Annotated in this window: 52 protein-coding genes; 32 read left to right on the top strand and 20 right to left on the bottom strand. The window is 33.8% G+C overall.

Annotated elements, in window-relative coordinates; all coding sequences use genetic code 11:
• Positions 1-365, top strand: a 365-nt coding sequence (locus VI621_RS10365; RefSeq protein WP_324218314.1) for a T9SS type A sorting domain-containing protein, incomplete at its 5' end; no start/stop codon positions are given.
• A 753-nt stretch (positions 366-1118) separates the two neighbouring features.
• Here VI621_RS10365 and VI621_RS10370 read toward each other — a convergent pair.
• The 14 genes from VI621_RS10370 to VI621_RS10435 form a co-directional block, all read right to left on the bottom strand.
• A complete protein-coding gene (locus VI621_RS10370; protein ID WP_324218315.1) occupies positions 1119-1787 on the bottom strand; it encodes a response regulator in 669 nt (222 codons plus the stop codon).
• An 11-nt stretch (positions 1788-1798) separates the two neighbouring features.
• Positions 1799-3265 carry a tetratricopeptide repeat-containing sensor histidine kinase gene (locus VI621_RS10375; RefSeq protein ID WP_324218316.1) on the bottom strand — a complete coding sequence of 489 codons (1467 nt, stop codon included), beginning with the start codon at positions 3263-3265 and terminating at the stop codon, positions 1799-1801.
• 446 nt (positions 3266-3711) lie between these two features.
• The gene (locus tag VI621_RS10380) at positions 3712-4428 is read right to left on the bottom strand and encodes an anaerobic ribonucleoside-triphosphate reductase activating protein (RefSeq protein WP_324218317.1); all 717 of its coding nucleotides are present in this window, start codon (positions 4426-4428) and stop codon (positions 3712-3714) included.
• Positions 4382-4549 (bottom strand): anaerobic ribonucleoside-triphosphate reductase, encoded by a 168-nt coding sequence (gene nrdD, locus VI621_RS10385; protein WP_324218318.1) that lies wholly within the window; start codon positions 4547-4549, stop codon positions 4382-4384. The genes VI621_RS10380 and nrdD overlap by 47 nt, the downstream gene beginning before the upstream one ends.
• The gene (locus tag VI621_RS10390; RefSeq protein WP_324218319.1) at positions 4533-6647 is read right to left on the bottom strand and encodes a ribonucleoside triphosphate reductase; all 2115 of its coding nucleotides are present in this window, start codon (positions 6645-6647) and stop codon (positions 4533-4535) included. The genes nrdD and VI621_RS10390 overlap by 17 nt, the downstream gene beginning before the upstream one ends.
• A gap of 295 nt (positions 6648-6942) precedes the next feature.
• Entirely contained in the window at positions 6943-8493 is a 1551-nt protein-coding gene (gene nadB, locus VI621_RS10395; RefSeq protein ID WP_324218320.1) for an L-aspartate oxidase, read from the bottom strand.
• Positions 8493-9422 (bottom strand): quinolinate synthase NadA, encoded by a 930-nt coding sequence (gene nadA, locus VI621_RS10400; protein WP_324218321.1) that lies wholly within the window; start codon positions 9420-9422, stop codon positions 8493-8495. The genes nadB and nadA overlap by 1 nt, the downstream gene beginning before the upstream one ends.
• Before the next feature lie 32 nt (positions 9423-9454).
• Complete coding sequence (locus VI621_RS10405; protein WP_324218322.1) at positions 9455-10792, bottom strand: cbb3-type cytochrome c oxidase subunit I; 1338 nt, start codon at positions 10790-10792, stop codon at positions 9455-9457.
• Positions 10782-11225 (bottom strand): cytochrome c, encoded by a 444-nt coding sequence (locus VI621_RS10410; protein WP_324218323.1) that lies wholly within the window; start codon positions 11223-11225, stop codon positions 10782-10784. The genes VI621_RS10405 and VI621_RS10410 overlap by 11 nt, the downstream gene beginning before the upstream one ends.
• 491 nt (positions 11226-11716) lie before the next feature.
• Positions 11717-12304 carry a DNA polymerase ligase N-terminal domain-containing protein gene (locus VI621_RS10415; RefSeq protein WP_324218324.1) on the bottom strand — a complete coding sequence of 196 codons (588 nt, stop codon included), beginning with the start codon at positions 12302-12304 and terminating at the stop codon, positions 11717-11719.
• 29 nt (positions 12305-12333) lie between these two features.
• Entirely contained in the window at positions 12334-12726 is a 393-nt protein-coding gene (locus tag VI621_RS10420; protein WP_324218325.1) for a hypothetical protein, read from the bottom strand.
• A gap of 144 nt (positions 12727-12870) precedes the next feature.
• Positions 12871-13101 carry an ABC transporter permease gene (locus VI621_RS10425; protein ID WP_324218326.1) on the bottom strand — a complete coding sequence of 77 codons (231 nt, stop codon included), beginning with the start codon at positions 13099-13101 and terminating at the stop codon, positions 12871-12873.
• 147 nt (positions 13102-13248) lie between these two features.
• Positions 13249-13563 (bottom strand): rhodanese-like domain-containing protein, encoded by a 315-nt coding sequence (locus VI621_RS10430; protein WP_324218327.1) that lies wholly within the window; start codon positions 13561-13563, stop codon positions 13249-13251.
• A 128-nt stretch (positions 13564-13691) separates the two neighbouring features.
• Positions 13692-16628 carry a M4 family metallopeptidase gene (locus VI621_RS10435; protein WP_324218328.1) on the bottom strand — a complete coding sequence of 979 codons (2937 nt, stop codon included), beginning with the start codon at positions 16626-16628 and terminating at the stop codon, positions 13692-13694.
• A gap of 183 nt (positions 16629-16811) precedes the next feature.
• Between VI621_RS10435 and VI621_RS10440 the strand changes: the two genes are divergently transcribed.
• The 12 genes from VI621_RS10440 (at position 16812) to VI621_RS10495 (ending at position 26903) form a co-directional block, all read left to right on the top strand.
• Positions 16812-17267 carry a MarR family winged helix-turn-helix transcriptional regulator gene (locus tag VI621_RS10440; RefSeq protein ID WP_324218329.1) on the top strand — a complete coding sequence of 152 codons (456 nt, stop codon included), beginning with the start codon at positions 16812-16814 and terminating at the stop codon, positions 17265-17267.
• Between the two features lie 34 nt (positions 17268-17301).
• A complete protein-coding gene (locus VI621_RS10445) occupies positions 17302-17934 on the top strand; it encodes an NAD(P)H-dependent oxidoreductase (RefSeq protein WP_324218330.1) in 633 nt (210 codons plus the stop codon).
• 26 nt (positions 17935-17960) lie between these two features.
• A complete protein-coding gene (locus VI621_RS10450; protein WP_324218331.1) occupies positions 17961-18530 on the top strand; it encodes a YceI family protein in 570 nt (189 codons plus the stop codon).
• Between the two features lie 263 nt (positions 18531-18793).
• Positions 18794-19351 carry a YceI family protein gene (locus VI621_RS10455; protein ID WP_324218332.1) on the top strand — a complete coding sequence of 186 codons (558 nt, stop codon included), beginning with the start codon at positions 18794-18796 and terminating at the stop codon, positions 19349-19351.
• A 301-nt stretch (positions 19352-19652) separates the two neighbouring features.
• The gene (locus VI621_RS10460) at positions 19653-21053 is read left to right on the top strand and encodes an anthranilate synthase component I family protein (protein WP_324218333.1); all 1401 of its coding nucleotides are present in this window, start codon (positions 19653-19655) and stop codon (positions 21051-21053) included.
• A gap of 74 nt (positions 21054-21127) precedes the next feature.
• Positions 21128-21697: an aminodeoxychorismate/anthranilate synthase component II gene (locus VI621_RS10465; protein WP_324218334.1), complete on the top strand. Its 570-nt coding sequence runs from the start codon at positions 21128-21130 to the stop codon at positions 21695-21697.
• Positions 21698-21779: 82 nt separating this feature from the next.
• Entirely contained in the window at positions 21780-22772 is a 993-nt protein-coding gene (gene trpD / locus VI621_RS10470) for an anthranilate phosphoribosyltransferase (RefSeq protein ID WP_324218335.1), read from the top strand.
• A gap of 3 nt (positions 22773-22775) precedes the next feature.
• A complete protein-coding gene (gene trpC / locus VI621_RS10475) occupies positions 22776-23561 on the top strand; it encodes an indole-3-glycerol phosphate synthase TrpC (protein ID WP_324218336.1) in 786 nt (261 codons plus the stop codon).
• Positions 23558-24163, top strand: coding sequence for a phosphoribosylanthranilate isomerase (locus VI621_RS10480; RefSeq protein ID WP_324218337.1), 606 nt, complete (start codon positions 23558-23560; stop codon positions 24161-24163). Before trpC ends, VI621_RS10480 begins: the two co-directional genes overlap by 4 nt.
• A gap of 39 nt (positions 24164-24202) precedes the next feature.
• A complete protein-coding gene (gene trpB, locus VI621_RS10485; protein WP_324218338.1) occupies positions 24203-25390 on the top strand; it encodes a tryptophan synthase subunit beta in 1188 nt (395 codons plus the stop codon).
• Between the two features lie 110 nt (positions 25391-25500).
• Positions 25501-26262: a tryptophan synthase subunit alpha gene (gene trpA / locus VI621_RS10490; RefSeq protein ID WP_324218339.1), complete on the top strand. Its 762-nt coding sequence runs from the start codon at positions 25501-25503 to the stop codon at positions 26260-26262.
• Positions 26263-26558: 296 nt separating this feature from the next.
• Complete coding sequence (locus tag VI621_RS10495; RefSeq protein WP_324218340.1) at positions 26559-26903, top strand: hypothetical protein; 345 nt, start codon at positions 26559-26561, stop codon at positions 26901-26903.
• 42 nt (positions 26904-26945) lie between these two features.
• Here the strand turns inward: VI621_RS10495 and yaaA are convergent, their stop codons facing one another.
• Positions 26946-27704, bottom strand: a complete 759-nt coding sequence (gene yaaA / locus VI621_RS10500; RefSeq protein ID WP_324218341.1) for a peroxide stress protein YaaA — start codon at positions 27702-27704, stop codon at positions 26946-26948.
• Between the two features lie 225 nt (positions 27705-27929).
• On the opposite strand from yaaA, the gene VI621_RS10505 reads away from it, so the two are divergent.
• The 7 genes from VI621_RS10505 to VI621_RS10535 all read left to right on the top strand — a co-directional run bounded on the left by VI621_RS10505 (position 27930) and on the right by VI621_RS10535 (position 32290).
• Positions 27930-28055, top strand: a complete 126-nt coding sequence (locus VI621_RS10505; RefSeq protein WP_324218342.1) for a hypothetical protein — start codon at positions 27930-27932, stop codon at positions 28053-28055.
• 186 nt (positions 28056-28241) lie between these two features.
• Positions 28242-29303, top strand: coding sequence for a reverse transcriptase family protein (locus VI621_RS10510; protein ID WP_324218343.1), 1062 nt, complete (start codon positions 28242-28244; stop codon positions 29301-29303).
• Positions 29304-29364: 61 nt separating this feature from the next.
• The gene (locus VI621_RS10515; RefSeq protein ID WP_324218344.1) at positions 29365-30261 is read left to right on the top strand and encodes a J domain-containing protein; all 897 of its coding nucleotides are present in this window, start codon (positions 29365-29367) and stop codon (positions 30259-30261) included.
• Positions 30258-30551 (top strand): chaperone modulator CbpM, encoded by a 294-nt coding sequence (locus VI621_RS10520; protein ID WP_324218345.1) that lies wholly within the window; start codon positions 30258-30260, stop codon positions 30549-30551. The genes VI621_RS10515 and VI621_RS10520 overlap by 4 nt, the downstream gene beginning before the upstream one ends.
• Before the next feature lie 74 nt (positions 30552-30625).
• The gene (locus VI621_RS10525; RefSeq protein WP_324218346.1) at positions 30626-31090 is read left to right on the top strand and encodes an SRPBCC domain-containing protein; all 465 of its coding nucleotides are present in this window, start codon (positions 30626-30628) and stop codon (positions 31088-31090) included.
• Between the two features lie 287 nt (positions 31091-31377).
• Complete coding sequence (locus VI621_RS10530) at positions 31378-31818, top strand: VOC family protein (protein WP_324218347.1); 441 nt, start codon at positions 31378-31380, stop codon at positions 31816-31818.
• A 4-nt stretch (positions 31819-31822) separates the two neighbouring features.
• A complete protein-coding gene (locus tag VI621_RS10535; protein WP_324218348.1) occupies positions 31823-32290 on the top strand; it encodes a GNAT family N-acetyltransferase in 468 nt (155 codons plus the stop codon).
• Between the two features lie 476 nt (positions 32291-32766).
• On the opposite strand, the gene VI621_RS10540 is transcribed toward VI621_RS10535, so the two are convergent.
• Positions 32767-33819, bottom strand: coding sequence for an RluA family pseudouridine synthase (locus VI621_RS10540; protein ID WP_324218349.1), 1053 nt, complete (start codon positions 33817-33819; stop codon positions 32767-32769).
• Positions 33809-34414: a PASTA domain-containing protein gene (locus tag VI621_RS10545; protein ID WP_324218350.1), complete on the bottom strand. Its 606-nt coding sequence runs from the start codon at positions 34412-34414 to the stop codon at positions 33809-33811. Before VI621_RS10545 ends, VI621_RS10540 begins: the two co-directional genes overlap by 11 nt.
• Before the next feature lie 285 nt (positions 34415-34699).
• On the opposite strand from VI621_RS10545, the gene VI621_RS10550 reads away from it, so the two are divergent.
• From VI621_RS10550 to VI621_RS10565, 4 genes are all read left to right on the top strand, one after another.
• Positions 34700-35674 carry a D-alanine--D-alanine ligase gene (locus VI621_RS10550; RefSeq protein ID WP_324218351.1) on the top strand — a complete coding sequence of 325 codons (975 nt, stop codon included), beginning with the start codon at positions 34700-34702 and terminating at the stop codon, positions 35672-35674.
• A 10-nt stretch (positions 35675-35684) separates the two neighbouring features.
• Positions 35685-36377: a DUF421 domain-containing protein gene (locus tag VI621_RS10555; RefSeq protein ID WP_324218352.1), complete on the top strand. Its 693-nt coding sequence runs from the start codon at positions 35685-35687 to the stop codon at positions 36375-36377.
• A gap of 49 nt (positions 36378-36426) precedes the next feature.
• On the top strand, positions 36427-36891 hold the full coding sequence (gene coaD, locus VI621_RS10560; RefSeq protein WP_324218353.1) for a pantetheine-phosphate adenylyltransferase: 465 nt from the start codon (positions 36427-36429) through the stop codon (positions 36889-36891).
• 122 nt (positions 36892-37013) lie between these two features.
• The gene (locus tag VI621_RS10565) at positions 37014-37592 is read left to right on the top strand and encodes a PhnA domain-containing protein (RefSeq protein ID WP_324218354.1); all 579 of its coding nucleotides are present in this window, start codon (positions 37014-37016) and stop codon (positions 37590-37592) included.
• Between the two features lie 74 nt (positions 37593-37666).
• On the opposite strand, the gene VI621_RS10570 is transcribed toward VI621_RS10565, so the two are convergent.
• Entirely contained in the window at positions 37667-39013 is a 1347-nt protein-coding gene (locus VI621_RS10570) for a DEAD/DEAH box helicase (protein ID WP_324218355.1), read from the bottom strand.
• 137 nt (positions 39014-39150) lie between these two features.
• On the opposite strand from VI621_RS10570, the gene VI621_RS10575 reads away from it, so the two are divergent.
• Positions 39151-40881, top strand: coding sequence for a M14 family metallopeptidase (locus tag VI621_RS10575; protein WP_324218356.1), 1731 nt, complete (start codon positions 39151-39153; stop codon positions 40879-40881).
• A 10-nt stretch (positions 40882-40891) separates the two neighbouring features.
• On the opposite strand, the gene VI621_RS10580 is transcribed toward VI621_RS10575, so the two are convergent.
• Complete coding sequence (locus tag VI621_RS10580) at positions 40892-41494, bottom strand: NUDIX hydrolase (protein ID WP_324218357.1); 603 nt, start codon at positions 41492-41494, stop codon at positions 40892-40894.
• Positions 41495-41501: 7 nt separating this feature from the next.
• On the opposite strand from VI621_RS10580, the gene pyrE reads away from it, so the two are divergent.
• From pyrE to VI621_RS10605, 5 genes are all read left to right on the top strand, one after another.
• Positions 41502-42149, top strand: coding sequence for an orotate phosphoribosyltransferase (gene pyrE / locus VI621_RS10585; RefSeq protein ID WP_324218358.1), 648 nt, complete (start codon positions 41502-41504; stop codon positions 42147-42149).
• A gap of 43 nt (positions 42150-42192) precedes the next feature.
• A complete protein-coding gene (locus VI621_RS10590; RefSeq protein WP_324218359.1) occupies positions 42193-42585 on the top strand; it encodes an SRPBCC family protein in 393 nt (130 codons plus the stop codon).
• 208 nt (positions 42586-42793) lie between these two features.
• Positions 42794-45181: an ATP-binding cassette domain-containing protein gene (locus VI621_RS10595; protein ID WP_324218360.1), complete on the top strand. Its 2388-nt coding sequence runs from the start codon at positions 42794-42796 to the stop codon at positions 45179-45181.
• A gap of 88 nt (positions 45182-45269) precedes the next feature.
• Positions 45270-46388 (top strand): HlyD family secretion protein, encoded by a 1119-nt coding sequence (locus tag VI621_RS10600; protein WP_324218361.1) that lies wholly within the window; start codon positions 45270-45272, stop codon positions 46386-46388.
• Positions 46389-46394: 6 nt separating this feature from the next.
• A complete protein-coding gene (locus tag VI621_RS10605) occupies positions 46395-47708 on the top strand; it encodes a TolC family protein (RefSeq protein ID WP_324218362.1) in 1314 nt (437 codons plus the stop codon).
• An 11-nt stretch (positions 47709-47719) separates the two neighbouring features.
• Here VI621_RS10605 and VI621_RS10610 read toward each other — a convergent pair whose 3' ends face one another.
• Positions 47720-48451, bottom strand: coding sequence for a biotin--[acetyl-CoA-carboxylase] ligase (locus tag VI621_RS10610; RefSeq protein WP_324218363.1), 732 nt, complete (start codon positions 48449-48451; stop codon positions 47720-47722).
• A gap of 94 nt (positions 48452-48545) precedes the next feature.
• Between VI621_RS10610 and rsfS the strand changes: the two genes are divergently transcribed.
• Together rsfS and ftsH are read left to right on the top strand one after the other, a co-directional pair.
• The gene (gene rsfS, locus VI621_RS10615; RefSeq protein ID WP_324218364.1) at positions 48546-48917 is read left to right on the top strand and encodes a ribosome silencing factor; all 372 of its coding nucleotides are present in this window, start codon (positions 48546-48548) and stop codon (positions 48915-48917) included.
• Between the two features lie 14 nt (positions 48918-48931).
• Positions 48932-50314, top strand: a 1383-nt coding sequence (gene ftsH, locus VI621_RS10620) for an ATP-dependent zinc metalloprotease FtsH (protein WP_324218365.1), incomplete at its 3' end; no start/stop codon positions are given.

Genomic DNA, 50314 nt, shown 5'->3' on the forward strand with positions numbered 1-50314 from the left:
GGCATTGCCATATCCTGTCACATGAAGACCATGAAATGATGCGCCCGTTTTATGTTGGCACAATGGCATCAAAAATAGCGGTAGTGGAGGATGAGCAAATGTTTAATGTAAAAGTAACCCCTAATCCAATTACTGACCAAACTACTATCAGGATGGAAATAAACGTGGATGGAAATTATAAAGCTGAAATTTACAATGCGTTAGGACAACGGATTAATTTGCTCACTGATGCTTACTATGAAAAAGGAATTCATAATTTATCGTTGAAAGAAATAGGAACTGGAATGGTTGAAAACGGAATTTATTTTCTACACATTAAAGGTGCCGGAGGAGAACGTAAAATAAAGCTATTGCTCAACCATTAGTCAGGCTAAATTTATAAATAATAAAGAATTGCTCCATTGTTAATCTAATCGGGCAATTCTTTAATTATAGGCTTCAGTTTATATTCCACATCTAATTCAAAAAGCTTATTTCGAGTTAAAAACATTGAAATTAACGGACTTCATAAACATTTTTTAGTCCAAATGATAAAACTTTTTAATCAAATAATCCAGAACAAAATACAGTAAAGTGGCTACCACGGTAAAGGAAATTATAAAACTAATCAGGTTTAAAACAATATTAGGGATGAACCTCAATTTGGGATGCATATAGTATGGCTCCCGATGCAGCCTTTCGTGAATATTTTGTTTTACTATTTGGATTTTCTTTTTGATATTTCAGTAATTTTAAAATCAACCTCATCCATAAATTGAACTGTTGATTATTTGGATTCTAAATTAAGCAATTAATTTAATATAAATAAGTTATGAAACTAAAAAAGAGAATAGCCTTACGGAAATTCTCTTTTTTAGTTTTTATTATTAAAATTTGAAGTATAAGTAACGTTTTAAATGTCGCATTGAAAGAATTGCTGTTTTTCCTGTTTATTTTTTCAACATTTTAAACAACAAATAAATTACACAAACTATACCCACTAACATTACAACCAATTGAATTGACAATAATAAATCAATAATAAAAAATATTAATGTTCTCATTTAATTTTATTTATTTTCAAACTTACTAAAATTAAACATGGAATCCTTACGGAAACCCGTAATGAAGCAAAAATACTATACCAAACCTAAATCTTTAGCCATCGCAATTAGATGAACATTGTTATTCGCCTTAAAATAAATCTTGAGTTTGTTGATACGTTTTTCGATGCTGCTGGTTCCGTTTGGAATAATATGCGCATTTTTGAATTGGTTTGCGATTTCATCTAAAATGAGTCCTCTTGACAATAACTTCAGCAGCTCGATATCGTAAGTTTCAATTTCGAGCAGCGATTTGTCATTCATAACATGCGAAAGTTCGGAAGAAAGAATTTTTTCATTGCTTTGATATATAGATTGTATGGCTTTTTGGAGCTCCGGAATACTGTTGCGTCCTTTCATTATATAGCCGTCAATTCCTAATGACTCAAAAAGCGATTTCACTCTAAATGATTTATCTTCAATAGAATATACGATAATTTTTATATTGGGTTGTATTTTTTTTACGGCAGCTATAAGTTCTTCGCCCGAATTGAGTTTGTTTTCACGATGGTCTGCCTTGTAGGATAAATCGGTGATCAACAATTCGAAAGGATCGTTTTCGGCTTGCGCTTTTTTTATTTTCAAAAAGGTATCATCACAGTATTTGGCATATTGAATTTCAGGAATGTAAAGAGATTCCAATGCCTGAACAACTGCTATATTGATACTGTCAAAATCTTCGGATACAACAACTTTTTTGAACATAATAATCCATTTTAAATTGGAAATGCTATACTTACTTTAAACCCTCTATGGTTTGAATTATCAAAAGTAAGCGTTCCATTTATGGCATGAATACGGTTTTCCACATTTAGTAGTCCATTTTTCAAGTTTATTTTGTCAGGCGCTGCTCCGATGCCGTTATCACTGTATTCTATCTGAATTTTTTTATCAATTTTTTTAAAAGTTATAACCACAATACTACATTGACTGTGCTTTTTCATATTAACCAACAGTTCCTGGAGGATACGATACACCGTGATTTTCTTATTGGTTGCTAGAGTTATATTTTGCAATACATCCAGGCCATTAACCAAAACATTCACCTTATCATTACTATAATTGGACATCATTTCCTTGAGATGGACTACAAAATGAGGGCCAACATGTATCGTGCTGTTTTCTTTGGAAATGTTTCGTGTTCTGGAATAGATGTTATCCAGATCATTAAGGAGGATTTCTTTGTTGTTTTCTGTCGATAAATCCTGCGTTTCGGCAAAAGTCATTGCATGATAAACATCATTTGCCAATTCGTCATGAAGCTTTTTGGAAATTCGGGTTTCTGTATTATAGGAAACTATAATCTTTTCTTTCTTGTTTTTAGTATTTAAAAAGTTAATTACAAATATTGCAAGAGCAATCAGAACCGATACTACAAAATACATAAGTAACGTACTGTTTTTTTGTCGTTCCAATAGAAGGGTAGTTTCTGTTTTCTGGGTAGTTAGTTTCAGGTTTTCCGCTCTATTCTGGTCGCTGTCATATTTGATTTTAGCAAATTGATTTTTGGCATTATTACGCACTTTTAAAATACTGTCATTGAGCCTTATATATTCCACTGCATAGGTATTGTTTCCGTTTTCAAAATTATTGGAAACTAAAAAAGATAAAGATTCAAGCCTTTCGTTAATACTATGAATATGTTTGGTGGTTTGATAGGCTTCCATGGCATATTTCTTAGCCATTTGAGGCTGTGTTTTTTGAAAAAATTCAGCAAGATGTAAACAGCTTCCAATAATGCCATAGGAATCATTACTTTTTTTTCTGATGTTCAATGCCTCATTCATCAGGGGAAAACCCTCCTTATTCCGATCCGATTTATAGTAAGAATAGCCCAAATTGTCCAAAACTCTTGCTTTTTTCACATAGAAGGTGTCCAAAATATTTGATTTTAGGATTGGTTCTAATAGCTTAATGGAAGAATTAAACTCTTTTTTCTGGATATAAACTGATGCTTTATTATTATCAATGGAAATTCTGGCCAAAGTATCTTTAGTGGTACTTTTAGCTTTATCATAATAATATAAGGCATCATCATAATTGGAAAGTTCTTTAGATGAAATTCCCAAAAGATTATATGCAGCCGATTCATAAAGCAAGTTGCATTGTGTATAAGGCAAGGCTTCAATTAGTGTTTTTTCGCTCCCAAGATAATCGCTAAAAACCTGTTGAACATTCGCCATCTGGATTAAATTGTAAGCAATCGATACACTGTCATTCTCTAACTCATATAAAATTTTGGCGCGATTATAAAAATAAAAAGCACTGTCAAATTTTTGGTTAGTATAATTTGAAACTCCTAAATCTAAAAATTTCCTTGCTTGAATAGCATTTTCAGTTATAGCTTTTTTAGTTTTTGAGGCTATCTTAGTCTTGGAAGTATCTTTGCAAGAACACATCCCCAGCAAAAAGAGGATTATAAAAAAAAAGCGATAAAACTTATTAAATTTCATTCCTCGAATTTAGCAAAATAATACTTAATGTACTAAACATATCTTTATATTTTTTATCAACGTTTTTTGTAGCATACCGCTTTCTCATTACAATTAGCAATAATGCAGCACATAAAAAGATGACTCCTATAAACTTATATTTATGGATACTAATTTTCCGTAACTTTTCTTTGCAATCAACCTCTAAAATGCACTTCTATTTTTGCTGTCGAGAGGTTTTTATTATTTAATTCTCGCGAAGAATACCCCAGTTTTTCTAATGTAGGCACTTCATTTACAAAATATTGAATATAATAATTTCCATTATAATGTTTTTTTTTTAAATAATCAATCATCATTCGAAGTTCCGTTTCATTGATTAAATCAGAATGTACTGTGGTGCGAACTTCAAATGAAATTCCGCTTTCTATCAATAAATGTAAGGATTTTTCAAATGGCGGAAAAAGTTGAGATTGTGTTATCCTTTCAAAACTCGATGGAATTGCTTTAAAATCTAAAGCGACATAATCTATTACTTGGTTTTTTATCAGTTTTTGCAAAACATCAGGTCTTGAACCATTGGTATCAATTTTTATGGAAAAACCTAAGTTTTTAATTTCCTCAATCAATGATAGGATATTTTTATGCAACAAACATTCGCCTCCGCTAAAAACCACAGCATCCAGCAAGTTTTTACGGGACTGGAGAAATGAAAGTACTTTTTCAAATGAAATTTTACCTTTCCCCAGTACAATTTCAGGATTATAACAGTACAAACAACGCATATTACAGCCTGCAAACCAAAGAATGCAAGCTGATTTATGCGGATAATCTAATAAGGTGAAAGGCGTTATGCTAAAAATGGGTTTAGCTACACTTTCCTTCAGAGAAATGGGTTCGTTGTTTGTGTTCACCTTTTTTACCAATATTAAAGCTTTCTACGGGTCTGTGATAACCCATTACGCGTGTGTATACTAAGCATCTGGTGCGCAAATGCTGGTTTTGTTCTAAAATCGGACTAGTGGTTGTTTTCATATATTTCAGTTTTATGGTTTTCTATAAGATGGTCATCACATTTCGGGCAATACTCATGTTCGCCATTCAAATAACCATGAACGGGACATACGCTAAATACTGGTGTTACTGTGATGTAAGGCAATTTAAAATTCGACAATACTTTTTTGACAAACTGCTTACAAGCTTCAGGAGAGCTGATTTTTTCTGTCATATACAAGTGTAAAACTGTTCCGCCAGTGTATTTACATTGCAATTCATCTTGTAAAAACAAGGCTTCAAAAGGATCTTCGGTAAAATCAACCGGAATTTGTGAACTATTGGTGTAATAGATATTTTCTTCCTGTCCGGCTTGTAAAATGTCTGGAAAGCGTTTTTTGTCTTCTTTAGCAAAACGATACGTGGTTCCCTCGGCCGGAGTAGCTTCAAGATTGTATAAATTCCCGGTTTCTTCCTGGAATTCTTTCATTCGACTTCGAATATGATCTAAAATTTCGGACGCAAATTCGATTCCTGAAGTAGAAGTAATAGCGTCTTGATTTCCAGTATAATTTACAATCATTTCGTTCATACCATTCACTCCAATAGTCGAAAAATGATTTCTGAAATGTTGCAAATACCTTTTGGTATAAGGATACAAACCTCGATCGTACATTTCCTGAATAAATACTCTTTTTTTCTCTAAAGTTGATTTAGAGATATATAATAATTTATCCAATTGTTTGAATAATTCCTCTTTATTTCCTTTGAATAAATAGCCCAAACGTGCCATATTGATAGTAACCACACCAATACTTCCCGTCATTTCGGCGCTGCCAAAAAGGCCATTTCCCCGTTTTAACAATTCCCGTAAATCGAGTTGCAAACGACAGCACATGCTGCGAACTGCATTGGGTTTATAGGCATTCGGATTTTCGACTTTATTGCCATTTTCATCCAAAACATATTGACTTCCTATAAAATTCTGGAAATATGAAGATCCTATTTTTGCTGTATTTTCAAAAAGCAGGTCTGTATTTTCACCATCCCAATCAAATTCTTCGGTGATGTTTACCGTTGGAATCGGAAAAGTAAAAGGTTGTCCGTTAGCATCACCTTCGGTCATTACCGTATAATAGGCTTTATTTATAAGGTTCATTTCCTTTTGAAAATGCTCGTAACGTAAATCGGTAACCTTTGTTACTCCGCGCTCTTTGGCTTTTACTAAAAGATCGTAACTAAAATTATTCTCGAAAAAGTGCAAGTCATTTTTTGTTGGAATTTGTTCTTTCAAATCATCAGGAACTACCCAATCCAACGTAATATTTGTGAAAGGCGATTGCCCCCAACGCGCCGGAACATTCAAATTGTAAACAAAACTGCGAACCGCTTTCAGCACCTCATCAAAAGTCAAATCGTCTTTGAAAACATAGGGTGCCAAATAGGTGTCAAATGAACTAAAAGCTTGTGCTCCGGCCCATTCACTTTGCAAAATTCCCAAAAAATTGGCCATTTGTCCCAAAGCTTCCCTAAAATGCGATGGCGCCTTACTCTCCACTCTGCCGCGAATGCCATTAAAACCTTCGTTAAGCAGCACTCGCAAGCTCCATCCGGCACAATAACCCGTCAAACAATCTAAATCATGAATGTGGATATCGCCATTTCTATGCGCATAACCTTCTTCCTTGGAATAAACTTTATCTAACCAATAATTGGCGATGATTTTTCCGGCGACATTATTGACCAAACCTGCGTTAGAATAGGAGGTATTGGCATTGGCATTGATGCGCCAATCGGTTTGTTCTACATATTCATTGATGGTTTGTGTGCTGTCTACATATGTTGTGTCTTCGTTCAACCCATCAACATGTTCGCGTTGTAATTTGCGGGTATGCCGGTACAGCATAAACGAACGCATCACTTCAAAATACTGTTTTTTGAAAAGGTTTTTCTCTATTAAATCCTGAATTTCTTCAACGGCCCAGATTTCTTTGGATTGCAATTCTTTTATCACATTTTCAAAAACATGTTCATCAAATGTTATGGTGACACTTTTGAAAGATTTTTCAATCGCATCCTTTATTTTAAAACTTTCAAACGGTTTATACGCGCCGTTTCTTTTGATTACATATTTTTCCATAACCTTATATATTTGATTTGTTTAACTTGATTGTATTTTAAAATGGAGTAAAATAAAAACCTGATTTTCTAAATCTCTACTTTTTTGATGACCTTTAAAAAATTCAATTTCTATTACAAATTTACATTAATTTTTAATAAAGGATAATTTTGTCCTATTTATATTTATCAACTTTGATAGTTTATAAATATATTAGTATCAATGCTATAGATTACTTATTTTTTCTTATTTTATAAATTTTAATTTCCAAAAAATAAAATAATAAAAAAAGGTTTTTTGTCTGGTTTTAACTTGATTACATAACGCTTTGCACCATTTTACCAAATGCAAATTTTACAAAACCACCACGATTTTCATCCCTTAAAATAGATTGCTGAACAATTAAATTTCCAATAGCAATCATGTTTTTCAGTTCATATAGGTCAGAACTAATTTGGGAGTTTCTACATTTTTCTTCTATTTCTATTTGCCATTCGTTGAGTTGTTCTTTGGCATTAAGCAAATCAGAATCGTAGCGAACAATTCCAGCATTTTGACGCATTAAAAATTGTAAATCGGCTTTTCTTTTCTCAATATAACCCGAATTTATTTTTGGTTTTTTAACTAATTCAAAATCAGGAACAGTGCGATTGAAATTTGTTTTTTTGAAAGTATTATTTGCTAAATAGTTATAAATTTTATCCGAATAGACCAAAGCTTCCAACAAGGAATTTGAGGCTAACCGATTGGCCCCGTGCAAACCTGTTCGGGAACATTCGCCACAGGCAAATAAATTTCCAATATCAGTTTTTCCGTTTTTATCAACATTAATTCCACCGCAGAGATAATGCTGCGCTGTAACTACTGGTATCCAGTCTTTTGCAATGTCAATTCCAATACTTTTGCATCGGTCATAAATCATTGGAAAGTGTTTTATGAATGCCTTTAAATCCAGATGAGTGCAATCCAAATAAACACAATTATTGTTCGATTTTTTAAGTTCCAGATCTATACTTTGTGAAACAATATCACGTGAAGCCAATTCGGCTCTGTCATCATAATTCAGCATAAACCGGTCGCCCTTTTTCGTTCGCAAATAGGCTCCAAAGCCACGAACTGCCTCAGAAATTAAAAATTTTGAACGGGAAGAATCTTCATATAAAGCTGTAGGATGAAATTGAATAAATTCCATATCACTGATAGCGGCACCTGCGCGACTTGCCATCGCAATTCCATCTCCTGTTGCAATCACAGGATTGGTTGTATGTCCATAAAGATGTCCTATTCCACCAGTGGCAAGTACCGTAAAATCCGATTGGAAAGTAATAATCTCTTTCGTTTTTTGGTTTAAAACATAAGCACCCAGACAATAATTATTTTCAGTTATCAAATCAAGTGCGAAATAATGGTCTAAAACCGTGATGTTTTCTTTTTGATGCACTTGCTCTAAAATAGCACGTTCAATTTCATAACCTGTCTGGTCTTTATGATGTACTACCCTATTTTGGGAATGCCCGCCTTCTTTGCCTAAATCAAAATTTCCATTAGCCTTTTTATCAAATTGAGCGCCCCATTCTATTAGTTCATTCAATCGTTTTGGACCTTGGGTAATAACCATTTCGACCACGCTTTTATCACAAAGACCATCGCCACAAATTAGGGTATCCTGAATGTGTTTTTGATAGGAATCTTCTGTTTTGTCAGTAACAATGGCTATACCGCCCTGCGCATATTTTGTGTTCGATTCGCCTTCATTTGATTTAGTTACAATTGCGACCTTTTTATCCGGAAATCGCTCTGTTATTTTTATCGCAAAGGTCAGCCCTGCAACTCCTGAACCGATGATTAAGTAATTTGTTGGTATCATTATTTTGATAATTCAAGCATTCGTTCAATAGGCAATAATGCTTTTTCTCTGATATCTTCGGGAACATTAATTTCCGGACTTTCATTGAGCAGACAATTATAAAGTTTCTGCAAGGTGTTCATTTTCATAAACGCACATTCACTACAGGCACAAGTGTTATCCTCTTGGGCCGGTGCCGGAATCAATGTTTTTTCAGGAACTTCCTGTTGCATTTTGTAAAGAATTCCTGCTTCGGTGGCTACAATAAATTTATTGCTTGAGTTGGTTTTCACATAATCAATCATTCCTGCAGTAGAACCAATATAACTTGCGGTTTCCAAAATAGATGTTTCCGATTCGGGGTGTGCAATGATGGTAGCATCAGGATGTAGTTTGCAAAGCGCAATAAGTTTATCCAATGAAAACGCTTCGTGAACCACACAGGAACCATCCCAAAGTAACATGTCACGTCCTGTTTTACTGATAATATATTTTCCTAAATTTTTATCGGGTGCAAAAATAATCGGGAATTTTTTCGGGACTGATTCTACTATTTTCACTGCATTAGATGAAGTACAAACGATATGACTCAGGGCTTTAATTTCGGCCGAACAATTCACATAAGTAATCACAATGTGATCGGGATGCTGGTCAATAAATTTCTTAAACAAATCAGGCGGACAGGATTCTGCTAATGAACAGCCTGCTTTTAAATCGGGTAGAATTACTTTTTTGGTTGGATTTAAAATTTTGGCGGTTTCTGCCATAAAATGAACCCCTGCAAAAAGAATAATATCCGCATCGGTTTTCATTGCTTCTTGCGACAATCCTAAGCTATCCCCAACATAATCTGCGACTTCCTGGATATCGGCTTCCTGATAATAATGGGCTAAAATCACCGCATTTTTCTCTTTTTTTAATTCTAATATTTTTTCTTTAAGACTTTTCATTTTTTTGAAAATTTAAAATAAAATTGCATTTCTTATAAAATCTCTTTTGCCTGATAGGCTTTTGCCAATTGTTTTATCGCTGGAATGACAATCAATGATAATCCAATAAAAATCCCAATTCCAAAAAGTAAAAAAACGCAATAATACCAATGGAGGGATTCCTGCATTTTTGAAAAAGAGATTCCTTTTGTAAAATACATCCAATTACTTTTTTTAATTCCGGCTAACAATAAACTAATCCAAAAAACCAGCAAGGAAACATTGAAAATTTTATAGCCCCATTGTAATTGATTCCTTTGGAAATTAAAATTGGGATTAACCTTGGAAACTATAAATAAAACCGAGGCTAGTAAAATCGTTGTGTTAATTCCTATGGTGGTTCCCATAGAATGCGCTACCGTAATATGTGTTCCGTGAGTAAACAAATTAATCGCGGGAATGGAAAACAATAAAGCCAGAATTAAATTTAGAAAAATCCAGATATCGGCAGTTACAAGAAATTTGTAGGGTAAAAAATATTTAATTTTAGTCGCTGTGGGGAGGGTTTTTCGCCATGTATAAATGATGTGAAACAAAATAATCCATTCGGTCATGCTAATTCCGTAGGCAACATAACGTACCCATGGCTCAGTAGGAATAATATAAACATGATGTGCCCATCCGAACATTAGATTGGTTAATCCCAAAAAGTAAAAAAAGAACGATTCCTGTTGGCGTCCAATAGTATCATCGCCTTTAATTTTTGCCATTAAAAAAATTGCGGTTCCATAAACCAACATGTTCCAGGCACCTACAAATGAACCGCCGGCTTTCCATTGAATGGCTAAATTTTTTATAAAATTCTCTCTGAAATAAGGTAACAGCCAAAAATAGGCTTCACTTAAATGATACATCATAAAAATAATTCCCGTACCCCACATCCAATAATAAACGGGCCAATTAGCCACTTTTCCGACCAAAGTTTTGAAATAATTAATTCCAAAAAGCAACCATCCGATAAGTATGGGGAGAATTAACATCGGAGCAAATTCTAAATATTCCTTTCCTCCCATATTACCCGTAAAATACGAAATATAAATCCCTATTCCAGTGGCAATAAAAATCACAAAATGAGTTTGAGTAAGTTTTTTTGAAAAAATTTGAAGCTTTTCGGAATTGGATATATAAAAATAAATTCCACCTGTTGCGCAAAGAATAATCCATGAAATAACAGTTGTAACATGAAAAGGTCGCAAACGGTCAAATGAAAGAATTTCTTTCACAAAATCGGGAAGAAGGTATTGCAGTCCTGCTAAAACTCCAAATAAAATACCCAATAGCAAAGCTAAAAGTGCAGTTATGACAAATAATAAAGCAGTTTTATTTTTCATTCTTATTCTTATATTGAATATCAACCCAACCATTTGGTTTGATTTTAGCATTGTGATTTGGGTAATAACCTGACTGATCAACTTCTTTCAGAAAAGCTACCAATGCTTCTTTGTCTTTCTCCGAAAAATTAAATTGAGGCATAGACTTAATTCCACTATTTAAATAGGCCTTTATGTAATCCGGTCCTTTTTCTTTTGTAGAAAAAACATTGGTTAAATCCGGCCCAAGATAACCTCCCAAACCGTATAATTGATGACAGGAATAGCAATTGTTTTCTTGCCAAAGTGTTTGTCCTTCAATGGCTTTTGGACTTAAAATGGTAGTATATTCTGAATTATCTTTAGTGTATATAGTAAAATTATACAAGCTAAAGACAGTCACCAAACACGCCATAAACGTTAAATAAAATCGGGTATTTACCGTTTTCCTCATAGTTGTAATTTACTTATGTTGACAAAACTATTCCAATAAAGAACAAAAAAGAATGATATTAATCAGGTTTTGAATTTTGCAAATTTGCTGCTCAATTAAAAGAGATCTTACTGCAATTACAATAAACAAAATAGGACTTACCACTATATTTTGACTCTATACACCATAAAATGTATTGACTGATAATTTTGTATTCTTAAAATGTTAAATCATTCTAATCCCTAATTAAAGATATTTTCATCCTTAATTGCACGGGGTCAAAAATACGAAAAAATCAATAATGGACAATTTTATCCTTAATTCTTTTTTGAAATTCCATTATAAGATTAAAATTTGCTCTCATGAAAAAAAAATAATCTAATTTTGAAAAAAAAGAGGATTTAAATTATCCTACAGAAATAAAGTATTGATGAAAATTCCAGACAATAAAAGTATAAATGGAGAGAAAAACCTCTTATTGGTATAATTTCACTTATTGGGGTTTATTTATATTAACTTTTTGCAGATTTATTTTCTAATGATTCTAAAGTTGCATTAGAAATTACAGATTTGTCTTTTTTTAAAATATCATCGTCAGTCGCGTACGGGTCATCTTTTTTAATCAAAAGCCAGGCATTGTCTTGTTTGCCTTTAAATTTTACTAGGGAAAATTCCCCTTTCAATTTTTTCCCTTTCAGAATAAAACTGAGGTGCCCTTCGTCTAAATCTTCTTTTAGTTTATTTTCAACGCTTCCTTTATATTTTTCTTCGGATGGAGTGTAAGTTCCATTATCCCAAACGATAACAGTACCTGCGCCATAATTGCCTTCCGGAATGGTGCCTTCAAAATCTTTGTAGTTGTAAGGATGATCCTCTACCATAATCGCGAGGCGTTTTTCTTCAGGATTCATGGATGGCCCTTTAGGAATTGCCCAACTTTTTAATACGCCATCCAATTCAAGCCGAAAATCATAATGCAAATGCGATGCAGCATGTTTTTGCACTACAAAAATCAATTCATTTTGCGATTTTTTAATCTCAGCTTCGGGTTCAGCGGTTGAGCTAAAATTGCGTTTTTGACTGTATTTATCTAAAGTCATTGTAAATATGATTTAGCGTAGTACTTTTATTAACTCTTTTTTCTGGGTTTAGTTTTTCGTTGTGACGGAGAATCAGCTCCATTTTCATCCAGATCATTATGATTATCACCGCCTATGCTGTAATAATTATTTTCTTCATCTTCACTTCCAATATTTTCCCTTTCATTATCCAATTCTGAACCGGGAATATCTAAATCACTTCCGGATAAATCCCCTTCAAAATCTTTTAAACTCAATTCCTTAACGATTTCATTTTTGTCCGTTATTTTATTTTTGGAAATATCTTCAGGGTTTATTTCCGTTTCTTCCTGGAAGTTATTATAAATATCTTCACTTGGAGGATAGTGTGGATAACCCGGAAAATCATTTTTTTCTACTTTGTCCGGTTTCAGATTAGCTGGATTGTTGACTTTCTTTTTCATATTGCTGGAATTAATTTATAGATTACTAAGTTACGTATTTTTGGCCAAAATCTGTTGCCAAATTTTTTAAAATCTTGATTAAATTTGATGCTTAATAAAGTTAAAATAATGATTTTAAGCCATTTACAATACGATTTATTCATATCACAAAGCTTCTATTGGATTCAACCTTGATGCTTTCAGCGCTGGGTAATACCCGAAAAATACGCCTGTAACAAAGCAAACCAAAAAAGAAAGCACAACGGAAGATTGGGTAATTAAAGTGGGCCAATACATAAAATGGGTTATCAATTTCGTAGTAGTAATACCCCGCAATGCCCCAATTAATCCTCCGGAAATACTGATCATAATCGCTTCAATTAGGAACTGCATCAAAATATCCGTTTTTTTTTTTTTTGCATATCCATGGTGTTTATCTCTAAAATATAGAACTTGATAACTTCAATATTAAACCCCATAAAAAAACCGTAAAACTTATTATTTAAGTGTTACGGTTTTTTAAATTTATGATTTGTATTGCTTTTATTCCGGCAGAACCACTTCGCCTTGCCATTGCATCATTCCGCCCACAAGATTATAAGTGTTTTCAAACCCCATTTGGTTCATCAAATTACAGGCTTGCTCGCTTCTTCCACCTGATCTGCAATAGACATAATAATTTTTGGATTTATCCAATTCATCAATTCGATAAATAAATCCTTGGCCTTTATAGATATCGATGTTAATGGCCTTTGGAATAATTCCTTCATTGCACTCGTCTTCAGTTCTCACATCCAGAATTACTGCGTTTTCATCTTGCTCCAGTTGTGCAACCCAATCTTCTTGTCTTAGATTCATTTTATATCGAATAATGTTTTTATAATTATCAAAATTGGTGAAAAATAAATTATCAAAAAAATGTTTCACAACAAAAATCCCGAATGCAAGATTACATTCGGGATTTTCAAAGAATTGAAAAAATGATATTATTCTATAATTAACTTTTTAGAAGCCTTTTTTCCATCGCTTTCAACATTCAATATATAAACACCTTTTGAAAGTGCATTGAATTTGAGTTCTTGATTAAAAGATATATCTGAATTATTAAATGATTTATTATAAATATTTCTTCCGCTTATGTCATATAAAGTAACTTTCACATCACTGTTTGTACTTAGCGAAAGTGTCACCGTTCCTTTAGAAGGATTTGGATAAACCGCAAAACTGTTAAAATTATTTTCCGTCGTTGACAAAACTGATGTTCCTGTTATAACAAAATTATCAATAATGGCACCTTCTTCTGCAACAGCTTCGTCAGAATGGAATACAAATCTAAATAACATATCAGATTGTGGTGTTGCTCCGCCGTATCCAAAAGCAGCTAAACTATGACTGTATTCTCTCATTTGCGCATTAGTACCACCACCTGAATTTGCAAGAGCACCCTCGCCTGTCCATTGTCCCCCAATACAATTGAAACAATCAGTACCATTAGGCATTCTGGAACTTGTATACCAAGTCGGACTGGATCCTGTTCCTAAATTACTCCATGAAGTCCCTCCATTTGTTGAATATTGCATATAAATTAAATCCCAATCAGTTTCAAGGTCAAAAGCCATATTGAATTTTAAGACTGGATTAGTAATATTTGCAAGATTGTAACATTGGGAAACTAAAAATGCTTTAGTCTGATCCGGATACAATCCTGTCACATTGGTAGCATATACTGGCGAATTCCCTGCAACAGTGTTACTTAATTGTGTTTTTGCAGATATTCCTCTTTGCCATAAATTATTTGTTCCAGCTTCATCAATAGATACTAAAATATCAGTTGCGGCATCAAAAGTATTCACCAAATTTACAGTTCCGGCATCATTGACAATTATAAATGAAGTTTTTGTATTGTTTGTTGCATTACCATCACTCGTAATTGTTGTTGTTACAGTTAGTGTATGTGTGCCTCTTGTTAAAGCACCTATAGTTAAAGGATAATCCACTATTTGACAATTTGTTAAGTTTCCATTCCAAACCAAATTTGTATTTGTACCACCATCAATATTATAAGAAATATTTACTGATGAAATTGTGTTTGTTCCGGCATTTTCAAATTTAATAACTGGATTAATAGAAGCACCACATGCTACAGAAATATTTTGTGTCACATTTTTTAACGCGACATCATTAGAATAACTTACGTATTGTTCGCCTACATTTACAGCATACCATGCATTGGTAACGGAGATTACCTCTGGACTTGTCGAGCAGTATAAATTTCCGGCAACAGTTAATGTTGCAATTCTGGCATCTGCATAAGTAGCGTTTGAAGTTAAATAGTCTCTTTCTGCTAAATACGCAATTTCAGCCGATTTTACCATTCCAATTCCTGTTACGTTATAAACATCTGGTATTGGTGCATTATTCGTTCCTGATTTACCTGCAGTTAAAATATAAAACCAATGGTTCAAAACTCCACTATTATTATGAACGCCACAATTATCATTTCCACTTGATGGCACACATGCACCTTCATCCCCTGTTGTAGTCCAACTTGTTCCTAAATAAGTATCCGGATTGCCTCTTGATAATGGATTACTCATTGATCTAAGCGGATTAAAAGATAAATCTTCTCCGATTTTCCATACTGCTGCAGATGGTGTTCCTGTTAAAGAACCTGTTCTGCCATAATGTTCTATACAAGCTCCCCAAATATCTGAAAAACCTTCATTCATTCCTCCTGACTGATTTTGATACGCCAAATCGGCGGTATAACTACAAATGGCATGACCGATTTCATGACCACAAACATCTATTGAAGTTAAAATATTTGTTGAGGTATTTCCATCTCCATAGGTCATAACGCTGCCGTTCCAAAAAGCATTTACTAAATTTTGATTTGCTACACTTCTATAATGAACATAACTTTTAATCATTGCTCCATTATCATCAAAACTATTTCTTCCAAAAATATTCATCCAAAAATCATACGTTTTCTCCGCACCCCAATGTGCGTCTAAAGCGCCATTATCTTTATTAAAATTATTAAATTCAGCTGATGTCCAGTTATTATCAGTATCCTTAAAATGTACATCTTGATAAACTGTTTGTTTCTCACAGTTATAAGTAACTATACCGTTTCCTCTGGTAGCATCTAAAAGAACATGTTTATTTGAAAAACCTTCTAAAGTAGTTTCAATGTTTCTTGCTCCGCTATATTTGGTATCTGCATTTCCTGAAACCAGCATTTCAATTGTTTTAGAAGATGTTTCGATTTCTTTTTCAGAAATCAATCTAGTGGCATGTTTGATAATTGGATTTTTATATAAAATTTGTCCGGTATGTGCATCAACAAAAATTTCTTCTCTTGAAACTGGCTCTGTTGCATAGATATCGAATTTATAAGCCAGTCTCGTTTGACCAGTCTTAACTATAGGAAAAATTACCAATTCCCCTTCCGGTTTTTTGTAATTCATTATTTTAGATTGCTCAGCATCATCCCAAAGGTATTTTTGAGCGTGCGTATCTATCAATGCTCTTTCTAATGCATCATTTTTACTAAAAGTAGGAATTAGATTCAATTCGGAAGCATTATATAACTCCCCATTTACTGAAATGACAGCTCCATTAATACTATGAGTAATCAACATTCCAAACTGAACTTTAATTCCTTTATAGAATTGTTGATTTCTTTGATGGCTTATTCCAGCGTTATCAATTGATGCTTTTTTAGCTTCAAATGTGTTTCCTTTTCCCAAATTATACCCTTTTATAAATGCAGAAATAGCAGCATCTATTGGAATACCACTTTCAAACTTTAAGGTTTTTTGAAAAGGAGCATCTTCTTTCATCTTGTTATTATCCTGACCAGAAACCGTAGCGGAAATAAATATTAACAATAAAAATGAATAAAAATAATGGTTTGTCATAATGAATTTAGTTTTTCAATTTTAAATAGGGTGCGAATATATTAATAATTAATGAGTTTCATAAAAACTAAAAAAAAAAATTATAACAAAATAAAATAATATTAACAAAAAAATAACACGACATTTGTAGGTACAAATAAAAAACATGTTACATTTGTACCTACAAATATTGTAATAACAATTATGACAATTGAAGATATCATAAAATCAAATTCTCCTTTAGCAATTCCAAAGAAAACGGTGTTGAATATTTTGTATACGCAGAATATTATTACCGAAAAATTCAGTGAATTGCTAAAACCCTACGATCTTTCCGAAGAACAGTTCAATGTTTTGAGAATCCTGAGAGGTCAAAAAGGGAAACCCGCCAATATGTGTTTAATTCAGGAACGCATGTTAGCCAAAACCAGTAACACCACTCGATTGGTTGATAAATTATTACTGAAAGATTTCGTTACCCGTGAAGTTTGCCCTGATAACCGACGAAAAATGGAAGTTCAAATTACTCAAAAGGGACTTGCTCTATTATCGGAATTAGACCCAAAAGTAATCGAGCACGAATTGTCTTTTTCAAATAATTTAAATTCGGAGGAATTAGATCAATTGAATGTTCTATTGGAGAAATTCAGAAAACAATAAAAACAAACACCAAATTAATTAAGCAAATACGAATATGAGTAATTTCATTCACCATCAAAATTGGAGATACGCCACCAAAAAATTTGATACTACCAAAAAAATCTCAACCGAAGATTTAAATATATTAAAAGAAGCCATTCGATTAAGTTCATCCTCATATGGATTACAACCTTATAAAGTTTTAATCATTGAAAATGAAGATTTACGCGAAAAACTGAAACCTTTTGCCTGGGGACAAAGTCAAATTACCGATGCCTCGCAGCTTATTGTTTTTGCCAATGAAATCAATATTGGCGATGCTGAAATTGACACTTACATCAACAATATCAGTGAAACAAGAGGTATTCCGGCTGAAAACCTTTCGGGTTATGGTGACTTTATGAAATCTAAAATTACGCCTTTGGCACAGGATTTGAAGAACATCTGGACATCCAAACAAACCTATCTAGCTTTAGGGAATTTATTGAATGCTGCAGCAGAATTAAAAATTGATGTTACACCAATGGAAGGTTTTGATGCAACTGCTTTCAACGAAATTCTTGGCCTGACTGAAAAAGGTTTGAATGCATCCGTTATTGCAACCATCGGCTATCGTCATGAAGATGATGATACGCAACATTATAAAAAAGTAAGAAAATCGAACGAAGAATTATTTATTACACTCTAATTATAAACATTAAACTAAATTAAAACATGAAAAATTTAAAAACAATTGCAATTGCGCTATTAGTAGCATTCGGAACAGTAACAGTAACTGCTCAAACCAAAAAAGTAAATGCTTCAAAAAGTGAAATCAACTGGGTTGGAAAAAAAGTAACCGGACAACATGAAGGTACAATTAACCTTCAAGATGGTGTCTTAGTTTTCAAAAAGAAAAAATTAGTTGGTGGAAATTTCACCGTAAATATGGCTTCTATATCAACTACTGATTTGAAAGCGGGAAAAGGAAAAGAAAAATTGGATGGCCATTTAAAAGCTGATGATTTCTTTGGAACTGAAAAATTCCCAACTTCGACTTTAGTTTTCAAAACTATCACTGCAAAAGCTAACAACGTATATACCGTTACTGCAGATTTAATGATTAAAGAAAAAACAAATCCAATCACTTTTGATATTACTGTTAACGGAAATAAAGCAACTACCGCTTTAAAAATAGACAGAACAAAATACGATATCAAATACGGTTCAGGCAGTTTCTTCGACAATTTAGGAGACAAAGCTATCTCTGATGAATTTGAATTAAACGTTGCATTACTGTTCTAATTAAAACTAAACAAATTCTATAAACAAACCCTGATAAGAAATTATCAGGGTTTTGTTTTTATATTTTTTAATAAATAAAATTTTAATTAAATAAAAATAATACGCTCATTATCAGGCTGTAAATTAAATTCAAATTGTTTTTATTGTAACTTTGTCAAAATACTCAATACAGTATCACCATCAAAAAATAGTTATAAGTAAATGACACTGTTTTGAATAGTAAGCGAAGAAAAATCAAGTCTTAATTATTAAAATCAATTACAATGAATAAGATACTAACCGTTTTATTGGTATTATTTACCAGTATTGCAATTTCAGCACAGACCAAGCCGATAAATACTTCGAAGAGTAAAATTACCTGGATTGGAAAAAAGGTAACTGGCCAACATCAGGGAATTATTAAATTAAAAGAAGGGGCGTTAGTTTTTAAAAATAAAAAAATAGTCGGAGGAAATTTCATTGCTGATATGACTACGCTTATTAATACGGATCAAGCCGGAAAAGACAAAGCAAAATTGGAAGGGCATTTAAAATCCAGCGATTTTTTTGATGTTGATAATCATAAAACTTCCAAATTAGTATTCAAATCTATCGCCGAAAAAAAGCCAAATTCTTATACCATAACTGCTGATTTAACCATAAAAGGCAGGACCAACCCTGTTAAGTTTGACATGGTTGTTAAAGGCAGAATCGCTTCCGCAAAATTTGCAATCGATCGTACAAAATATGGTATTCAGTATGGTTCCGGAAGTTTTTTCGATGACTTGGGGGATCGTACCATTTATGATGAATTTGATTTAGATGTGTTATTATTTTTCTGAAAAAACCGAATTGCTGAATTTGTATTTTTAAAAACAAAATCACATGCTCTATTAATTTTTAAATTATTTTATACAGATAATCAAATTTCATTTCTATATTTGCATTTAGAATTTAAACACATGAACACAATTTTAAACAATACTTGGTGGTGGAACAATTTACGTCAAACGTCGTGAACTGATCCTCATATTGTATTTTTTAAAACCAAAATATATAAAAAGGCTTGTCAATCACGACAAGCCTTTTTTTTATGCGAATAATTAAGCTAAAGATGCACTGCATCTCAACAAAAAATGAAAAATGAGAAAATATAAATTACATACCCATTACAAACAGATCCTTGCCGACACGATAACGCCAGTAAGTGTTTATTTAAAAATCCGCGATAAATTCCCAAACAGTTTGTTGTTAGAAAGTAGTGATTATCATGCGAATGACAATAGTTTTTCCTATATCTGTTGCAATCCTATAGCCTCGATAAAAATTGAGAATGAAACCATTTCTAAATCTTTTCCCGATGGTACTTCCGAAACTATTGCAATTCAAAAAGAGACTAAGATTCCTGAAATTCTTCAAGATTTTGCATCGCAATTTCAATCAGAGAACAATGATTTCAAATTCATCAACAACGGATTGTTTGGGTATATTGGGTATGATGCCGTTCGTTATTTTGAAAAAGTAACTATCAAAAACAAAACTGATGATTTGCAAATTCCAGATATTTATTATGCCGTTTATCAAAATATTATTGCCATCAATCATTTCAAAAATGAAGCGTATATTTTTTGTCACAGCATTGACAATAAAAACAATATCTCCGAAATAGAACAATTGTTGCAAACCCGAAATTTTGCTTCTTATCCCTTTTCAAAAGAAGGAAAAAGCATTTCCAATTTATCGGATGACGAATTTAAAACCAATGTTGCTTTAGCCAAAAAACATTGTCATCGCGGTGATGTATTTCAATTGGTTTTATCCCGACGATTTACGCAAGGTTTCAAAGGAGACGAATTCAATGTGTACCGTGCTTTGCGAAGCATAAATCCTTCTCCTTATTTGTTCTTTTTTGATTATGGAAATTTCAAAATCATGGGTTCCTCGCCCGAAGCGCAATTGATTGTAAAGAATCGAAAAGCCGAAATTCATCCCATAGCCGGGACTTTTAAACGTACTGGTAATGACGAACAAGATGCCCTTTTAGCCAAACAACTTTCGGAAGATCCAAAAGAAAATAGCGAACATGTGATGTTAGTCGATTTAGCGAGAAATGATTTAAGTCGAAACGGCAATAACGTAACCGTTGATAAATACCGCGAAGTACAGTTTTTTTCTCACGTGATTCATTTGGTTTCCAAAGTAACAGGCGATTTGCATGAAAAAGCTTCAACGATGCAAGTCGTAGCAGATACGTTCCCAGCAGGAACCTTATCGGGCGCACCCAAACACAAAGCCATGCAACTCATTGAAAACATAGAAAACACAAACAGAACTTTTTATGGTGGCGCCATTGGATTTATGGATTTTGATGGTAACTTTAATCACGCCATTATGATTCGCACTTTTTTGAGTAAAAACCATCAATTGCATTACCAAGCCGGAGCCGGAATTGTAGCGAGTTCCGATGAAGAAAACGAAATGCAGGAAGTATATAATAAATTAGGAGCATTGAATAAAGCATTGGATTTGGCAGAGACAATTTAATAATTCGAAAATAAAGGGTTTCAGGGAAGAATTTTTAAATTTTTCAATCATTTAATCTTTCAATATAATAAAAAATGAAAAAGATATTAGTCATAGATAATTACGATAGTTTCACCTATAATTTAGTGCATTATCTCCAGGATTTAAACTGCGAAGTAACCGTTTACCGCAACGATGAATTTGATATTGAAGAAATCAAAAACTTCGATAAAATTTTGCTTTCTCCCGGACCCGGAATTCCAAACGAAGCTGGATTATTAAAAGAACTCATCAAAACGTATGCCTCAACAAAAAGTATTCTCGGCGTCTGTTTAGGACAACAGGCCATTGGAGAAGTTTTTGGCGGAAGCCTTATCAATTTGGATAAAGTCTATCATGGTGTAGCCACAAAAATTGACATTACTGTAAATGATGAAAATTTATTTGAAGGTTTACCCAAAGAAATCGAAGTCGGACGTTACCATTCCTGGGTAGTAAATCCGGAAAATTTTCCAAAAGTACTAGAAATTACGTCAACCGATGAAAACGGTCAAATTATGTCACTTAGACATAAAACCTTTGATGTTCGAGGTGTACAATTTCATCCGGAAAGTGTGTTAACTCCTGATGGAAAGAAAATTTTAGAAAATTGGATAAATAACTAACTAACAAAATTTTATTGTAAAATCTGAATTCGGTTTTAAGCAAAAATGCTTGAAGCCTTACTCTTCTAATGCCTTAAATCAAATGAAAAATATAATAAAGAGACTCATCCATCACGAAACTTTATCAAAAGAGGAAGCCAAAAATGTATTGGTCCATATTTCCAATGGAAGTTATAATCCGAGTCAAATCGCCAGTTTCTTAACTGTATATATGATGCGAAGCATTACCATCGAAGAGCTCGCCGGTTTTCGCGAAACATTATTAGAATTGTGTATTCCCATCGATTTATCCGCCTACAACACCATCGATTTATGCGGAACCGGCGGCGACGGAAAAGACACGTTCAACATTTCGACTTTAGCTTCGTTTGTAACGGCAGGAGCAGGAATAAAAGTGGCGAAACATGGAAATTATGGTGTTTCTTCTATCTCAGGTTCGAGTAACGTAATGGAAAGCTTGGGAATCACATTCAGCAATGACAATGATTTTCTGGAGAAATGCATTGACCAAGCCGGGATTTGTGTACTTCACGCTCCCCTATTCCATCCCGCGATGAAAAACGTGGCGCCCATCCGAAAAGAACTGGCGGTCAAAACCTTCTTTAATATGTTAGGTCCCATGGTGAATCCGTCATTTCCAAAGAACCAGTTGGTAGGTGTTTTTAGTCTGGAATTAGCCCGAATGTATGCCTATTTATATCAAAATACCGACACCAATTTTACCATTTTACACAGTTTAGACGGTTATGATGAAATTTCGTTGACAGGAAGTACCAAAACCATTTCCAATACAATGGAAGGTATGCTCCAACCGGAAGATTTTGGAACAACACTTTTACAACAAACCGAAATTCAAGGCGGAAAAACGATTAAAGAATCGGCGCAAATGTTTCTGAATATTATTTCCGGAAAAGGAACCGAAGCCCAAAATAACGTGGTCTGTGCCAATGCAGGAATGGCAATTGCCACCGTAAACCATCTTACGCCAAAACAAGGATTTGAGCATGCAAAAGAGAGTCTGCACAGTGGAAAAGCATTAGAGAGTTTGAAAAAATTACAACAATTAAGTTTATAAATTATGACCATTTTAGACAAAATAATCATCGATAAAAAACGAGAGGTCGAGCTTAAAAAATCGATTATACCTGTTTCTCAATTGGAAAACTCCGTATTATTTGGCAGCAAAACCATTTCTTTAAGTAAAAATTTAAGAAACAGCACCTCCGGAATTATTGCGGAGCACAAACGCCGTTCGCCATCAAAAACCATTATCAATCAGAATTTTACTGTTGAGGAAGTGGTAAAAGGTTATGAAAATGCAGGAGTTTGCGGTATTTCGGTTTTAACGGACAGTAAATATTTTGGTGGCTCGTTGGACGATTTACTTTTGGCAAGAGCCTCAGTAAATGTATCGCTTTTGAGGAAAGAATTCATAATTGATGAATATCAAATTGTTGAGGCCAAAGCCCACGGCGCCGATGTTATTTTACTGATTGCAGCCGTTTTGACAAAGCAAGAAATCAAACATTTATCAGAATTTGCACAATCCTTGGCAATGGAAGTTTTGCTGGAAGTCCACAATCGCGAAGAATTGCAGAAATCGATTATGCCGAGTTTAGATATGATTGGCGTGAACAACCGCAACTTAAAAACCTTCGAAGTCAGTCTGGATTTCAGTAAAGAATTAGTGGCTTATATTCCAAATGACTTTGTCAAAGTTTCCGAAAGCGGTATCAGTTCCATTGAAGCTATTAAGGAATTGAGACCTTACGGCTATCAAGGATTTCTGATTGGTGAAAACTTCATGAAAACCGATAATGCCGGTCAAGCGGCTTCATCATTTATTTCAAAATTCAGCATATGAAACTCAAAATCTGTGGCATGAAATATTACGAAAATATTCAGGAAATAAGCCAATTCCTTCCGGATTACTTAGGTTTTATATTCTATGATAAATCATCCAGATATTTTGATGGAGAAATTCCCGAACTACCAAAAAGCATCAAAAAAGTGGGGGTTTTTGTAAATGCAACTTTAGAGGAAGTCATTTCTAAAATAGAAAAATACGATTTAGATATTATTCAATTACACGGAAGTGAAACCCCCGAATTTTGTAAAAAACTACAACAAGTTCCCGTTGAAATCATCAAAGTATTCTCTGTCAATGATGAATTTAGTTTTGATGTAATTAAACCTTTTGAATCTGCATGTAATTACTTTTTATTCGATACCGAAGGAAAATTACCCGGTGGAAACGGAACCACTTTCAACTGGGAAATATTGAAAAAATATACTTCAAACAAACCCTTTTTCCTAAGCGGCGGCATTGGAATTGAAGAAATCGAGAAAATAAAAAAATTGAATTTGTCCATTCACGCCATCGACAGCAACAGCAAATTTGAAACAGAACCCGGATTAAAAAACGCACAATATTGCATCAATGCAATTAAAATCATAACAGTGTAAAGACGCACCGCAGTGCGTCTCTACGAAAAAAATAATACTATGAAAACAACCTATCACGTTAACGAAAAAGGATTTTACGGCAATTTCGGCGGGGCTTATATTCCCGAAATGCTCTATCCTAATGTGGAAGAATTGCGTCAAAATTATCTCAAAATAACGGCTGAACCTTCTTTCCAAAAAGAATTTGCAGCCTTATTGAAAGACTATGTAGGAAGACCCACACCACTTTATTTTGCTGAGCGATTGTCCAAAGAATACAATACCAAAATCTATCTCAAAAGAGAAGATTTATGCCATACCGGAGCGCATAAAGTCAATAATACAATTGGGCAAATTCTATTGGCAAAACGCCTCGGAAAAACCCGAATCATTGCCGAAACCGGAGCGGGTCAACACGGTGTGGCAACCGCAACGGTTTGTGCTTTAATGGGACTACAATGCATTGTTTATATGGGCGAAATCGACATTAAACGCCAGGCACCTAATGTCGCTAGAATGAAACTGCTCGGCGCCGAAGTTCGTCCCGCAACCTCAGGCTCCAAAACCCTGAAAGAGGCCACAAACGAAGCCATTCGCGACTGGATTAACAACCCGACTGACACTTATTATATTATTGGTTCTGTGGTGGGGCCTCATCCCTATCCGGATATGGTGGCGCGTTTTCAAAGCGTGATTTCTGAAGAGATTAAATCGCAATTACTGGAAAAAGAAGGCCGTGAAAATCCGGATTATGTCATCGCCTGTGTTGGTGGTGGAAGTAATGCAGCCGGTGCTTATTATCATTTTTTAGATGATGAAAAAGTCAAAATAATCGCTGTCGAAGCAGCCGGAAAAGGCATCCATTCCGGAGAAAGTGCCGCAACCTCAGCGTTGGGGAAAATCGGGATTATTCACGGAAGTAAAACCCTTTTGATGCAATCCGATGACGGTCAGATTACCGAACCGTATTCCATTTCCGCCGGACTGGATTATCCCGGAGTTGGTCCGATACACGCCCATTTATACGAAACCAAAAGAGCCGAATTCCTCTCGATTACCGATGATGATGCGATGCAATGGGGTTTGAAACTATCACAATTGGAAGGTATCATTCCTGCTATAGAAACCGCGCATGCTTTTGCTGTTTTAGACAAAAAACAATTCAAACCAACGGACATTGTGGTGATTAACCTTTCCGGTCGCGGCGACAAAGACCTGAATACTTATATAGATTATTTTAAATTATAATTGGGCGTTCCCGCAAGGGTCGGGCTATCCGCTATATCTTTTTTGCGGCTGAAAAAGCCACAAAAAAGGATGCCGCTGCTATCCCTAACGCAAATAAAAAAACATAAAAAATGAACCGAATTCAACAAAAATTACAAGAAAATAAAAAGATCCTTTCCATCTACTTTTCGGCTGGATATCCCTACCTCAACGATACTGTCGAAATTATTCAGGATTTAGAAAAAAGTGGTGTTGACATGATTGAAATCGGCTTGCCCTTCAGCGATCCATTGGCCGATGGACCAAGTATTCAGGCGAGCTCTACAAAAGCTTTGGAAAACGGAATGACCACCAAATTGCTTTTCGAACAACTAAAAGACATTCGGAAAACCGTACAAATTCCGTTGCTTATTATGGGCTATTTCAATCCGATTTTGCAGTTTGGCGTAGCAGCTTTTTGTCAAAAATGTGCCGAAATTGGCATTGACGGACTGATTATTCCCGACCTTCCGGCAGCAATTTATGAACAGGAATACAAAGCTATTTTTGAGCAAAATAATCTTAAAAACATTTTACTGATTACGCCGCAAACCTCAGCAAATCGCATTCGGGAAATTGACAAAATTTCAAATGGATTCATTTATATGGTCAGCAGTTCCAGTGTAACAGGAAGCCAAAGTTCTTTTGGTGAAAACCATGAAAATTATTTCGAACGAATTGCTAAAATGAATCTAAAAAATCCACAAATTGTAGGTTTTGGAATAAGTAATAAAGAGACTTTTTTACAAGCATTAAAACATCAAAAAGGGGCAATTATAGGCAGTGCTTTTGTAAAACATTTAAAAGAAAAAGGAACAGCAACTATTCCTGATTTCATTAGAAATTTTAATTAAAAACCCAGGAATCTTATTTCAATTTTTTATCCCATTTGATTGAATGATTAAAAAAAGGAAAAACAAAGTCGGTCTTTCCAAAGCAATGCAATAAATTACATAAAACCAATCTATTTTAGAAAAACTCTGGATAAAACATTCGGAGTTTTTTATTAATACCAATAGCAATCATGCTACTTTCGGGAGAATCCAATTTTGTTAAAAACATTAATAAAAAAATTGAAATCATTTTTAATAATTTCTTATATTTGATTGAAGATAAAATAGTTACACTTAATTTAAAAAATATTAGGGCTATGGGATTATTTGGAAATAATGTAAAGAAAATCGTTCAGGAGTTTAGAAAAAAAAGTGAACATTACTCTAATGACATGAGCAAAGAGATTAATGAGTTTTTAGAAGATTTAAAATCTGATTATGAGGAAAACAGTTCAATTCTTCCTGAATTCGTGGAATTTGTTGAAGAATTAAAACACAAATTAGATCCAAAAGACGCTCATAAATTAGTGGAATTTTCTTCTCGACTAGTCAAAATAAAAAGATGCGCAAAAAAAGGAGTCGAAGCGATGGTAGAACTATCCAAAGATCATAAAAAATTAGCAAGAGAATCTTTTAGAGATTTCGAAGAATACGCTAACTAAAAACCTGTTTTTTTTTAGTATACAACAAAATTAAAACCAGCCTTATCTGGTAAATACCAACTTGTGTCCTTTTGACAAATTAGCATCATATTGATATCCCTCGTAATTGAATCCCTTTAGATCTTCGATGGTCTGCGCATTGGTATCAATAATATAGCGCACCATCATTCCTCTTGCTTTTTTGGCGAAGAAACTGATCATTTTTAATTTTCCGTCTTTATAATCTTTGAATTCGGGCGTGATAACAGGAACTTTTAACGCTTTAACATCTACCGCGGAAAAATATTCATTGCTGGCTAAATTGACGAACAATTCGCCTTTCTTTAATTCTTTGTTCAGCTCCTTTGTTATGGTTGGTTTCCAGAATTCGTATAAATTTTTATGAGTACCAACAGCCATTTTTGTTCCCATTTCCAAGCGATACGGCTGAATCAAATCCAAAGGTTTCAACAAACCATATAAACCCGAAAGTATTCGCAAGCGGTCTTGTAAATTATCTAATTTTTCTGCTGGAATCGTATAAGAATCCAGGCCCGTGTAAACATCCCCGGCAAAAGCAAAAATAGCGGGACGTGCATTTTCCGGAGTAAAAGGTGTTTTCCAATCCTGATTGCGCTTCCAATTCAAATCGGCTAATTTCTCTGAAATAGTCATCAAATCAGACAATTCATTGGGAGATTTTTGTTTTAAAACTTTATGAACCTGTCTCGCTTCCTTTAGAAATAAAGCTTCCGAATGTTTTGCTGTGGGTAACGGGGTTTCAAAATCCAAGGATTTGGCTGGAGATATAACGATTTTCATAGCTTTTATTTATGTTTTCAAAAATACAAATTCAAATGGTAAATCGATATACGATAAAATGTTTTTTCAATTTGTATCTTGACGAAATTGTTTGTAAATATTTTAAATCAATTATAACAATTTAAGTTATAATTTTTGTAAATTTATAGTTCATTTATATTATATAATTCATTAACAATGAATGTATTGCTAAATAAAATTTAAAAAAATAACTGATTTAAAAAAATGTATAATATTAAAATAAAAAAACAAGATAAAAAGGATTGGATTGAAAAGGATGTAAAAAGTAAAATTCCGAAATTAGACAAGAAAGTGGTTTTTGTACCAAGTCAAAACGAGTTAAACTTCTGATCTTTTCACAATGAACTGTGTTAGCTTCGGCTGACAACGGAGCCGTGAGTCACTGTTCTGTAATTGAATGCTCTTTCAAGCACTGGGTTTAAAAGTCTCTCCGCAGAGCTCCGAACCTTTTAAACCCGTATTCCTAATTGGGGTGAGGGACACAAAAGTCCCCACTCCATTAATGATTTCAGTATTATGGACTTTGAAAAATACAGCATCGCGTTTACAAAAGAAGCTTTAAAAAAAGGCTATACGGAACAGAATATCCAACGTTGTCTGGATTATGCTAAGGTTTTGTTTTCAAATCATGTTCCTGTTATTTACAATACTTCCCATCTGTCTGAATTGGTGGGTTACAAAAAAGAATACCTCAATAAAGCCATTTTCCACACAAATTATTTTTATCGCAACTTCGAAATATTAAAAAAAAGCGGCAAAAAACGACTCCTATCTGAGCCGCTTCCCAGCTTGAAAGAAATACAGCTTTGGATTCTTAAAAATATCCTTTACAAAGTGCCCGTGAGTGCTTTCGCCAAAGCATACAAACCCAAAGTAAGTCTCTTAGAAAACTTAAAATTTCATAGAAACCAACCCAAAGTATTCACTCTGGATTTAGAAAATTTCTTTCCATCAATTAAAGTGGAAGCCATTGAAAAAATATTCCATCATTTAGGCTATTCCAGTGCATTATCGAATATGCTTGCTAAACTCTGCTGTAAAGAGGGTGCTTTGCCTCAAGGTGCGCCAACGAGTCCGTATTTATCCAATCTGTTTTTTAATTCCGCCGATGCCATCATTTCTGATTTTTGCAAACAAAAAAAAATCAGATATACCCGTTATGCTGATGATTTGAGTTTTTCGGGCGATTTTGACGAAAAAGAACTGTTGAAAAAAGTAACTGAAATCGTTGAGAGTTTAAAGCTTCGCATCAATAAAAGTAAAACCAAACTGATGACACCTGACAGACGACAAACCGTGACCAGCATCGTTGTAAATGAAAAACCACAGGTCGTATTTAACAAACGTAATCAATTAAGACAATCGTTATATTACATTAAAAAGTTTGGAATCGAAGAACATCGCAAACATGAAAACTTAAGACAAGCCAATTATTTGGAACATCTGTTAGGAAAAATAAATTTCGTGCTTCAGATTAATCCGAGTGACCAGGAATTTAAAGAATACAAGACTTTCCTGATTGACCTGAAAAAGAAACAGGATTTAAAAATTAAAGACGCAGAGCCAATGCCCATCTAAAAAAAGAGAATCCTTTTCAAAAAAAACAATAGTATAGCTGAAATTAGAAAAATGATGTAAAATGGCATTTATAGATTATTATAAAATATTAGAACTTGATAAAAACGCAACGGATGCCGAGATAAAAAAAGCGTACCGAAAAGCTGCCCGAAAATACCATCCCGACTTAAATCCCAATGACAAAGAAGCCGAAAAAAAATTCAAGGAAATTAATGAAGCCAATGAGGTATTGAGCAATGCCGAGAATCGCAAAAAATACGATCAATACGGAGAAGACTGGAAGCACGCCGAGGAATTTGAAAAATCAAAACAGCAACGCCAACATCACCGAGGCGGTCAACAAGATGGATTTGGTGGGTTTGGCGGTGGCGGAGATTATTCAGATTTTTTTGAATCCATGTTTGGTGGCCGTTCCGCAACTGGGAGAGGCCGTACTACACAATTTAAAGGTCAGGATTATAATGCCGAACTGCATCTTGATTTGAAAGACGTATACACCACCCACAAACGCACCTTAACAGTCAATGGTAAAAACATCAGGCTTACCATTCCGGCGGGAGTCGAAAATGGTCAGGTCATAAAAATCAGCGGACATGGAGGTGAAGGATCCGGCGGTGGTCCAAAAGGAGATTTATACATCACGTTCTTCATTGAAAACCACACTAATTTTAAGCTCGACAAACACAATTTATACACAACAGTAGATTTAGACTTATACAGCGCCCTATTAGGCGGGGATATCACAGTAAACACTTTTGACGGAAAAGCGAAACTAAACGTAAAACCGGGGACCCAAAATGGCACAAAAGTAAAACTAAAAGGAAAAGGCTTTCCTGTTTATAAAAAAGAAGGCGAATTTGGTGATTTATACATTACCTATCAGATAAAAATACCTACCGACCTTTCTGAAAAAGAAATGGAATTATTTACCGAACTTGCTAAGTTAAGAAAGTCATGAGCTTCGAAAATTTCATACCCGTCCATACATTAACCACCCAATATCAAGTGGAATTGTCATTCTTTTCTAATTTAAGTGAAATGGGATTGATAGAAATCAAAACTATTGAAGAATCTCAATACATACATGAGAATCATATCTTTGAAATTGAAAAAATATTAAGAATACATCGGGATTTAGATATCAATATTGAAGGAATTGACGTAGTTTTTAATCTGTTGCAAAAAATAGATGATTTACAAAATGAATTAAACATTATTAAAAACAGATTACAATTATATGAAAATTGAATACAAAAAAATAAATGTTCTTCTGGATAAGGATTTACAAATAAGCTATTAAATTAACCTTAATTACAATCACAATGAAAAAATTAGAATTTACAGTTAACATCAACGCACCCAAAGAAAAAGTATGGGAAGCGCTTTGGAAAGATCCAAACTACCAAAAATGGACCAGTGTTTTTAGTCCTGGTTCAAAAGCAGTTACGGATTGGAAAGAAGGAAGTAAAGTATTATTTCTTTCTGAGAAAGGTGACGGTATGTATAGCAAAATTGAAAAAAGCGTACCAAACACCCTGATGTCCTTCAAACATTTAGGTGAAGTAAAAGATGGTCAGGAACTGCCGATTAATGAAGAAACAAAAAAATGGACCGGCGCCATGGAGAATTACTTACTCGAAGAGAAAGAAGGAACCACATCACTGAAAGTTGAAATGGATGCTGCCGATGAGTTTACTGACTTTTTTAATGAAAAATTTCCAAAAGCGCTGGAAAATGTAAAGATGTTGGCTGAAAGTCAAAAGACCGAAAACCAATTCAAATATTAACACTACTTGGCAAGATTATAGTGAAATAGCAATTTGAGATGTAAATTTTAATTTGTCACTTGATAAAGAATCACTAAAGCATTTGCCTGCAAAAAAGCTCCAACTCGGGGCTTTTCTGCTTCATTTTATTGTATAGTAAAATACGTCATTTCGATTTTAAAATTGAGAAAATTGATTACATTTGAAAATACGAATTTAATTACAAATGTTTACCGAGGACTTTTTAAATTTATAGAGATTGCAGAAAAATTAAACTATTTATTCAAACAATTAAAAATACAATAACAATGGCAAAAGTAAATCCTTATTTAACCTTTAACGGCAATTGCGAAGACGCATTCAATTTTTACAAATCAGTATTTGGTGGCGAATTTCCCTATATCGGAAGATTTAAAGAGATGCCTCCAATGGAAGGCGGTAAAGAAATTTCGGCGGAAGATGGCGAAAAAATCATGCACGTTTCATTGCCAATCAGTAGCGAAACCATACTAATGGGTAGTGATAGTTCTGAATCATTTGGACAAGTAACCACTGTTGGAAACAATTTTTCAATTTCTATCGATGCAGCAAGCAAAGAGGAAGCTGACAAATTATTTAATGGCCTTTCCGCAGGTGGAAAAGTAACAATGCCACTAAGTAAAACTTTTTGGGGTGCATACTTTGGAATGTTTACCGACAAGTTTGGAATTAACTGGATGGTAAATCACGACGAAAACGAAAAAAAATAAATAAATGAACGCCAAAGTATTAATCCGAGAATATTTTGACAAAGACAAAACTGCGGTATTAAATTTATTAAAATTAAATACGCCGGAGTATTTTTCACCGGAAGAAGAAAAAGACTTAATTTATTATTTAGACCATGAAATAGAATATTACTTTGTCCTTGAATCAGACGATAGAATTGTTGGCTGTGGCGGGTTTAATTTTTCAGGCGATGAAACAAACGGAAAAATAAGCTGGGATATTTTTCATCCAGACTATCAAGGCCAATCATTAGGAAGTAAGCTATTGCAATATCGTATTGAAAAGCTGAAAGAATTTAAGGACCTAAAAACAATAACCGTCCGTACCTCGCAATTGGTCTATAAATTCTATGAAAAACATGGTTTTAGATTAATTGAAACCGTTGAAGACTACTGGGCAAAAGACTTTCATCTATACAAAATGGAATATTTGGATGAACACCAACAATATTGACTTAAAACTTATTATACTTAACTTCAATTGGCTATTTTTAGCAAAGCATTAGACATAAAACGAATTAATCTTTAGGAATGATAATTTAATGGTATTTATAAATTCAAGAACAAATAAATTAGTTTTTTTCCTCAGTCTGCTTGCCTCTGGATTCTGTTGGTTTGGACGGCTTATAAATGCATATCATTTTGTTTTAGTTGGTGCGGTTTTTGAACTTCTGTGGCTTCCGACACTAATCATGTTACTTATTCTGCCAATATTATCCTTTATCCTTTTGGTTCGAGAAAAGTTTAATATAAGGTCACTTAATTTATATTCTATTCTTATAATGGCCATTACAATTATATTTCTGATTTTTTGAAAATAATGTTTTGAATGAAAATAATGAAGTTCTGCCTACATCATTTCTTCCTTCATCTTCGAATCTGCCATCACAAAATAAAAACCCATAAAAAAAGCCCCAATCGGGGCTTTTTTTAATTTTCTTCTTCTACATCGCTGTTATGCGATTTCGAATAATTTCTCCATTTTTCAATACAATCCTGCATATCCTGTGGCAATTCGGTATCAAAACGCATCATCTCTCCCGTCGTCGGGTGAATAAAACCTAAAGTTTTGGCGTGTAAAGCCTGACGTGGTAATGCTTTAAAACAGTTATCAATAAATTGTTTGTATTTCGTAAACGTGGTTCCTTTGAGAATCAAATTTCCCCCATAACGTTCGTCATTAAAAATCGGATGGCCAATATGTTTCATGTGAACACGGATTTGGTGCGTTCTTCCGGTTTCAAGAATACAGGAAACCAAAGTTACATATCCAAATCGTTCCAACACTTTATAATGTGTCACGGCAGGTTTTCCTATTTCCGGATCGTCAAAAACCGACATTTGCATGCGGTCTTTTACGTGTCGGGCAATGTTGCCTTCAATAGTCCCTTGGTCTTCTTTCATCGTTCCCCAAACCAACGCCACATATTCTCTTTCAGAAGTTTTGGCTTCAAATTGCTTTGCCAAATGCGTCATCGCCGCTTCGGTTTTAGCAATTACCAAAAGTCCCGTAGTATCTTTATCAATTCTGTGAACCAAACCCGGTCGTTCACTGCTGTTCATCGGTAAATTCTCAAAATGATACGCCAAAGCATTCACCAGAGTTCCCGTATAATTCCCGTGTCCGGGATGAACCACCAATCCTGCCGGTTTGTTAATCAACAAAAGTGCATCGTCTTCATAAACAATATCCAACGGAATATTCTCTGGATCCACGCGGTTTTCAAATGGCGGATGCGTCAGCATTATACGAACCACATCAAATGGTTTTACTTTATAATTAGACCTTACAGGAAGATCATTCACATAAATATCGCCAGCCGTTGCTGCATTCTGAATTTTATTTCTCGTTGCATTTGGAATTAAATTCATCAAAAATTTGTCAATTCTCAAAAGCAATTGCCCTTTGGGAACATCAAATCTAAAATGTTCGAATAATTCGTCTTCTATCTCTTCTACTTCAGTATTCTGATTATTGCTCATTCGGTATATTCGTATCTAAACTGTCTAATTCTGCTTCATCAAATCCTATTTTTCCATCTCCAAGCACCAAATCAATTTTGGATGATTTGAAGATTTTATCGCCAGGATTCAATTTTTTTCCATTATATCTCATTTCCAAAACCATGTCTTTTCCAAGATAAGGCTTATAGGTAATCTCCCCTTCTTCCAATCCCAGTGATTTTAAAGTTGGTACCGCTTGACGGTATGTTTTTTCCACCAGATTAGGCATTCTGATCAGGGTAAAACCCGAAGAATTAATCTTGATATAAATTTTTCTGTTTTCCTTTACTTTCTCACCCGCAATAGGATCTTGCTCTACCACACTATGTTTCGGATAATCCTTTTTATAATCTACGCTGTCCAAAAGCACATAGTCTAAATTTAAGTCATCCAGCTTCTCCTCCACCTGCTCTTCACTCAATTTACTCAAATCCGGAACCGTAATTTCATGTCCGTGATCGGTCGTAAAAGTCAGCCAATGCATAAACAGATAAACCAAAACGGCCATAATTGCCAAAACAATAAGAATCTGCACAAAAAACACACGACTGCTAAGATATTTCCCTAAACTCATATAAATTTTATTTACCGCAAAGATATAAATACTAAAGGTTTTTCCTTTCAACAAAAAATGATATTTTTGTTTAACTAAAATCTGTTTTAAGATTTGAAGCTATTCCTGCTGTCCGCTGTATCTTTTCCTGGCTAAAGAAGCCAGAAAAAGGATGCCGCTTCCATCAGGGCTAAAAACCGTAAAAAATACTAAGATAAACTGTTCTATTACCAATTCTAAAATAATCCGATTTCTGCTCCCTCTCCTTTGGAGAGGGCTGGGGTGAGGAAACATTAAAATATACATATGAAAAATATAGCCATCATCATGGGAGGATTTTCCAGCGAATATAAAATCTCCTTAATCAGCGGAAAAGTAGTTAATCAATACCTAGACAAAACCAAATACAAAGGATTTCCAATCCATATCTTCAAAGAAAAATGGGTCTATGTCGATGAATTGGCCGTGGAACATCCTATCGATAAAAATGATTTTTCGGTAACGGTCGATGGCAAAAAAATCAATTTCGATGCCGTTTTCAATGCCATTCACGGAACACCCGGCGAGGACGGACTGATGCAGGCCTATTTCGAATTAATCGGTATGCCTCAAACCTCCTGCGATTATTACCAAGCTGCTTTAACGTTCAACAAGCGCGATTTATTGTCGGTTTTAAAACCCTACGGCATAAAAACCGCCATTTCCTATTATCTAAACAAAGGCGATGCAATCAATACAGATGAAATTGTAAAAAAAGTAGGTTTGCCATGTTTCGTAAAACCCAATAAAGCGGGTTCCAGTTTTGGGATTTCCAAAGTAAGAACCGCTGCCGAATTACCCATCGCCATTGAAGTAGCCTACAAAGAAGACAACGAAATCATCATCGAAAGTTTTCTGGGCGGAACCGAAGTTTCTGTTGGCGTAATCAATTACAAAGGAAAAGTAACCGTTTTACCCATAACAGAAATTGTTTCCGAAAATGATTTCTTCGATTACGAAGCCAAATATTTAGGGAAATCTCAGGAAATCACGCCTGCCAGAATTTCTCCCGAGATGACCGAAAAAGTTGGCGCCATTGCCAAAAAAGCCTACGAAGTACTAAAAATGAAAGGTTTCTCCCGAAGCGAATTCATCATCGTAAATGACGAACCACACATGCTTGAAATGAACACCATTCCTGGATTAACCACCGAAAGTCTGATTCCGCAACAGGCAAAAGCTGCCGGAATATCTCTGGAAGACTTGTTTTCTAATGCAATCGAATTGGCTTTAAATAATTAATTTCATTTTTATGAAAGAAATCTTTGAATGGGATCGATTATTATACAATGATTTACCCATATCCTTTCTTTTAGAGGTCATTTTCCGTTCCACCATTATGTTCACGGTTTTGCTATTGACTTTAAAGTTCGCGGGAAAACGGGGCGTAAAACAATTGTCCGTTTTTGAAACCGTAATTATTATTGCTTTGGGTTCTGCCGCCGGCGATCCGATGTTTTATGAAGCAGTGGGAATCATTCCGGCCATAACCGTATTTATTGTCATCATCCTTTTATACCGATTGGTAACCTGGCTCACCGGAAAAAGCAAAAAATTCGAAGAGTTTATCGAAGGAAAAACAGAATGTATTATCAGCGAAGGAAAATTTTCAATCGCAACCTTTAAAAAAGAAAGTCTGGGACAGGATGAATTTTTTGCTGAGCTCCGATTGAAATCGGTGGAACATTTAGGTCAGGTAAAAAATGCATTTATGGAAACCAGCGGTGAAATCAGCGTCTTTTATTATGAAGACGATGATGTACAGCCTGGCTTACCCATTCTACCAGGTTTATTTCTATCAAAAAGTAAAACAATTCCATCGAAAGGGATTTATTCCTGTACCTTTTGCGGGCATACAGAAAGTCACAAACCAGGAAATGCAGAATGTAAAGTTTGTCAAAAACTCGAATGGGTCGAAGCAATAAAAACACTGCGAAAAACCTAATATCACCTTATTTATTCATAATTTTGATATCAATTTTATCCTAAAAAAAATGAGAAACGCCATATTCCCAGGATCCTTTGATCCGATTACTTTGGGTCATTTAGATATTATCAAAAGAAGCATTCCGCTTTTTGATGAAATTATCGTTGCCATTGGCGTAAATGCAGAGAAAAAATATATGTTTTCACTGGAAGAACGCAAACAATTTATCGAGGAAACTTTCAAAGATGAACCAACCGTTTTTGTCATTACTTACGAAGGGTTAACCATTGATTTATGCAAAAAACTGAAAGCGAATTTCATTCTCCGTGGTTTGCGTAACCCTGCTGATTTTGAATTCGAAAAAGCCATAGCACATACCAACAGAAGATTGTCTAAAATTGAAACAGTCTTTCTGTTAACAGCTGCTGACACGTCTTTCATCAGTTCCAGTATCGTTCGCGATGTGATTCGAAATGGTGGCGAATATCAAATGCTGGTTCCCGAATCAGTACGAGTAAAAGATCATAATTAGTATCGAAAATTGTTACTCTTTTTTAAAAATAAAAGAGTAACGAACTATTTTCAACTTGAATTTAAATTTGTTAAAGGCGCTATTTAGCCGTATTTTCGCAAATCAAAACAGATATCCCAACCATGAGTATAGAAAGAGAATTAAATAAACGCAGCGGTTCTAAATGCGAACTTTGTGCTGCAACGGAAAACCTAAAAGTATATCAAGTACTGCCAACACGAAAAGGTGGACTTGAGGAAAGTATACTGGCCTGTAATACTTGTATCGATCAAATTGAAAACCCGGATCATGTAGATTTAAACCACTGGAGATGTCTAAATGACAGCATGTGTAGCGAGCATACTCCGGTACAAGTTGTGGCATGGAGAATGTTAAGCCGCTTGAGTAAGCATGGCTGGCCTAAAGAATTGCTGGACCAGATGTACTTAGATGAGGAAACATTGGCGTGGGCTCAAGCAACAGGTGAAGGTGAAGAAGATGAAAATAAAGTGATACATAGGGATGTAAATGGAGTAATCCTTGAAACCGGAGATTCAGTTGTCTTAATCAAAGATTTAAAAGTAAAAGGATCAAGTATGGTTGCCAAGCAAGGAACTGCAGTACGTAACATCAGACTGGATCATGAAAACGCAGAATATATCGAAGGAAGAGTTGATGGTCAGCAAATCGTAATCATTACACAATACGTGAAGAAACTGTAAGTTTCTTAAAACAATAAAAAAAGGCTGTAATTCAAATGAATTACAGCCTTTTTTAAATCTATAAAATAAGAAGGTTACTCCTCTTCTTTCTTAATCACTTTTCTGGCGACTTCGATTTTAAACTTCTTCCCTTTCATTTTCTCGTCACGAATAGCATGAAGCAAATCCTTTACCTTATTGAATTTCACTGCCGCAAAAGAGATAAAATCTTTTACTTCAATCAATCCCAAATCGCCTTTTTCCAATTTTCCTTTTTGAGAAAAGAAACCAACGATGTCAATTTTATTCAATTTATTTTTCTTTCCACCGCTAATATAAATCGTTTGGAATTCAGGTGGTTTTGGTAATGCATTGGAATTTTCAATTTTCAAAGCTTCCATACCATAATCGATATAATCCATTTTTTTCTCACTTTCATGAGCAATAATATACGCCGTTCCTGACGCTAACATACGCGCTGTTCTTCCGTTTCTATGTGTGAATTCGTCTTCTTTCGAAGGCAAATGATAATGAATAACGTGTTTCATCTCTGGAATATCCAAACCACGAGCCGCTAAATCGGTTGTTACCAAATAACTCACACTTCCATTTCTGAACTGAATTAAAGCACGTTCTCGTTCGTCCTGATCCATTCCTCCGTGATAATAGGTGGAATAGATTCCTTTTTCGTTCAGCGTGTCGCTAATGCGTTCTGCCGCATCACGATGGTTACAAAAAACCAATGCAGATTGCGATTTTAATGAACAAATCAAATTAAACAAACTCCCGATTTTATCTTTCTCTTTCGAATTCACCATTTTCATCGAAAGATTGGTTCTTTCCTCTTCTTCCGGAATAAAATCCAAAATCGTCGGATTAATCACTCTTGTGTATTTTGGAATTTCAATATCGGAAGTTGCAGAAACCAAAACGCGCTTGTTAAGTTTGGTTAGTTTTCCAATGATAAAAGACATTTGCTCATGGAATCCCAATTGCAATGATTTATCAAATTCATCCAAAATCAACGTTTCGATTTTATCTAAACGAAAAGTTCCTCTGTCGATATGATCCGCAATTCGTCCCGGAGTTCCGATTAAAACTGCTGGTGGATTACTTAAATTTTTGATTTCCGTATCGATGGAATGTCCACCATAACACACATTTACCTTGTAATCCGTTCCCATTTTTTTCCAAACCTGCTCAATTTGCAATCCCAATTCCCTTGAAGGAACCAAAATCAAACATTGAACAGAAAGGATTTCAGGCTTCAGCATTTCAAATATAGGCAACAAAAAAGCCAATGTTTTTCCGGAACCTGTTGGTGATAATAAAAGTATATTGTTGTCACTCAGAATGGTTTCCTGAGCGGCAATTTGCATTTCGTTTAGGTTTTCAATTCCTAAATTTAAAAGTATATTGTTAGAATGATGTTTATTTTTCATTTTGCAAAGGTAAAATGAATTATGAGTTTTAAGTTATGAATTGTAAGTTTTGTAACAAATTCCATTTTTTCGGAAATAGAAAATGATACTAATTGTAAAATAATTACATTTGATTTCTCTTTTATAAAAACCTAAATATGAGATTTTTCACTATTCTATTTTTATTGTTTTCTTTTTCTTTGTTGGCACAAAAAACCAATAAATACAATACTTTTTTCGAAAAAGGAAACGGAAATCAAACAACAACTTATCCCGAAACCATTGCTTATTATATGCTTTTAGCAAAAGATTTTCCCAGTATCAAAATGCAGGAAATGGGGTTAACAGATAGTGGAAAACCGCTACATATTGTAATTTTTAATCCTGAAAAAACTTTTAATTTCAACGAAATCAACAAAACGAAAGCCGTAATTTTAATCAATAACGGCATTCACGCCGGTGAACCCGATGGAATTGATGCCACCATGATGTTGTTCAGAGATTTGGCTTTAGGCAAGATCAAAGCACCGAAAAATACTGTTTTAGTTACCATTCCGATTTATAATATTGGAGGTGCCTTAAACAGAAATTCAACCACACGGGTAAATCAGGATGGTCCCGAAGAATATGGTTTCCGCGGCAATGCAAGAAATTATGATTTGAATAGGGATTTTATTAAATCTGATTCAAGAAATACAAAGAGCTTAGTGGATATTTTTCATCAAACAAATCCTGATGTTTTCATTGACAATCACGTGAGTAACGGTGCCGATTATCAATACAAACTGACTTACATCATGACGCAGCACAATAAATTAGGTCCTGATTTGGGAAATTATTTAAATGCTGAAATGATGCCTGCCTTGATAAAAGATTTACAGAAAAAGAAAATAGAAATTACACCTTATGTCAATGTTTTCGGTGGAACGCCAGACCAAGGTTTTGCTCAATTTTTCGAAAGCCCTCGTTATGCCACGGGTTATACTTCCTTATTCAACACGATTGGATTTGTAGTGGAAACACATATGTTGAAAAAATATGCAGATAGAGTAAAAGTAACATACGAATACATGGTTGCTGCGATTGATTATACCGATAAAAATTTTCAAACCATTAAAGCGTTGCGTTTGAAAAACGAACAGCATTATTTACCGAAAAAATCCTACTCTATCCAATGGGAAATCGACAGTTCGAAAGTAACAAGCATTCCGTTTTTAGGTTATGAAGGAAGTTACAAAAAAAGCGAGGTAACCACGGGAGATCGCTTATTTTATGACAAAACAAAACCTTTCAAAAAAGACATTCCTTATTACAAAGAATACAAATCGGTAAAAGAAGTTATGATTCCGGAAGCTTATATTATTCCGAAAGGTTTTTGGAATGTGATTGATTTATTAAAAAGCAATCATATTACATATACGCAACTTCAAAAAGATACCGTTATCGAAGTCGGAAGCTATAAAATTGCCGAATATAAAACTGCCACAAATGCTTACGAAGGGCATTATCCGCATCGGAATACTAAAGTAACTTCGAAATCCGAAAAAGTGGCTTTCGCCAAAGGGGATTACGTGTTTTCAACCCAACAAAAAGGGGTCAAATACTTATTGGAAACCTTAGAACCGGAAGCAATGGACAGCTTTTTCAACTGGAACTTCTTTGATACTATCTTGCAGCAAAAAGAAGGCTATTCCGAATATGTATTTGAAGATTTAGCCGCACAGCTTTTAAAGGAAAACCCAAAATTAAAAGCCGAATTAGACCAGAAAAGAAAAAGTGATAAAGCTTTTGCAGGCAATCCGGATGCGCAATTGTACTGGATTTACGAAAATTCGGTCTATTACGAAAAAGCATATTTGCAATATCCGGTGTATCGATGGATAAAATAAAAAAAAGCTCCTATTTCAGGAGCTTTTCTGTTTCAAACAATAACTTTATATTTTCATAGGAATTTTTTAGGGCCTCCTGAATCTGTTCTGGATTTTTCCATTCCACTTTTTCAATTCCCTCATCGGCTTGACCTTCCGGTATCCCTTCAAAATCAGTTTGCATTTCGAACCAATGCGTGATTTTGAGTTTATAACGTCCGTTGCGTTTAAAAATGTGATAGGTTTTTTGCAATTTATGGTTAATTTTTAAACCTGTCACTCCTGTTTCTTCTTCCACTTCACGAATCGCTGTATCTTCAATTTCTTCTTTTTTCTCGATACCACCTTTGGGTAAATCCCACTTTCCGTTCCTGAAAATGAATAAAACTTCGCCTTTTTTATTATAAACCAAACCTCCGCCAGCTTTATTGACCGGGATTTTAGCTTTTAATTTTTTCATAATCTCCTTTTCATCAGGATGATATAAATAGGCTTTATGAATTTTATTTTGAAACATTTTGACAATAAGTTGCTTGATATCAACGCTATCCAACAAGAAAAATTGAAAATCTGTTTCTTTGAAGATTTCATTTGTCAAAAAAAGTGGTTTATCGTTCACAAAAACTTTATACATTTGTAATATGATTTTTAATAAAGACACAGCCGAAAAAACAGCCGAATTGCTTTTACAAATAAATGCAATTAAATTGAATCCAGGAAATCCTTTTACATGGGCTTCCGGATGGAAATCTCCTATTTATTGCGATAATAGGATAATACTCTCATTTCCAGTGATTAGAAATTACATTCGAGATGAATTTTCTAAAAACATTGAAAAACAATTTGGAAAGCCAGATGTAATTGCCGGAGTAGCCACTGGTGCTATTGGAATTGGCATGCTGGTTGCCGAAAGCTTGGGATTACCGTTTGTTTATGTGAGACCAGAACCAAAGAAACATGGAAGACTGAATCAAATAGAAGGTTTCTTGCAAAAAGGCCAAAATGTAATTGTAGTTGAAGATTTAATCAGTACCGGAAATAGCAGTTTACTAGCAGTTGAAGCGTTGCGTGAAGCGGGTGCAAACGTAAAAGGAATGGTTGCTATTTTTAGTTATGGGTTCAAAATTGCTGAGGAAAATTTCAAAAAAGCGAATGTAGATTTATATACTTTAGGCAATTATGAAAATTTGTTACACGAAGCAGTAGCCAAAAAATACATCACAGAAGAAGAACAACAAACTTTGCAGGAATGGAGAATTAGTCCATCTACATGGGGAGTAGAAGTTTAGATTTTTAAGCCCTAATTTTTATCAACCAATCACAAACCTAAATATGAATTTAGAAAGTCCAAAAGTTACTATAGAAAAGTCGGCAGAATATTTATTTAACGCCATGACTGACGTTAAAAATTTCGAAAAATTAATGCCTGAAAATATTGCGAAATTTGAAGTATTAGATGAAAATGCTTTTATTTTTGGTCTAAAAGGAATGCCTGAAATCAAATTGAAAATGATGGAAAAAGTAGCGCCAAACAAGATTGTTCTTGGAGCTGCCAGTGATAAGTTGCCTTTTACACTTACGGCTAATATCAATGGGGTCTCTGAAAATTCTTCAGAAGTAAAATTGGATTTTGAAGGCGAATTTAATGCCATGATGGCCATGATGATTAAAGGACCAATCAGTAAATTTATTGAAACTTTAGCTCAGAATATGAATAAATTATAAGAATATATTTATAGTAAATATTCCAAAAAAACCTTTTAGTGAAAACTAGAAGGTTTTTTTTTGATGTTTGAATATTCTAAAATGTTGTTTAATCGAGATTTCGAGTTAGTCATAGAGAAATTTTGTGCAAAAAGATTTATTGAAGTACCTTAACTGTCATATAATAATGAAGTTACCTTATTTCAGATAAGATCTAGCACTATAATCCATGCTAAAAACAGACCCACAATTAAAGAGCAACGATTGCGGAATTAGTTCCATAAAAACTATTTTCAATCTATATGGAAAAAATATTTCCCGGAAATATATTGTGAAAAATGTTCCTTTAGAAGAAAAAGGGTCTCGCATTTCTGATATGAAAAAATTTTTCAATGCCAATGGTTTTACTGCTAATTTCAAATTACTTGACGTCAATTATATCAATGGAAATATTGATTACCTGCAAGATCTTTTTCCGTTCATTTTACCAATTCAAAATAAAAAAGGCTTGCATTATGTGGTCGTTAACGGATTAAAAGATCAAAAGCTCAAAATATTTGATCCTGGAAAAGGCAGTCAATATTATTTGTCCTTACAAGAAATCAAAAAAATGGCGCATTTTACCGAAAATCATTGGGATTTAGCCGATACCAGAGAAAAAATAACAACGCTTTGTTCTCAAGAATTATCAGATTATCATATTAATATCGAAAATGCTTTGATTGAAAATGGTCCTGCGGAACTTTTTAATAAGCTAACTTATTTCTCTTATCTGAAAGATGCCTTCGGATTTAAAGATATTGCTGCTGAGAAGGATTTTTTAAACGATCTGTTAAAAAATCAGGAAATATCATCTGTGCCCAGAAATTTTAAAACCTTAAAATTCAATAAAGACAAAATAAAAAATACTTCACCGCTTATTCTAGTAGTGAAACCAAATCCCGAAAAAGAAAATTTAGAGTTGCCAAAAGAAGAAAGTCCAAATTTATATTGGAAACTTTTCCGACGATTGGGTAAATTTAAAAAGCTATGGTATATCTATATTTTTGCCGCTTTGTTTTCTGCAAGCACCGCACAAATAGCAGTTTTTACAAATCAGATATTAATTGATAATGTGCTGCCTTCTTACAACCTTAATACCTTGGTTCTGTTCGCGATTGGTTTGGGGATTTATAAGATTTTTGACATTATCACAACAATTTATAAATCCTTTGTAGGGATTCATTTAGGGAACATTTTAGATAAATATTTTCTCTTTTCATTTGATCAAAAAATCAACAATTCCAGCCTTTCGTATATTCATTCTTATAAAAAAGGGGATTTAATGGAGCGGATCAGCGATGCCTTGAAACTCAAAAGCTTTTTTCTGAAATTTTTCACGAGCATTCTTGTTGACATATTTGTCTCTGTTTATTCGCTGGGTATTTTATTTTTTATCAATAAAATGCTCACATTGGTTGTTGTTGGCGTCATGATTTTATTTTTTTTATGGTTTAAATTTATTACACCTTCTTTAAAACAAAATGAAAGACTCAGATACATGCGCAAAGCCGATTTTCTTTCGAAAATGATGGAAAAAGTCGAAGGAATCCAAGTTATCAAAAGTTTTAAAATAGAACAATTTCATTCCGATAAAGTCTTTGGAAGCATCAATGAATATTTAAAAATCCAGCTTAAAAACGGTTATATCGATTTAATAAACAAAATTGTAGTTGCTCTGATTGTTATTGTATCCTCTGTATTCATTATGGTTTATCTAACCAAATCTGCAATGTTAACCCAATTAATCACGCTTGGACAAATCGTTACTTTTATTGCTTTGTCATCAAAGATTTTTTCTTCGCTAAAAAGTATTCTGGATGATAATTTATCGCTTCAGGAAAATGAAGTGATTCTAAAAAGATATTTTGATTTTGATGAAGAAAACAAAAAAACATCCAAAAAAGGAATTTCTGATTTTAATATTGAAAACATTCAATTACAAAACCTGAACTATGGTTATTTGCCTAATGAATATGTTTTAAAAAACATTAATCTCCAAATAGACAAAAAAGAAAAAATAAAAATTGAAGGACAAAATGGCTCTGGCAAATCTACTTTTAGTAAAGTGCTTACCACACTTTATCTACCTGATTCAGGAACAATTCTGATAAACGAAAGAGATCGCAAATTTTATAATGATGACAGAATGAAAGACAAAATTCTGTTAGTTACCACCGAAGATATTTTGTTTAATGACACCATCCAGAACAATATTGCATTGGGCAGGGAAATCCCGATTTTGGAAATCATCGACAAAGCAAAACAGATTGATTTTTATGACTTTATTGCTTCGAAAGAGGAAGGATTAGATTTTATTATCAATGAAAATGGAAAAAATTTCTCAACAGGACAACGAAAAAAAATACTGTTGCTTCGTGCATTATTTTCAAAAGCCGAAATAATTATTTTAGACGAAGTTCTCTCGGGAATGGACAATGAATCCCGAAAAAAAGTGGAAATTCTAATTAATAATGATGATTCAAAAACCTACATCATTATATCTCATGAAGCTGTTAATCATATAAACTTTTCCAAAAAATACAAAATACAAGATGGAGAACTCATTTTATTATAATACGAACGCAATCAATTTTATAAAAATTCTATTCCGAATATTTATAGGCTTTCTGGTAATTATTATTCTCTTAATTTTTACTTTGGAAATGAATGATTCTGTCAAATTTAAAGAAGGGCAAATTTATTCCGATACGCCTCAATTGAAGATTAACGCTCCAAATGAAGTGAAAATTTTAAAAATTTTAGTCAAAGAAGGCCAGGAAGTAAAAAAAGGCGATACGCTTTTTATCTTAGAAAATAAAAGAACAAAATCCGAATATGATGTAGCTAATATGGATGTTAAAACGATGCAAAATAAAATCAATATTATCCATAAATTAATTGCCAGTACGCAGGAACGAAAAAATTCTTTGCAGCAATTATTAGGCATTCAGTCCAAAATATACAATACAGATCGTAAAAAAGCCGAAAATGAAATCACTTCCATTAACAATAAAATTAAATTAACGACCCAACAAACCACTATTCTCAACGATAAATACAAAACGGATTCTTTACTTTATGCTAAAGGAGCGATTTCAAAATATGAATTGACTGAAACAAAAAATAAAAATTTAGATGACCGAAAAGTACAGGTCGATATTAATTCCAATTATAATCTGAAAAATTATGATTTTGAAAATTTAGCCAACAATTACCAGAAAACAAACAATGATTTAAAACGCGGTATCATTGATATAGATAATCAAATTCAGAATTATGAAAGAGATATTGTAGAACTTCTGGCATTGATTGAAGACCGCAAATACAACCTTACTTACATTGCTGATGAATTAGAAAAACTAATGGTTATTTCGCCTATTAATGGCACAATTTCAAATCTTTTTAATGCGAAACAAAATCTTGAAATCATCAATAAAGGAGATGTTCTTACAATAATTGCTCCTAAAAAAGAGCAATTTTATGCCAAAATCATTTTGAATGAGAAAGACCTGGCTTACATAAAAAAAGGACAAGAAATTAACCTCAAATTAGATGCTTACAATTACTATAAATACGGAGCCATAAAAGGGAGAATCACATATGTTTCGCCTTCCGATGTAGACAGAACGTTCTATTGCCTGGCCAATATGGAAAAGTACAATTCGAATATCCGATTAAAAGCGGGTTACATTTTGAAAGGGGAAGTAATTATCGAAAAAATGCGTCTTTTTCAATACATAATCAAAAAATTATTCAATAAAATTGGCGATGGTGTAAACTGAAACTCAATGAAGAATATTATTGTTGTTTTCTCTATTTTGATACTCTCAAATGCAACATTTGGGCAAGATTTCTTGTCATTTAATGATTGTTTAAACTTGGCTGTAAAGAACAATTTATTTTTGGAAAACGCCATTATTTCTGAGAAAATAGCAGTTTATGATCTCAAAACAAGGAAAGGAAAATTGCTTCCCGCTATTAATGGAAATGTTGAAAACAAATATTCCTGGGGAAGAGATATCGATCCGACTACAAATACTTTTATCAATGAAAATTTCAAATCCTACGCGGGTAATATTGAAGCAACATATAATCTTTTTTCAGGTTTTATAAATCTAAAATATATTAAATCCGCCAAGCAGGAAGTTGAAATTAATAAAGCCAATATCCAAAAAATTAAAAATGACGTTACGATAGATTTGGCTCATATTTATATTACTATTTTATATTTAAAAGAGACCATAATTGTCAATCGGGAACAAATAAAAGCCAGTGAAAAACAATTAGAAATGGCGGAGCTAAAATTCAAATCAGGCGTAATTGCTGAAAGCGAAGTCTTCAAAATAAAATCTCAAATGGCAACTGAAACGCTACTTTTGGCCACAAATGAAAATCAATTAGCAATATATTATATCGATTTAAAACAATTGATAAACATTCCGCTGGAACGGGAAATAGAATTAATAAAACCTAATTTGCTATTGGATGAAAATGTTTATTTAATTGAAAATCAACTTTCATTAACAAAAAAAGCAGTTGAATTGCATCCGTCATTTCTGATGAGTGAATTAATGGAAAATAAAGCTAAGACAGCCATTTCAATTGCAAGGTCTTACAGAATGCCTTCGTTGAGCCTGAAGTTTGCCTATGGGTCAAAATATAGCGATAAAAATTCGATGGATTTTAATCAGCAGGTGGAGACAAATTTACTTTATGGAATAAAACTGAACATGGAAATTCCCATTTTTAATCAATTTGAAACCTCTTACAGAATCAAGCAAAGTAAACTTTCATACAAACAATCCAAATTGAATAGTCAAATCGAGCAAAACCGGCTTTCAAGAGTCGTTTTGCAAGCCATAAATGATGCAAAAGCTGCTAAGAAAAAACAAGAATCTTCAACCATTGCATTCGAATTTGCACAAAAAAGTTTTGATTCCGATCAGTTGAAATATGATTTAGGAAAAATAAACATCAACGAGCTCAATTTCACAAAAACAAACTATACTAACGCCCAAGCAGAACTCATACGAGCCAAATATGAACTATTGTTTAATAATGCATTGATTAACTTTTATTTAGGGGAAGATTTTTCTTTGTGAAAATTTGAATTTTAATACAACATTTGAATTTCTTTGACGCCAAATGTAACAATTGAATCGTCTTCGAGAGCAATTTGTAATCTTCCAAAATCATTGACATCTTGAATTATTCCCATGAACTTATCTCCGTTTTGATTTTCAAAAGGCATTGGAATTCCTTTTTTGAAAAGGTTGAAATTGTAATCACTCCATAATTTTTCGGATTGATTGTTAAGTAATTTTGCTGCGTTTATTTTTAAATTTTTTATTATTTTAAAAAGTACATCCTCTTTGTCAAAATCTTTTCCCATAATCACCGACAGTGAAGATGCTTTAGGCAACTCGTCGAAGTTAATTTGGTTGATGTTGAGACCAATTCCGACAATCGAAATAATTTCGCCATTAGTTTTGATGCTGTTTTCAATCAAAATCCCTCCGATTTTCTTATTATCTGACATAATGTCGTTTGGCCATTTTATTGATAATTTAGGAATTGCAAAATTTTCTAATGACGAAATTACGCTTAAGGAAACCGCTACATTAAGATTGTAAATTTGGTTTACATCCAACAATAAGTCTCTAATTAAGACACTCATAATTAGATTTTTACCCGTTTCAGAAACCCACTTGGCTCCCATTTGTCCTTTCCCTTTTGTTTGCTTTTCGGCAGTAACAACGGTGAAGTTTTCCACGATCTGGCTGCCTGCCAAACTCTTTAGAAAGTCATTGGTGGAATCTATGGCATCGAGTTTGATTAATTTCATGGGAAATAATTTGTGAAACAGAATTTAAACTTATGTTAAGGTTCAAAAATAAACACAAAAAATGGTAACTTTGCAAAACATACAAAAAAAATAAATGACAAAAAAGAATATAAATAATGATGATTTACTAGCAAACATCATTAAAGGGATTGAAGAAGTAAAAGGAAATGATATTGATATTCTTGATTTAAGAGAAATTGACAATTCACCATGTGATTATTTCGTAATCTGTAACGGAAATTCGAATACGCAAGTGAGTGCAATCGTTAACTCGATTCAAAAAACGGTTTCAAAAGAGTTAAAAGACAAGCCTTGGCACATTGAAGGAATGGAAAATGCGGAATGGGTTTTGATGGATTATGTGAATATTGTGGTTCACGTTTTTCAAACACAAATTAGAGAATACTACAATATCGAAAGCCTTTGGGGTGATGCAAAAATCACTACTATTCAAAACAAATACTAAAGAATTAAAAATTAATGGCTAAAGATAATAATCCAACCCCGAATAAAATGAAAATCAATCCTTGGTTGATTTATGGTGCTGTAGCATTGATTTTTTTATTCATCAGTTTTATGACAGGTGGTTCCAGTTTTCAGGAACCATTGAAAACCTCTACTGCAAAGTTCAATGATTACTTAGAAAAAGGTCAGGTTGAGAAAGTAATTGTATACAATAAAACCGAAGCAGAAGTCTATCTTACTGCTGTAGCTTTAAAAGAAAAAACACATAAAGCTGTAGCCAAAGATTTACTAAACAGACCTAATAAAGGCCCACATTATTCCTTTGATATTGGTAACGACGAGATTTTTCAAAACAAACTTGAAAATGCCGTAAAAGAAGGAAAATTAAAAGATTATAGCTTTTTACCAAAAAGTAATTGGAGTGAACTTTTACAAATGATCCTTCCATTTGCATTAATAATAGGTCTTTGGATTTTTATTATGAGAAGAATGTCAGGTGGTGCCGGTGGTGGTGGCGGCGGACAGATTTTCAATATTGGAAAATCAAAAGCCAAACTTTTTGACGAAAAAACAGATATCAAAACTACATTTAAAGATGTGGCAGGACTTGAAGGAGCCAAAGAAGAAATACAAGAAATTGTAGAATTCCTGAAAAACCCTGAAAAATATACCAATCTTGGTGGTAAAATTCCAAAAGGCGCATTGCTTGTCGGACCTCCGGGAACTGGAAAAACATTATTGGCCAAAGCCGTTGCAGGCGAAGCTAAAGTGCCTTTCTTCTCTTTATCAGGTTCTGATTTTGTAGAAATGTTTGTTGGTGTTGGTGCTTCTCGTGTTAGGGATTTATTCAAACAAGCCAAAGAAAAATCACCAGCCATCATTTTCATTGATGAAATTGATGCCGTGGGTAGAGCTCGTGGTAAAAGCAATATGTCCGGAGGAAATGACGAGCGTGAAAATACCTTGAACCAATTACTTACCGAAATGGATGGTTTTGGAACAAATTCTAACGTAATTGTTTTGGCAGCAACCAATAGAGCTGATGTTCTTGACAAAGCTTTGATGCGTGCAGGACGTTTTGACAGACAAATATTTGTTGACTTACCAGACGTTCGCGAACGTAAAGAAATATTTGAAGTTCACCTTGCTCCTTTGAAAAAAGTCGAAGGTCTTGATACTGATTTTCTTGCTAAACAAACTCCAGGTTTTTCAGGAGCCGATATTGCTAATGTCTGTAACGAAGCAGCCTTAATTGCAGCCCGTCACAACAAAACCGCTGTAGACAAACAAGATTTCCTTGATGCCGTTGACCGAATTGTAGGCGGATTAGAAAAGAAAAATAAAATCGTTACTCCAAGCGAAAAAAGAGCCATTGCAGTACATGAGGCTGGTCATGCC

It is taken from the genome of Flavobacterium sp. (assembly GCF_035292545.1).
GTDB lineage: Bacteria > Bacteroidota > Bacteroidia > Flavobacteriales > Flavobacteriaceae > Flavobacterium.

What these genes read in the sequence shown, in the direction of transcription:
- coaD (WP_324218353.1), top strand. Translation starts at nt 36,427, where the DNA reads ATGAGAAACGCCATATTCCCAGGATCCTTTGATCCGATTACTTTGGGT.
- VI621_RS10540 (WP_324218349.1), bottom strand. Translation starts at nt 33,819, where the DNA reads ATGAGCAATAATCAGAATACTGAAGTAGAAGAGATAGAAGACGAATTA.
- VI621_RS10495 (WP_324218340.1), top strand. Translation starts at nt 26,559, where the DNA reads ATGGGATTATTTGGAAATAATGTAAAGAAAATCGTTCAGGAGTTTAGA.
- VI621_RS10480 (WP_324218337.1), top strand. Translation starts at nt 23,558, where the DNA reads ATGAAACTCAAAATCTGTGGCATGAAATATTACGAAAATATTCAGGAA.
- VI621_RS10580 (WP_324218357.1), bottom strand. Translation starts at nt 41,494, where the DNA reads ATGTATAAAGTTTTTGTGAACGATAAACCACTTTTTTTGACAAATGAA.
- nadB (WP_324218320.1), bottom strand. Translation starts at nt 8,493, where the DNA reads ATGATACCAACAAATTACTTAATCATCGGTTCAGGAGTTGCAGGGCTG.
- VI621_RS10455 (WP_324218332.1), top strand. Translation starts at nt 18,794, where the DNA reads ATGAATAAGATACTAACCGTTTTATTGGTATTATTTACCAGTATTGCA.
- VI621_RS10565 (WP_324218354.1), top strand. Translation starts at nt 37,014, where the DNA reads ATGAGTATAGAAAGAGAATTAAATAAACGCAGCGGTTCTAAATGCGAA.
- VI621_RS10600 (WP_324218361.1), top strand. Translation starts at nt 45,270, where the DNA reads ATGAATGATTCTGTCAAATTTAAAGAAGGGCAAATTTATTCCGATACG.
- VI621_RS10555 (WP_324218352.1), top strand. Translation starts at nt 35,685, where the DNA reads ATGAAAGAAATCTTTGAATGGGATCGATTATTATACAATGATTTACCC.
- VI621_RS10590 (WP_324218359.1), top strand. Translation starts at nt 42,193, where the DNA reads ATGAATTTAGAAAGTCCAAAAGTTACTATAGAAAAGTCGGCAGAATAT.
- VI621_RS10390 (WP_324218319.1), bottom strand. Translation starts at nt 6,647, where the DNA reads ATGGAAAAATATGTAATCAAAAGAAACGGCGCGTATAAACCGTTTGAA.
- nrdD (WP_324218318.1), bottom strand. Translation starts at nt 4,549, where the DNA reads ATGAAAACAACCACTAGTCCGATTTTAGAACAAAACCAGCATTTGCGC.
- nadA (WP_324218321.1), bottom strand. Translation starts at nt 9,422, where the DNA reads ATGAAAAGTCTTAAAGAAAAAATATTAGAATTAAAAAAAGAGAAAAAT.
- VI621_RS10440 (WP_324218329.1), top strand. Translation starts at nt 16,812, where the DNA reads ATGACAATTGAAGATATCATAAAATCAAATTCTCCTTTAGCAATTCCA.
- VI621_RS10575 (WP_324218356.1), top strand. Translation starts at nt 39,151, where the DNA reads ATGAGATTTTTCACTATTCTATTTTTATTGTTTTCTTTTTCTTTGTTG.
- pyrE (WP_324218358.1), top strand. Translation starts at nt 41,502, where the DNA reads ATGATTTTTAATAAAGACACAGCCGAAAAAACAGCCGAATTGCTTTTA.
- VI621_RS10545 (WP_324218350.1), bottom strand. Translation starts at nt 34,414, where the DNA reads ATGAGTTTAGGGAAATATCTTAGCAGTCGTGTGTTTTTTGTGCAGATT.
- VI621_RS10370 (WP_324218315.1), bottom strand. Translation starts at nt 1,787, where the DNA reads ATGTTCAAAAAAGTTGTTGTATCCGAAGATTTTGACAGTATCAATATA.
- VI621_RS10610 (WP_324218363.1), bottom strand. Translation starts at nt 48,451, where the DNA reads ATGAAATTAATCAAACTCGATGCCATAGATTCCACCAATGACTTTCTA.
- rsfS (WP_324218364.1), top strand. Translation starts at nt 48,546, where the DNA reads ATGACAAAAAAGAATATAAATAATGATGATTTACTAGCAAACATCATT.
- VI621_RS10445 (WP_324218330.1), top strand. Translation starts at nt 17,302, where the DNA reads ATGAGTAATTTCATTCACCATCAAAATTGGAGATACGCCACCAAAAAA.
- trpD (WP_324218335.1), top strand. Translation starts at nt 21,780, where the DNA reads ATGAAAAATATAATAAAGAGACTCATCCATCACGAAACTTTATCAAAA.
- VI621_RS10420 (WP_324218325.1), bottom strand. Translation starts at nt 12,726, where the DNA reads ATGAAAAAGAAAGTCAACAATCCAGCTAATCTGAAACCGGACAAAGTA.
- VI621_RS10535 (WP_324218348.1), top strand. Translation starts at nt 31,823, where the DNA reads ATGAACGCCAAAGTATTAATCCGAGAATATTTTGACAAAGACAAAACT.
- VI621_RS10460 (WP_324218333.1), top strand. Translation starts at nt 19,653, where the DNA reads ATGAGAAAATATAAATTACATACCCATTACAAACAGATCCTTGCCGAC.
- trpC (WP_324218336.1), top strand. Translation starts at nt 22,776, where the DNA reads ATGACCATTTTAGACAAAATAATCATCGATAAAAAACGAGAGGTCGAG.
- VI621_RS10415 (WP_324218324.1), bottom strand. Translation starts at nt 12,304, where the DNA reads ATGACTTTAGATAAATACAGTCAAAAACGCAATTTTAGCTCAACCGCT.
- VI621_RS10505 (WP_324218342.1), top strand. Translation starts at nt 27,930, where the DNA reads ATGTATAATATTAAAATAAAAAAACAAGATAAAAAGGATTGGATTGAA.
- VI621_RS10530 (WP_324218347.1), top strand. Translation starts at nt 31,378, where the DNA reads ATGGCAAAAGTAAATCCTTATTTAACCTTTAACGGCAATTGCGAAGAC.
- VI621_RS10435 (WP_324218328.1), bottom strand. Translation starts at nt 16,628, where the DNA reads ATGACAAACCATTATTTTTATTCATTTTTATTGTTAATATTTATTTCC.
- VI621_RS10515 (WP_324218344.1), top strand. Translation starts at nt 29,365, where the DNA reads ATGGCATTTATAGATTATTATAAAATATTAGAACTTGATAAAAACGCA.
- VI621_RS10405 (WP_324218322.1), bottom strand. Translation starts at nt 10,792, where the DNA reads ATGAAAAATAAAACTGCTTTATTATTTGTCATAACTGCACTTTTAGCT.
- VI621_RS10595 (WP_324218360.1), top strand. Translation starts at nt 42,794, where the DNA reads ATGCTAAAAACAGACCCACAATTAAAGAGCAACGATTGCGGAATTAGT.
- trpA (WP_324218339.1), top strand. Translation starts at nt 25,501, where the DNA reads ATGAACCGAATTCAACAAAAATTACAAGAAAATAAAAAGATCCTTTCC.
- yaaA (WP_324218341.1), bottom strand. Translation starts at nt 27,704, where the DNA reads ATGAAAATCGTTATATCTCCAGCCAAATCCTTGGATTTTGAAACCCCG.
- VI621_RS10550 (WP_324218351.1), top strand. Translation starts at nt 34,700, where the DNA reads ATGAAAAATATAGCCATCATCATGGGAGGATTTTCCAGCGAATATAAA.
- VI621_RS10520 (WP_324218345.1), top strand. Translation starts at nt 30,258, where the DNA reads ATGAGCTTCGAAAATTTCATACCCGTCCATACATTAACCACCCAATAT.
- VI621_RS10450 (WP_324218331.1), top strand. Translation starts at nt 17,961, where the DNA reads ATGAAAAATTTAAAAACAATTGCAATTGCGCTATTAGTAGCATTCGGA.
- VI621_RS10605 (WP_324218362.1), top strand. Translation starts at nt 46,395, where the DNA reads ATGAAGAATATTATTGTTGTTTTCTCTATTTTGATACTCTCAAATGCA.
- VI621_RS10525 (WP_324218346.1), top strand. Translation starts at nt 30,626, where the DNA reads ATGAAAAAATTAGAATTTACAGTTAACATCAACGCACCCAAAGAAAAA.
- VI621_RS10410 (WP_324218323.1), bottom strand. Translation starts at nt 11,225, where the DNA reads ATGAGGAAAACGGTAAATACCCGATTTTATTTAACGTTTATGGCGTGT.
- VI621_RS10430 (WP_324218327.1), bottom strand. Translation starts at nt 13,563, where the DNA reads ATGAATCTAAGACAAGAAGATTGGGTTGCACAACTGGAGCAAGATGAA.
- VI621_RS10465 (WP_324218334.1), top strand. Translation starts at nt 21,128, where the DNA reads ATGAAAAAGATATTAGTCATAGATAATTACGATAGTTTCACCTATAAT.
- trpB (WP_324218338.1), top strand. Translation starts at nt 24,203, where the DNA reads ATGAAAACAACCTATCACGTTAACGAAAAAGGATTTTACGGCAATTTC.
- VI621_RS10510 (WP_324218343.1), top strand. Translation starts at nt 28,242, where the DNA reads ATGGACTTTGAAAAATACAGCATCGCGTTTACAAAAGAAGCTTTAAAA.
- VI621_RS10375 (WP_324218316.1), bottom strand. Translation starts at nt 3,265, where the DNA reads ATGGCGAATGTTCAACAGGTTTTTAGCGATTATCTTGGGAGCGAAAAA.
- VI621_RS10570 (WP_324218355.1), bottom strand. Translation starts at nt 39,013, where the DNA reads ATGAAAAATAAACATCATTCTAACAATATACTTTTAAATTTAGGAATT.